Source organism: Porphyromonas loveana (assembly GCF_003096695.1).
Lineage (GTDB): Bacteria > Bacteroidota > Bacteroidia > Bacteroidales > Porphyromonadaceae > Porphyromonas > Porphyromonas loveana.
This window is the reverse complement of sequence record NZ_QEKY01000005.1, coordinates 57,672-115,342: the sequence shown is the minus strand read 5'-3', so window position 1 is coordinate 115,342 and position 57,671 is coordinate 57,672. Positions and strand designations below refer to the sequence as shown.

Annotated in this window: 44 protein-coding genes and 1 tRNA gene (2 of these 45 cut by a window edge); 29 read left to right on the top strand and 16 right to left on the bottom strand. The window is 51.7% G+C overall.

Going from position 1 to position 57,671, the window contains the following annotated elements; genetic code table 11:
- From C7382_RS03945 to C7382_RS03915, 7 genes are all read left to right on the top strand, one after another.
- A protein-coding gene (locus tag C7382_RS03945; RefSeq protein ID WP_243405653.1) for a fimbrial protein crosses the window boundary here: on the top strand, positions 1 to 1,175 show its 3' portion. 181 nt of this gene lie to the left of the window's left edge; only the last 1,175 of its 1,356 coding nucleotides appear in the window; its start codon lies beyond the left edge, outside the window; it ends in the stop codon at positions 1,173 to 1,175.
- A 17-nt stretch (positions 1,176 to 1,192) separates the two neighbouring features.
- Entirely contained in the window at positions 1,193 to 3,193 is a 2,001-nt protein-coding gene (gene fimD / locus C7382_RS03940; protein WP_116679017.1) for a fimbrial tip adhesin FimD, read from the top strand.
- A 9-nt stretch (positions 3,194 to 3,202) separates the two neighbouring features.
- A complete protein-coding gene (locus tag C7382_RS03935) occupies positions 3,203 to 4,813 on the top strand; it encodes a protein FimE (RefSeq protein ID WP_116679016.1) in 1,611 nt (536 codons plus the stop codon).
- 829 nt (positions 4,814 to 5,642) lie between these two features.
- Positions 5,643 to 6,674, top strand: coding sequence for a Holliday junction branch migration DNA helicase RuvB (gene ruvB, locus C7382_RS03930; RefSeq protein ID WP_116679015.1), 1,032 nt, complete (start codon positions 5,643 to 5,645; stop codon positions 6,672 to 6,674).
- Between the two features lie 20 nt (positions 6,675 to 6,694).
- Positions 6,695 to 8,200 (top strand): lipopolysaccharide biosynthesis protein, encoded by a 1,506-nt coding sequence (locus tag C7382_RS03925; RefSeq protein ID WP_394342042.1) that lies wholly within the window; start codon positions 6,695 to 6,697, stop codon positions 8,198 to 8,200.
- A 15-nt stretch (positions 8,201 to 8,215) separates the two neighbouring features.
- Positions 8,216 to 9,610 carry a DUF389 domain-containing protein gene (locus C7382_RS03920; RefSeq protein WP_165815119.1) on the top strand — a complete coding sequence of 465 codons (1,395 nt, stop codon included), beginning with the start codon at positions 8,216 to 8,218 and terminating at the stop codon, positions 9,608 to 9,610.
- A 21-nt stretch (positions 9,611 to 9,631) separates the two neighbouring features.
- Positions 9,632 to 11,767, top strand: coding sequence for a S46 family peptidase (locus C7382_RS03915; protein ID WP_116679013.1), 2,136 nt, complete (start codon positions 9,632 to 9,634; stop codon positions 11,765 to 11,767).
- A 105-nt stretch (positions 11,768 to 11,872) separates the two neighbouring features.
- Here C7382_RS03915 and C7382_RS03910 read toward each other — a convergent pair whose 3' ends face one another.
- From C7382_RS03910 to mnmH, 3 genes are all read right to left on the bottom strand, one after another.
- Positions 11,873 to 12,532 (bottom strand): hypothetical protein, encoded by a 660-nt coding sequence (locus C7382_RS03910; RefSeq protein WP_116679012.1) that lies wholly within the window; start codon positions 12,530 to 12,532, stop codon positions 11,873 to 11,875.
- Between the two features lie 69 nt (positions 12,533 to 12,601).
- On the bottom strand, positions 12,602 to 13,216 hold the full coding sequence (yedF, locus tag C7382_RS03905) for a sulfurtransferase-like selenium metabolism protein YedF (RefSeq protein WP_116679011.1): 615 nt from the start codon (positions 13,214 to 13,216) through the stop codon (positions 12,602 to 12,604).
- Positions 13,213 to 14,247: a tRNA 2-selenouridine(34) synthase MnmH gene (gene mnmH / locus C7382_RS03900; protein WP_116679010.1), complete on the bottom strand. Its 1,035-nt coding sequence runs from the start codon at positions 14,245 to 14,247 to the stop codon at positions 13,213 to 13,215. Before mnmH ends, yedF begins: the two co-directional genes overlap by 4 nt.
- Positions 14,248 to 14,326: 79 nt before the next feature.
- Between mnmH and hflX the strand changes: the two genes are divergently transcribed.
- The 6 genes from hflX to C7382_RS03870 all read left to right on the top strand — a co-directional run bounded on the left by hflX (position 14,327) and on the right by C7382_RS03870 (position 22,373).
- Positions 14,327 to 15,547, top strand: a complete 1,221-nt coding sequence (gene hflX / locus C7382_RS03895; RefSeq protein WP_116679009.1) for a GTPase HflX — start codon at positions 14,327 to 14,329, stop codon at positions 15,545 to 15,547.
- Positions 15,548 to 16,003: 456 nt separating this feature from the next.
- Complete coding sequence (locus C7382_RS03890) at positions 16,004 to 17,941, top strand: Ig-like domain-containing protein (RefSeq protein ID WP_116679008.1); 1,938 nt, start codon at positions 16,004 to 16,006, stop codon at positions 17,939 to 17,941.
- Positions 17,942 to 17,957: 16 nt separating this feature from the next.
- Positions 17,958 to 18,860 (top strand): PCMD domain-containing protein, encoded by a 903-nt coding sequence (locus C7382_RS03885; RefSeq protein ID WP_116679007.1) that lies wholly within the window; start codon positions 17,958 to 17,960, stop codon positions 18,858 to 18,860.
- Positions 18,857 to 19,651: a porin family protein gene (locus tag C7382_RS03880; RefSeq protein WP_116679006.1), complete on the top strand. Its 795-nt coding sequence runs from the start codon at positions 18,857 to 18,859 to the stop codon at positions 19,649 to 19,651. The genes C7382_RS03885 and C7382_RS03880 overlap by 4 nt, the downstream gene beginning before the upstream one ends.
- A 77-nt stretch (positions 19,652 to 19,728) precedes the next feature.
- On the top strand, positions 19,729 to 20,928 hold the full coding sequence (locus C7382_RS03875) for an L-serine ammonia-lyase (protein ID WP_116679005.1): 1,200 nt from the start codon (positions 19,729 to 19,731) through the stop codon (positions 20,926 to 20,928).
- 8 nt (positions 20,929 to 20,936) lie between these two features.
- On the top strand, positions 20,937 to 22,373 hold the full coding sequence (locus C7382_RS03870; protein WP_243405652.1) for a glycoside hydrolase family 27 protein: 1,437 nt from the start codon (positions 20,937 to 20,939) through the stop codon (positions 22,371 to 22,373).
- Positions 22,374 to 22,388: 15 nt separating this feature from the next.
- Here C7382_RS03870 and C7382_RS03865 read toward each other — a convergent pair whose 3' ends face one another.
- Positions 22,389 to 24,206 carry a DEAD/DEAH box helicase gene (locus C7382_RS03865; RefSeq protein ID WP_116679003.1) on the bottom strand — a complete coding sequence of 606 codons (1,818 nt, stop codon included), beginning with the start codon at positions 24,204 to 24,206 and terminating at the stop codon, positions 22,389 to 22,391.
- A gap of 146 nt (positions 24,207 to 24,352) precedes the next feature.
- Complete coding sequence (locus C7382_RS03860; protein WP_116679002.1) at positions 24,353 to 24,973, bottom strand: SIS domain-containing protein; 621 nt, start codon at positions 24,971 to 24,973, stop codon at positions 24,353 to 24,355.
- Between the two features lie 92 nt (positions 24,974 to 25,065).
- Between C7382_RS03860 and C7382_RS03855 the strand changes: the two genes are divergently transcribed.
- Both C7382_RS03855 and C7382_RS03850 read left to right on the top strand, forming a co-directional pair.
- On the top strand, positions 25,066 to 26,277 hold the full coding sequence (locus tag C7382_RS03855) for a M16 family metallopeptidase (protein ID WP_116679001.1): 1,212 nt from the start codon (positions 25,066 to 25,068) through the stop codon (positions 26,275 to 26,277).
- Between the two features lie 23 nt (positions 26,278 to 26,300).
- Complete coding sequence (locus C7382_RS03850) at positions 26,301 to 26,858, top strand: sugar O-acetyltransferase (RefSeq protein WP_116679000.1); 558 nt, start codon at positions 26,301 to 26,303, stop codon at positions 26,856 to 26,858.
- Positions 26,859 to 27,224: 366 nt separating this feature from the next.
- Here C7382_RS03850 and kdsA read toward each other — a convergent pair whose 3' ends face one another.
- Positions 27,225 to 28,043: a 3-deoxy-8-phosphooctulonate synthase gene (kdsA, locus tag C7382_RS03845; protein ID WP_116678999.1), complete on the bottom strand. Its 819-nt coding sequence runs from the start codon at positions 28,041 to 28,043 to the stop codon at positions 27,225 to 27,227.
- A gap of 193 nt (positions 28,044 to 28,236) precedes the next feature.
- Here kdsA and C7382_RS03840 point away from each other — a divergent pair, with 193 nt between their 5' ends.
- The 5 genes from C7382_RS03840 (at position 28,237) to C7382_RS03820 (ending at position 36,201) form a co-directional block, all read left to right on the top strand.
- Complete coding sequence (locus C7382_RS03840) at positions 28,237 to 29,109, top strand: GLPGLI family protein (RefSeq protein ID WP_116678998.1); 873 nt, start codon at positions 28,237 to 28,239, stop codon at positions 29,107 to 29,109.
- A 24-nt stretch (positions 29,110 to 29,133) separates the two neighbouring features.
- Entirely contained in the window at positions 29,134 to 30,006 is an 873-nt protein-coding gene (locus tag C7382_RS03835; protein WP_116678997.1) for a GLPGLI family protein, read from the top strand.
- A 1-nt stretch (position 30,007) separates the two neighbouring features.
- Positions 30,008 to 32,635, top strand: a complete 2,628-nt coding sequence (locus C7382_RS03830; RefSeq protein WP_243405651.1) for a carboxypeptidase-like regulatory domain-containing protein — start codon at positions 30,008 to 30,010, stop codon at positions 32,633 to 32,635.
- A 34-nt stretch (positions 32,636 to 32,669) separates the two neighbouring features.
- A complete protein-coding gene (locus C7382_RS03825; RefSeq protein WP_116678996.1) occupies positions 32,670 to 35,117 on the top strand; it encodes a glycoside hydrolase family 95 protein in 2,448 nt (815 codons plus the stop codon).
- 64 nt (positions 35,118 to 35,181) lie between these two features.
- Positions 35,182 to 36,201, top strand: coding sequence for a leucine-rich repeat domain-containing protein (locus tag C7382_RS03820; protein WP_116678995.1), 1,020 nt, complete (start codon positions 35,182 to 35,184; stop codon positions 36,199 to 36,201).
- A 95-nt stretch (positions 36,202 to 36,296) separates the two neighbouring features.
- Here the strand turns inward: C7382_RS03820 and trxA are convergent, their stop codons facing one another.
- From trxA to C7382_RS03805, 3 genes are all read right to left on the bottom strand, one after another.
- On the bottom strand, positions 36,297 to 36,611 hold the full coding sequence (gene trxA, locus C7382_RS03815; RefSeq protein WP_116678994.1) for a thioredoxin: 315 nt from the start codon (positions 36,609 to 36,611) through the stop codon (positions 36,297 to 36,299).
- 45 nt (positions 36,612 to 36,656) lie between these two features.
- Positions 36,657 to 40,343, bottom strand: coding sequence for a DNA polymerase III subunit alpha (dnaE, locus tag C7382_RS03810; RefSeq protein WP_116678993.1), 3,687 nt, complete (start codon positions 40,341 to 40,343; stop codon positions 36,657 to 36,659).
- 240 nt (positions 40,344 to 40,583) lie between these two features.
- Positions 40,584 to 41,111, bottom strand: coding sequence for an HU family DNA-binding protein (locus C7382_RS03805; RefSeq protein ID WP_116678992.1), 528 nt, complete (start codon positions 41,109 to 41,111; stop codon positions 40,584 to 40,586).
- 1,186 nt (positions 41,112 to 42,297) lie between these two features.
- Between C7382_RS03805 and C7382_RS03800 the strand changes: the two genes are divergently transcribed.
- The 8 genes from C7382_RS03800 to C7382_RS03765 all read left to right on the top strand — a co-directional run bounded on the left by C7382_RS03800 (position 42,298) and on the right by C7382_RS03765 (position 49,356).
- A complete protein-coding gene (locus C7382_RS03800) occupies positions 42,298 to 42,882 on the top strand; it encodes a nucleotide exchange factor GrpE (RefSeq protein ID WP_116678991.1) in 585 nt (194 codons plus the stop codon).
- A 21-nt stretch (positions 42,883 to 42,903) separates the two neighbouring features.
- Positions 42,904 to 44,058 (top strand): molecular chaperone DnaJ, encoded by a 1,155-nt coding sequence (gene dnaJ, locus C7382_RS03795; protein WP_116678990.1) that lies wholly within the window; start codon positions 42,904 to 42,906, stop codon positions 44,056 to 44,058.
- A 43-nt stretch (positions 44,059 to 44,101) separates the two neighbouring features.
- On the top strand, positions 44,102 to 44,419 hold the full coding sequence (locus C7382_RS03790) for a metal-sulfur cluster assembly factor (RefSeq protein WP_116678989.1): 318 nt from the start codon (positions 44,102 to 44,104) through the stop codon (positions 44,417 to 44,419).
- A 35-nt stretch (positions 44,420 to 44,454) separates the two neighbouring features.
- Positions 44,455 to 45,237 carry a UDP-2,3-diacylglucosamine diphosphatase gene (locus C7382_RS03785; RefSeq protein ID WP_116678988.1) on the top strand — a complete coding sequence of 261 codons (783 nt, stop codon included), beginning with the start codon at positions 44,455 to 44,457 and terminating at the stop codon, positions 45,235 to 45,237.
- Between the two features lie 187 nt (positions 45,238 to 45,424).
- Entirely contained in the window at positions 45,425 to 46,612 is a 1,188-nt protein-coding gene (gene spt / locus C7382_RS03780) for a serine palmitoyltransferase (protein ID WP_116678987.1), read from the top strand.
- Positions 46,613 to 46,677: 65 nt separating this feature from the next.
- Positions 46,678 to 47,880: a glycosyltransferase family 87 protein gene (locus C7382_RS03775; RefSeq protein WP_116678986.1), complete on the top strand. Its 1,203-nt coding sequence runs from the start codon at positions 46,678 to 46,680 to the stop codon at positions 47,878 to 47,880.
- Entirely contained in the window at positions 47,867 to 48,577 is a 711-nt protein-coding gene (locus C7382_RS03770) for a glycosyltransferase (protein WP_116678985.1), read from the top strand. Before C7382_RS03775 ends, C7382_RS03770 begins: the two co-directional genes overlap by 14 nt.
- A complete protein-coding gene (locus C7382_RS03765) occupies positions 48,565 to 49,356 on the top strand; it encodes a polysaccharide deacetylase family protein (RefSeq protein ID WP_116678984.1) in 792 nt (263 codons plus the stop codon). Before C7382_RS03770 ends, C7382_RS03765 begins: the two co-directional genes overlap by 13 nt.
- A gap of 75 nt (positions 49,357 to 49,431) precedes the next feature.
- Here the strand turns inward: C7382_RS03765 and C7382_RS03760 are convergent, their stop codons facing one another.
- From C7382_RS03760 to C7382_RS03730, 7 genes are all read right to left on the bottom strand, one after another.
- Positions 49,432 to 49,857: a DUF695 domain-containing protein gene (locus tag C7382_RS03760; protein WP_116678983.1), complete on the bottom strand. Its 426-nt coding sequence runs from the start codon at positions 49,855 to 49,857 to the stop codon at positions 49,432 to 49,434.
- Positions 49,854 to 50,765 (bottom strand): transporter, encoded by a 912-nt coding sequence (locus tag C7382_RS03755; protein WP_116678982.1) that lies wholly within the window; start codon positions 50,763 to 50,765, stop codon positions 49,854 to 49,856. Before C7382_RS03755 ends, C7382_RS03760 begins: the two co-directional genes overlap by 4 nt.
- A gap of 4 nt (positions 50,766 to 50,769) precedes the next feature.
- Positions 50,770 to 51,315 carry an NUDIX domain-containing protein gene (locus C7382_RS03750; protein WP_116678981.1) on the bottom strand — a complete coding sequence of 182 codons (546 nt, stop codon included), beginning with the start codon at positions 51,313 to 51,315 and terminating at the stop codon, positions 50,770 to 50,772.
- Complete coding sequence (locus C7382_RS03745) at positions 51,300 to 52,259, bottom strand: ROK family protein (RefSeq protein ID WP_116678980.1); 960 nt, start codon at positions 52,257 to 52,259, stop codon at positions 51,300 to 51,302. Before C7382_RS03745 ends, C7382_RS03750 begins: the two co-directional genes overlap by 16 nt.
- A gap of 467 nt (positions 52,260 to 52,726) precedes the next feature.
- Complete coding sequence (locus C7382_RS03740; RefSeq protein WP_165815118.1) at positions 52,727 to 53,758, bottom strand: phosphatase PAP2 family protein; 1,032 nt, start codon at positions 53,756 to 53,758, stop codon at positions 52,727 to 52,729.
- On the bottom strand, positions 53,755 to 54,663 hold the full coding sequence (locus tag C7382_RS03735; RefSeq protein ID WP_116679062.1) for a Ppx/GppA phosphatase family protein: 909 nt from the start codon (positions 54,661 to 54,663) through the stop codon (positions 53,755 to 53,757). The genes C7382_RS03740 and C7382_RS03735 overlap by 4 nt, the downstream gene beginning before the upstream one ends.
- Positions 54,664 to 54,822: 159 nt before the next feature.
- Entirely contained in the window at positions 54,823 to 56,250 is a 1,428-nt protein-coding gene (locus tag C7382_RS03730; protein ID WP_116678978.1) for an aspartate ammonia-lyase, read from the bottom strand.
- Between the two features lie 1,397 nt (positions 56,251 to 57,647).
- Here C7382_RS03730 and C7382_RS03725 point away from each other — a divergent pair.
- Positions 57,648 to 57,671, top strand: a tRNA-Met gene (locus C7382_RS03725) (it continues 50 nt past the right edge of the window).

Below are 57,671 nucleotides of genomic sequence, written 5' to 3'. Positions count from 1 at the left end.
GTGAGGACCTCATCAAAACGATACGTATCTACGTTTTCCGTGAAGGCACGGGAGGACTCCTTGTCGTGGATCAACAGAAGCTTTATAAGTCGGGTGAGACTGACTTTAATAATCCATTTGAGATCACTGCTCATGCCGGTCCTCGTCACGTCTATGTGATAGCCAACGAACCGGCTATTCTCACGGAGCAGCTCGATCGTCTCTTGTTTAAGTACGAATTGGATGCGTTGCAGATGCCAGTGGTTGCAGTTTCGGCAGTCCAACCATTCATGATGACCGGTAAGACTGCGACTCCAGTCACGCTGAATCCCGACCACACAGTCTCCACTACGATAAACCTCGTACGTGCCGTCGCTAAGATTACGTTGGACATCAAGCAGAATACACCCGTAGGCGATGTCGTTAAAATTGTGGGAGCAAGCATCCTCCGTAACGCACGGAATTCGCGTCTCGTGGAAGGAAGTACAAGCAAGCCGACTGCTTTTTGGAATTGGACGAACAATTATAATCTCTCCCTGACCAATAACGGCGGCGCACAAGACCTCATCCCCAATACGACTCCTCTCTATGTATATGAGAACATCGGTTCGGTTTCAGATACGACAGGTCGTGCTACACAACTCGTTATTGAGGCTATTTATAATGGTGTTAAGACGCGATACTATGGTTATGTAAATGATGCGACGACTGCAACCGACCATCACTATGCCATTCACCGTAACCATCACTACAAGCTCTCGGGTACGATCACAAAGATGGGAGAGTTTTCTGCTCTCCTGCTCAATACAGAGGTGCTCCCGTGGACACTAGAGAATCTCAATTATGGTTTCCTTGTTCCTCACTTTGTCATGGTGAATCCTCAGACGGTGCTGACGCAGGATAACTATGTGACACAAGCAAATCCGTTGAGCTTCCAAGTCAAAATCAAAGGAACCAACGGCAGTCAGTGGCAGGCAACGCTTGACAACGGACTCGAATTTGGCATCATAGGTACAACAACCGGTGCTGCGGATGGCGAGACCACTTATACTATTCAAGTGAAACCTTTGAAGAATCCGGGCAACTCAGAGCGCAGAACCAATCTCTACTTCACAGTCAATGGCAAGAAAGTAGTGCTCAAGCTCAACAGTGGTGAACAATTGAGCTACATCAAAGTAGTGCAGGGTGCTTCATAAAGAAAGGAGAAACGAAGATGAAAACAAAATTCACAATAGGACTTTTGGTAGCATTCCTGATGAGTGCCCTAACGGGATGTATCCGAGAAGATATTCCCGATAATGGAGCTTCTTCCCTTGTCTTGAGAATACAGTTGTCTGAGCAAGGTCAAGCGAGCGACCGTGCTGAGGAAGTCGGAGAGAATGCCTATCAAGAGAATACGATTGATGCTCTTACGCTAGTCTTCTACAAGGCAGGATCGAAGGTGTGGGAAGTAGTGCCTACGCAACAATCCGAAGGCAACTACTACATCCCTGTACCTGAGTCAATGCAAATGCAATTTAATGGAGCGAACGAATTCAAGGTATATCTCGTGGCGAATATTGCCGGATTCGCTGCCCCGTTGAACGAAGCGGCTCTGCAGAATTTCCTCGTTACTAACCGAATTGCTGTGACGGCAGAATCGGGAACTCCCGCAGATCGCTTTGCGATGGTGGGTTCAACAGCTAAGAACATCAATATGGCTACAGCAGAGGGTAAGCAACTCGGTACCATCAAACTCAAACGCGTGGCTGCCAAAGTGCGGGTCAATGCTCCTGTGGTGAATGTGGCCGGATATGAGTTGGTGGGAATTGCTGCTGCTAAGTTCCGTAATTATAGGGACAAAGGCAATCTGATCACTGAGGCAATACCGTCTTCTTCTACGGTGCAAACGCTCGGATATTTCCCTCTCAAAGAGAATAACAACAGATCGGTACACTTCTACTCCTATTATAATAGTTGGGAAGTCACCACACCGGCCGATCAACGTCCAGAGATCGTTCTTCTGCTCAATCTTCGGAAGGCAGGTGAGACCACTGCCAAACCATACTATTACCGTGTGCCTATTGAAGCTGCGGATATGAAAATTCGCAGCAACTACTTGTACAGCCTCTCTGTGACGATCGAAGTGCTGGGAGCACTCAACGAAGGTGAAGCTGTAGCAGTACAAGGCAACTTCAATGTACAGCCATGGACGGAACATTCGGAGAGTCAGACCCTGCCAGATACGCAGTATCTGGAAGTGATCCCGCAGGAGACCGTGATGAATATGATTGAGGAGGTATTTTTGGACTATAAGAGCTCTTCATCTATCGTGATTGAGAATATCAAAGCATCATATACCTATGTTGATGGGGCTACAGGCCAAGAAATAACTACTTATTATCAAGCCAATCAGACGACACCTCCTGCCCATGTGGGACAGTTCCCCTCTGTGACAGAAGTGGGTGGTAAGATAAGGGTTTATTCGAAGCTCCCGGTGAATAATGTGCCAAAGAAGATCACATTCCGAGTGCGCAATCAAGTCGGGGGGCTTACGAAGGATGTAACCATCAAGCAGAATCCATCCGAGTATGTAGTCAATACGACTGGTACCGCCTCCGCATGGCAGCCTGGCGGTAATCTGGCATCGGGGCTCAATAACAAGGCTATCTACCACATCGTGATTTTGTCTCCTTCTGGTAATATGATCTTAGGCTTCCCTCCAAGAGAGAGTCGCGATTTCTATAGAAAAAGGTCGTCTGGAGGAGTTGAGTACAAGTATACTGATAATGTGACGGTGGATTCTCCGGAAGTTTCCAAAATGGTGTCTCCCTCTTTTGAGCTTGCTTCTCAGTTGGGTGCTACCGTTATCCAACCCTATAAGGAAATGCATAATGGATATTATTTATGGTCCAATTATGCCAATTCTTCTTCTTCCACCCGAAATGCTTTAGGTACTTGTGCTGAGTATTGGGAGGAACGGGTGGTCAATGGGCAAACAGTTACTTTGGACGATTGGCGTTTGCCTACTAAGGCAGAGATCGAATTGGTGGAAAAGCTCCAGACCGATAATAATAGTGCAGTGCAATTCATTATGACAGGGCGTTATTATTGGAGTGCTCTCTCAGAAGCAGCGATCCTAATCCCTTCGGGAGGCTCTGTCTCCGGGGTCTCTACAACGAGAGCGCATGTGCGCTGTGTACGCGATGTGAAAGACGATATTAGGAAGAAATAAAAGACGACGATGAAAAAGTTACTCTATATGCTGTTGCTGCCGCTTCTGATTCTCTCCTGTACGGCAGAGCGAAACGGATCTATTACAGGGCAAAAGACAGAAGTCTGTGGTGAGATAGCCATGGCTGAGTATCCTGCTGTGCGTGTTCTTGTTGGCAAGGAGGCTGCTGTGGAGAGTCTGGAGCTTTGGGTCTTCGACGAAGATGGTTATTTCTTGGAGCGTGCTGTAGCATCTGTTGCCGGCAACACATTCACTGCTACCATAACTTCCTCTCCTGTACCTCGTATCATCCACTTTGTCGCCAACTATACGCTTCTTAATCCTGAGGCATGGGTGGGCAGGAATCAGAAGGAAATGGTTCCATCTTTTGCCGTGGAAGATACGCAGGAGACTATCTGTATGTGGGCTAAACGATCGTATGTATCTGTAGCTCCGAATCAGAATCTGGGGGCAATTACCCTCTTGCGCAACATGGCTAAGTTTGGTCTCACGGTAGGTCCTTCACAGACCAGCAAACTGTATGATGTGTCTTTTGCCCTGTATAATTCATTGAACAAAGGGACGCTTGCACCTTTCAACCCTGCGATAGGAGACTTTACAGAGAATGTTGTGACCGAGCCTGCAGGTGCTGCTTTTGCAGCGGCTGGAGCTTTCAAGTCGGCCGGTGAAGGCAATTATTTCTACGGTTTTGAGCGTCTCAATTCTGTACTCAGTGGCGCGAGCGACCAAGTAGCATGCCTGATTGTGCGTGCAAGGTATAATGGGAGCGCAGCGGCCTACTCTTATTATAAGATCGACCTTGTCGATGCCAATAAGGTGCGATACGATGTTACCCGCAATCACTTCTACAAAATGCACATTGCTCAGGCTAAAGCACCAGGTAAATCTTCTGTAGAAGCTGCACTGGCAGGAGCTGCTGCCAACAACGTGGCTCTCTCAGGTGAAATGCAAACCTTCCCCTCCTTCTCGGACGGGACCGGTCTGCTGACAGTGGATCACACGTTCATGGCCTTTATCAATAATGAGTCGCAGGGAGAGATCAAGGCCTCTTACACTCCTGCCGGATCATCGGAGACAAGCAACGGCCTCATCCGTGTGATCCGCGTGGAAGGAGATGCGGTCGCCTCTGCTACACACAATGGTAATGGCACGATCGCGCTCCAGATAAAACCGAAGCCGAGCAGCGGTACGCTTACTTCCGATGTGATCATCGGTATTGAGGGCAATCCCGACCTCAGACGTATTGTCAAAGTTGTGGTGCGGAATGCGTATGAATACGAGTCCTTTACGGCGAATAACATAGCAATGCCCGGAAATGTGCAGGTGGCTGCAACGCAGGGTGCTGCCCTCCAAATCAAGGCTAAGCTGCCTGAGATATTCAATGCCGGGCTCTTACCTATCACATTCAAAGTATTCACTGAGAACTTCTATCCATCCGCAGGAGGAATGTTGTATGGAATCGAAGGCGGACAGAGCGTGTACAAATACATAGTGACCTCAATACCGGCTAATCGGGAGATAGTCCTGGATTTCAAATCGAACAAAGCAGCTTCAGCAGGCGTTATTACGGTCAAAATGAACTACTTCGGAGACAAGGCGATAACGGTAACCAATCCATAGGACAGTCGAGCTTTTGATCTCAAAAACAAAGGGCAGGTGAGTATAACCTGCCCTTTTTCTTTTGCCGTCCAGGCATGAAAATAAATGATGTGAACGGAAATAGTGAGTGTCGGAAGCGATTGGATAAGGTCTCTTTTAGAATTTATTGGCAAAAACGGGCAACAGTGGAGATGCTTGAGTCTCTTCAGTGTTAATTCCTGTCATGAAAAATATCTTTTCCTATCCGCATAGTCGCTTGTCAAAACTGCGTTTTTATTTGGAATGATTATAAATAAGCAGGGATTGGAGTCATGCAGAGCAGATGCAAAGAAGCCGAAAATGCGATTTTGAATACTCGGATATCGATAATTAGGTAGTTGGAGGACAAACTTTATAATTCTTACATTCAATCTTTATAAAAATCAATTCTGATAATTATAATCTTCGCACCTGAAAATTATAAAGTTTAGATCTCATAAACCTAATTATTGCCGGCCTCCCAAGCAGGGTTTCACGGGCAAAAAAGAAGCACCCGTTGAGCTCGGAAGCGAACTCAGCGGGTGCTTGCTATGGTGTTGTATGTCTTGGAGGCTTAGGTCATCCCATCAGTTCTGGGAAAAGAAACAGATCTTTACACATGCCTTCGCGCCACATAATAGTGGCTGTATGGGCATACCTTGTGGAGTGAGTATAGGCGGGACAGCTCCCGCAGGTCTGATAGTAGGGCAGTTCTGGATACATCGTATAGTTGTTGAGTGGAATAATCTGTCGGCTGCAAAGGTAGCAAAAAGGTGTGTGCCTCCGCCCCTTCTTGCCACAGCTGTATCTATTGCTTACCTTTGTGGAACGAATGGCAGAAGAATTTGACATTAGAGAGGAACGTTACCGCGGCAATGACGGCGAACGCGAGGTGGAGAACCGTCTGCGTCCGCTTTCGTTCGACAGCTTCAGCGGTCAGGACAAGGTGGTGGAGAATCTGGCCATATTCGTGGCTGCAGCCCGTCTGCGCGGCGAAGCGCTGGATCATACGCTGCTGCACGGCCCTCCCGGGCTGGGCAAGACCACGCTCTCCAATATCATCGCCAACGAGTTGGGCGTGGGCATGAAGATCACTTCCGGTCCCGTCCTCGACAAGCCCGGCGACTTGGCCGGCCTGCTCACATCTCTGGAGCCTAACGATGTGCTCTTCATCGACGAGATACACCGCCTGAGCCCGATCGTGGAGGAATACCTCTACTCAGCCATGGAGGACTATCGCATAGACATCATGCTGGACAAGGGGCCGAGCGCGCGCTCCATCCAGATCACCCTCGCTCCCTTCACCTTAGTTGGAGCCACTACGCGCAGCGGCTTGCTCACGGCTCCGTTGCGTGCCCGCTTCGGGATCAACTTGCATTTGGAGTACTACGACGTGCACACGATCACCGGTATCGTGGAGCGCAGTGCACGCATCTTGGAAGTGGCCTGCTCGCACGATGCTGCCGTTGAGATAGCAGGTCGTAGCCGTGGCACGCCGCGTATCGCCAATGCGCTACTACGTCGAGTGAGAGACTTTGCGCAGGTCAAGGGATCAGGCTCCATCGACAAGACCATCGCCTGCTATGCGCTCGAAGCGCTGAACATAGACCGCTACGGCTTGGACAGCATTGATCACAAACTCCTGGCTACTATTATGGACAAATTCGCCGGTGGTCCCGTCGGGCTGAGTACCATTGCGACGGCCTTGGGGGAAGATGCCGGCACGATAGAGGAGGTGTACGAGCCTTTCCTGATCAAGGAGGGCTTCCTCAAACGTACTCCCCGTGGTCGGGAAGTGACCGAACTGGCCTACACGCACCTCGGGCGTAATCCGCATCCGCACCATCCGTCTCTGTTCGACTGACAATCTACTTAGCTGATCGTATGGGTACGGGTATCAAAAGTCTGATGAAGGACATGGCTGTCTATGGGCTGAGCACCATTCTCGTGCGCCTGCTCAATTGGCTGATGACCATCGTTTACGTGCGTGCCCTCCCGGGCACGGCCGACTTCGGCAATATGACCAACCTCTATGCCTGGACAGCGCTGGCGATGATCGTCCTCACCTACGGCATGGAGACGGGTTTCTTCCGCTTCATCAACAAGGCCGAACGACCGGGGGAGGTCTATTCCACCACGCTCTGGTCGCTCGGAGCCACCTCCACCCTCTTCCTCTCCCTCGGGCTGCTCTTCCTCTCCCCCCTGAGTGCTGCCTTGGGCTACGGCACGCATCCCGAATATGTGGGGTTGCTGCTCGCCATCGTGGCCATGGATGCCTTCATGGCTATTCCGCTGGCCTACCTGCGCTATGCCAATCGGCCTTGGCGCTTTATGCTTGTGCGACTGACTTTCATCCTGCTGACCATCGTCCTCACGCTCTTCTTCCTCTTCCTCTGTCCGCGCATCTATGCCACGCATCCGGAGTGGATCGGGTGGTTTTATCGCCCGCACTACGAGTTGGGCTATGTCTTCATCATCAACTTCGTCTGCAACCTCATCCAGATGGCTATGCTCTTCCCGCATTGGTGGCATGCGGGATGCGCTTTCTGTCCCGATATCCTGCGCAAGATGCTGGCCTATTCTTTTCCCATTCTCTTGCTGGGACTGGCCGGCAGCTTCAATAATCAGGCCGACAAGATCCTCTTCCCCATGCTCTTCGACGACCCTGCCGAGGGCAAGGCGCAGCTCGGGATCTATGCCGCCTGCTACAAGCTGGCCGTGATCATGGTGATGTTTACGCAGGCTTTCCGCTATGCTTACGACCCCTTCGTCTTTGCCAAGACCAAGTCGGGTGAGGATGAGGGTAAGGAAGCCTATGCCACGGCGATGAAGTACTTCATCATCTTCGTCTGCTTCATCTATGTGGGGGTGATGAGCTATATGGATATCCTCAAGCACTTTGTCAGTCCTGCCTACTATGGCGGGCTCAAGGTGGTGCCCCTGGTGATGTTGGGGCAGTTGATGTTCGGCATTTACTTCAATCTCTCCCTCTGGTACAAGGTGACGGACCATACCATTTGGGGTGCGATTTTTTCCCTCTTGGGCTGTACCATCACAGTCGCCATCATCGTCCTCGGAACGCCTATTTACGGTTTTATGGCCTGTGCCTGGGCGTCGGTGCTGAGCAATGGTCTCATCATGTTGCTGTCCTATTTGGTGGGGCGGCACTATTTCCCCGTGCCCTATCGTCTGGGCAATGCGCTCTTCTATGCCTGTCTGACGGCTTTGCTCACGGGAGGTACTTATCTGGTCGCCTATCTGCTGCCTGAGTATGTGGTGGCTCGGGTGGCTGTGAATACGCTCTTATTCTTGACCTTCGTCTTCATCGCTGTCCGCAAAGACCTGCGTGGTGTCGTTACGCCTATCATGAAACGGTTACGGAAAAGATAAATCCTCTTCATGCAGATGAACAGAAATACGGAAACGCCTCCTCCTTCAACAGAAAAGAAACAGCAGTTCGTGGACTACATCAAGTCGCTGCTGGACATGAAGCAGGAGAAAGAGAATGATTACCAGACGATCGACCTGATCAAGGCGGATGTGGACTTCAGGGGCACGAAGCTATGGGTACTGATCTGTGCCATCTTCATCGCATCGCTGGGCTTGAATGTCAATTCCACTGCGGTCATCATCGGTGCCATGCTTATCTCACCACTTATGGGCCCTATTATCGGATTCGGATTGGGATTGGGCATCTTAGACTTTGAGTTGGTCAAGCGTTCGCTTCGCAATCTGGGCTTAGCCACCTTGTTCAGTATCCTCACGGCGACAGCCTTTTTCTTCATCTCTCCGATCGGACAGGAACAAAGCGAGCTGCTGGCACGTACGCAGCCGACTATATATGATGTGCTCATTGCTTTCTTCGGAGGGGCCGCGGGTATCATTGCAGGCAGTACCAAGAGCAAAGGCAATGTGATACCCGGCGTAGCTATCGCGACGGCCCTTATGCCTCCTCTCTGTACGGCAGGCTTTGGCCTGGGAACGGGGCAGCTCACCTATTTCTTCGGCGCTTTCTACCTCTATATTATCAACTCGGTCTTTATCGCTCTGGCCACTTTCTTGATTGTGCGTCTGCTCAAATTTCCTCGCAAAGTATTTCTCAATAAGCAGCGGGAACAGAAGGTGCGTCGGCTCATTACCATCATCGCCATCTGTACGATTGCTCCCAGTATCTGCCTGAGTTATCGACTGTTTCGGAACAATCTGCTCGAAGAGAATGCACACCGATATGTGAGAGAGGTAGTTGGTGTCATACCTAATACGCAGGTTATTCGGGAGCAATTCTCCAAGGAGGCTGGCCGCAATCAGATAGAAGTCGTATTGATAGGCTCTACAGTCTCCGCTGCGCAGATTGACAGCCTACGGATGAAGCTCCCTTCTTACGGATTGTCCGGTGTGGAATTAGCAGTCAAACAGGGTTTTGGTTATGAACAGGAGGAAACAGACGTGAATGAACTGAAGAGCGTTTTGTTGAAAGACCTATACGACAATAGCGACAAAATCATCCGAAATCAGCAGCGACAGATCGATTCGCTCAGCCAACAGCTAAACTTTTATAACCGTTTTGCCTCTATGGAGAGGGAGATCGACCAAGAACTCCGGGTGATCTTCCCTGCCGTCGGCTCGGCCATGCTGGTGCCTTCGGCCGGTGTGACGCAAGGACGGGATTCGATCTTGCTTGTTGTGGTGCGTCCCAAGGAGCGGATGAGCCAAAGCGACATGAACAAATTGAGCTCTTGGATGGCTACACGAACAAAGACAAAAACCGTTCGTCTGATCATAGACAATAATCATAAGTAATAATCCCAAATAGTAATTCGAATGAAAATTAAAAGTATTCTTCTTGGAGCGGCCATCTTATTGGGCGCATCCGGAGTAGCCAAGGCTGACAAGGGCATGTGGCTCCTCAACGAGTTGAACAAGGAGAACGTGGAGCGCATGCGTGAGCTGGGCTTTACACTCCCGTTGGACTCTCTCTACAGCTTCGACAAACCTTCGATTGCCAATGCAGTGGTGATCTTCGGCGGTGGTTGTACGGGTATCACCGTGTCTGAGCAAGGACTTATCTTCACCAATCACCACTGTGGCTACGGAGCTATCCAAAGCCAAAGTACAGTGGATCATGACTATCTGCGCGATGGTTTCGTGGCTCGTACGATGGGAGAAGAGTTGCCCATCCCTGGTCTTTCTGTGAAGTATCTGCGTAAGATCGAAAAGGTAACGGACAAGGTAGAAGCTCAGCTCAAAGGCATCACCGACGAGATGGAGCGTCTGACGAAGGCACAAGAGATCTGTAACAAATTGGCCAAGGAGCAGAATGCCGGCGATGACCAGCTCTGTATCGTAGAACCTTTCTACTCCAATAACGAGTACTTCCTTATCGTGTACGATGTGTTCAAGGACGTGCGTATGGTATTTGCTCCCCCCAGCTCTGTGGGTAAGTTCGGTGGCGATACGGACAACTGGATGTGGCCCCGTCATACCGGCGACTTCAGCGTCTTCCGTGTGTATGCCTCCAACAACCGTCCTGCCGAGTACAGCAAGGACAACAAGCCTTACAAGCCTGTGTACTACGCTGCCGTATCTACGCAGGGCTACAAGGCCGATGACTATGCCATGACGATCGGCTTCCCGGGTAGTACTGACCGCTATCTGACTTCATGGGGTGTGGAAGATCGTATAGAGAACGAGAACAATCCTCGTATCGAGGTGCGTGGCATCAAGCAGGCTATTTGGAAGGAAGCGATGAGTGCTGACCAAGCTACTCGTATCAAATATGCTTCCAAGTATGCTCAGAGCGCCAACTACTGGAAGAACTCTATCGGCATGAATCGCGGTCTGGCTCGTCTCGACGTTATCGGTCGTAAGCGTGCCGAGGAAAAAGCTTTTGCCGAATGGATCCGTAAGAACGGTAAGGAAGCCGTTTATGGCGATGTGCTACCCTCTCTGGAGAAAGCCTATCGCGAAGGAGCTGCTGCCAATAAGCAGATGACCTATCTGCACGAAGCCCTCTTCGGCGGTACCGAAGTGATACGTCTGGCTCAAATGATCAACGCCTTTGCTTCCAATTCGAATGCCGAAGCGAGAGAGAGAATACTCAAAGGTATCGATGGTATCTATAAAGACTACCTCCCCTCTCTGGATCGCAAGGTGCTTCCTGCTATGCTGGACGTTGCTCGTCAGCATATTCCCGCAGACAAGTTGCCCGATGTTTTCGCCAAGGTAATTGACAAGAAGTTCAAGGGCGACACCAAGAAGTATGCCGACTACGTCTTCGGCAAGAGTATCATTCCCTACGACAACAAGTTCCAAGCTGCTTATAAGCAGATGCCTGCGGATAAATTTGCCAAGCTGATGGAGAAGGATCCTGCCGTAGAATTGGCCAATAGCGTTATTGCTTCAGCCCGTGCCATACAGGCCGATGCCATGGCTCATGCCTATAGCATCGAGCGTGGCAAGCGTCTCTTCTTTGCCGGTCTGCGCGAGATGAATCCCGACAAGGCTCTGCCCAGCGATGCCAACTTCACGATGCGTATGAGCTATGGCTCCATCAAGGGTTACGAACCGCAGGATGGTGCGTGGTACAACTATTATACAACGGGCAAGGGTGTGCTGGAAAAGCAAGATCCTAAGAGCGATGAGTTCGCTGTACAGGAGAATATCCTCGACCTCTTCCGCACGAAGAACTACGGACCCTATGCAGAGAACGGTCAGCTCCACGTGGCTTTCCTCTCTAACAACGACATCACGGGTGGTAACTCAGGTAGCCCTGTATTCGACAAGAATGGTCGTCTCATCGGTCTTGCTTTCGACGGCAACTGGGAAGCCATGAGTGGCGACATCGAATTCGAACCTGACCTGCAGCGTACAATCAGCGTGGATATACGCTACGTGCTCTTCATGATCGACAAGTGGGGTCAGTGTCCTCGCCTCATCCAAGAGCTGAAGCTCATGTAATCTCGGAGCTTTCTCTGCAATAGAACAAGGGCTGTACCGACGATTCGGCACAGCCCTTGTTCTATTGTTACTCCTCCTTGTTTATAGGCAGGATAAAAAATGGATTTATTCGATTCCGAAGGGAATGCGTGCAATAAGGTCGCCGAACTCAAGGACACGAGTACTTGGCTTGTCGAAGGGATTGGGTTTGCCGTCCGCTTCGTACTTGGTGCCGTTTTGTACGTGTACCAAAATAAGACGAAGCTCCGGATCCTCCACTTTCTTATTGATGCGAAAATAGCCTGTGAATCCGACCGGAGATTCGAGCAGCTGTCCATTCTTATAATCAGAATAATAGTAACTGATGCCATTAGCAACAACATTGTTTTTGCTCAACAGATTGTAGAAAAACTGATGAATTTCGATCTGATTCGGTTGAAAAAACACATCGGTCATAGGTTGGCTGTGAGTATCGAACAAGAAGTTTTCCAACTTATACCAAACTCCTTCTTTGAGCTTCAGAGGTTTGCTGGACGAAATAAGAGAAAAATTGCCGTAAACATCCGACCTCAACTGGTAGGTGACTGGCTCTGCTACCGATGGGACAAAAGCAGATTCTTGTACGTTGATGCTTCCATCGGAGGGTTCCGTTAGGATTCCTTCTGTGAAACGGCATGCCATGAGAACAGGTTCTTCATGTCCTTTTCCCTTATCCTTTGACCAGCATGAGGTGAGTACGAGAGTCATGGCTGCGAGCCAAAAGACTTTCTTTCCGATTTGTAACATAGTTATCAATTGTTTTTAAGTGAGTAATGCTTATCTGTTCCGCAACGTATTCGGTTGCGGGATTTCTTTTTATGGGTAGAGCACATGGCCGGCCTCGGCCTGCAACTGCATGATGCGGTACATATTGGAGATCGTGCCCACGCGCAATCGTTCCTTGATCTCGAAGTAGTCGGCGCAAGTGCCGCATACGATGATGGGGATGCCGTGCTGCTCGTTGAGTACCGCCAGTGTGTCCGCCGTGTCAGTACCCTCCACTGCAAGAAGAACACCGGAGTTGTATAAAATAATATGTGAGGGGAATCGATCCAGCTCTCCTATGGCATTGACGAAGGCTCGCATGAGGATGGTGCCCAGTTCGTCTTCGCCCCGGCCCATCTTGTTGCTTCGGGCTACGATCACGTAGTCGCCTTTGGCCGTTGCGGGGGCTGTCACCGTGGGGCAGGTGGCGGGAACCGGCTCTTCGATGTGCATGGCTACGCGGAAAGTCAGCGTTGTGTAGCCATCTTCTTCCTGCTCGGTGGCAGTGGCGCCCAGCTCACGGATGTAGTCGCGGAGATTGCCTTTGGCCGTTTCGTTGTCCGTCATGACGGCGATCTCTTCGCCGACGGGAGTCCCATCCACTGCTTTCTTCAGCATGATGAGGGGTAGGGGGCAGAGTTTCCCCCGTGTGTCGATCACTTTCATTGGTGTAATCCTTTTTGGTGTGATAGTCCCAGTAGTCTGATGGCTGTCTCGTGTGGCGAGTCGGTCTCTGCTGAGAGTTGCAGCATCGGTGTCTCTCTGAAATCGGACAGCGAGTGGGCGTATGCCTTGTCGTAATAGTCCAATGCCAGAGAAATGGCCTCCTCCAACCTGCCTTCCCTAACGGCATCGATGGCATGCGTCGTGGCAGCACCTCCCATTCGACGGGCGATACGGCCGAAGGCATCGGCCAGTTCTTCGCGGTCGAAGGAGCCATATTCGGCAGCGATATGCGCCACGCGGACGGGGCGGGGGAGTAACAATTCGATCATGGGAGCCTGACGCATGAGTCCGTAGAAGTCATCCGGCAGGAATACATGACCGATAGTTTTGCTCTCGCTCTCCAACCATACGGGTTTGTCGGGGTCACAAATCGCAAGCGCATCGTGCAGCAAGTTCATGAATTGCTCTGTCGTGGGCTGACTCTCCTGCCCGAGGGCTCCGAAAGCCGAACCTTTGTGACGGGCGAGACCCTCCAAGTCGATCACCTGAGCACCCATCTGAGCCAATTCGTGGAGGATAAGTGTTTTGCCTGATCCCGTGTAGCCACCCAAGATGATAAACCGCCAACGATGCTGTTGCAGGAGGTCGGGGAAGTGTTGCCGATAGGCTTTGTAGCCGCCCCGCAACCGAAAGGTGTGCAGTCCTCCCACCGACAGCAGCCATTCCACGCTCTCGCTGCGCATACCTCCGCGCCAGCAATAGAGCGCAATCTCCCTGCCGGCAGCAAGTTCACGCGCCTCACGTACCATTTGCGCCATGCGTGGACCTACAAATTCGAGTCCGCGTTCGACAGCCGCCTGGCGGCTCTGCCGGACGTAGAGCGTCCCTACTTCGGCACGTTCCGTGTCGGAGAAGAGCGGGAAGCTCACTGCACCGGGGATGTGCCCGCGGCGGTATTCCTCGGGCGAACGCACATCCAAGACGAGGCAATGGGGCCGTTTCGATAGGAAAGATACTGTGTCAGTCACCATAGAGCGAGGTAGTCTGTCCTTGTTCCGTAGAGCAAAGATAGGGATTATCCTTTGCCTCCTTTTCCGTAAGTTTGTAACCATGAAAGAATTTGTCATCTCGGAAGCCCGCACCGAACCCACCATTCTCGTCGGGCTCATCACCCCGCAACAGACCGAAGTACAGGTCAAAGAATATCTGGACGAACTCGAATTCTTGTGCGAAACGGCCGGTGCACAGCCCGTAGCCCGCTTCACGCAGCGGCTCGATCAGCCCCATTCCGTCACCTTTGTAGGTAAGGGAAAGTTGGAGGAGATACGTGCCTATGTGGAGGAACACGAGGTCGGTATGGTCGTATTCGACGATGAGCTTTCCCCCAAGCAGCTCCGCAATATAGAGCGAGAGCTGCAAATCAAGATTCTCGACCGCACGGGTCTCATCCTCGATATATTCGCCCGCAGAGCACAAACGGCTCATGCCAAGACGCAGGTGGAGCTGGCACAATACCAATATATGCTGCCCCGACTCACCAGACTCTGGACCCACTTGGAACGACAGCGTGGTGGCGTGGGCATGAGAGGCCCGGGAGAGACGCAGCTCGAGACAGACCGCCGTATCGTCCTCGACAAGATCACCCGTCTCAAGGAAGAACTACGTGCCATCGACAAGCAAAAGTCCGTCCAGCGCAAGAACCGCGGCAAGATGGTTCGCGTGGCGCTGGTGGGCTATACCAATGTGGGCAAGAGCACGCTCATGAACGTCCTCTCCAAGAGCGAGGTCTTTGCTGAGAATAAGCTCTTCGCCACGCTCGACACCACAGTGCGCAAGGTCATCATCGACAACCTGCCTTTCCTCATGAGTGACACGGTAGGCTTCATCCGCAAGCTGCCTACGCAGTTGGTCGAGTCCTTCAAGAGTACGCTCGACGAGGTGCGCGAAGCCGATCTCCTCGTGCACGTAGTGGATATGTCCCATCCTGCCTTTGAAGAGCAGATCGAGGTGGTGAATCAGACGCTGTCCGAGATAACTGCCGGAGAAGACAAACCCATGCTGCTTCTCTTCAACAAGATCGATGCTTTCTCCTTCACCCCCAAAGACGAGGATGATCTGACGCCCCGCACCAAAGAAAACGTCAGTGCCGAAGAGCTACAGCAGACGTGGATGGCCAAGCTCGGCAGCGACTGCCTCTTCGTCTCGGCCAAGAAGGGAACGGGCATAGATGAACTCAAGCGCCTGCTCTACGAACGAGCCAAAGCGATCCACATCACACGCTTCCCGTACAACGACTTCCTCTTCCAAGACTATACCGAGGACGCGGAGTGACGTCTCCCCCCTTTCGGTAGGGAGCCTCTCCATATTCAGCTTTTTTACGCACAGAAATCTGGCGGAAACACGCGCCCTTTTACCGTAAGAATACGCGCCAAAACTTTTTTGATTTGGCGCGTAATTTTTTTCGAAATGGCGCCGTTTCCAAAAGATTATTGCGCCATGTTTTTAGCTGCCATGCGAGCGGTTTTTCTGGTGCATAACGTAGTTTGTTGCCATGCTTGTCCTTCTATGTGGCAAGAGCTGGCCGAAAGGAGCTTCGCGGACGTAAGCATCCTTCCATCATTGCTCATAATGAGCGAAAAGACAAGAGATGTGTATTGTTTCGGATTGTCTCATAAGCATGCATGACTCCGTCCCTTCTGTGCATATTCATTGAGCTATACTAAGGAGCCATAAGGTTCGGGCGAAAACCGTACTTTTGTAACCATAACATCTTCATTTATTTGGGTTATGGGTAGGATTCGTCTCGGCAGTCTGCAAATCGCTTCCGTGGTCGCCGTCGTGATAGGTATGTGGTTGTTTTCGGCTTGCGCCAATATGGGTGCACCCGAAGGCGGACCGTATGATGTGACGCCGCCACGACTCATCAAGGCTACACCCGCCGAAGGCAGTACAAGGCAACGAGCCGACAAGATTACACTCCTCTTTGACGAGGCGGTGCAGATACTCAACCAGAACGAAACGGTAATCGTCTCGCCCCTCCAGATACAACAACCCAAGATAGCCGCCTATGGCCGTACCATCTCCATCGAACTACGTGACCCTCTGCGCGACAGTACCACCTACACAATAGACTTTACCAACGGGCTAGCCGACAACAACGAGAGCAATATCTTGGAGAACTTCTGCTACGCCTTCTCCACCGGCGAGCTGCTCGACACGATGCAGATCGCAGGCCGTGTGGTGGATGCCCTCACGTTGGAGCCTGTAGCGGGCGTATTCGTGGGCATACACGAGTCGGAAGCCGACACGGCATTTACCAAAACACCCATGCTCCGTGTCACGCTGACGGGAGAAGACGGCAGTTTTACACTGAAGAATTTGCGCGACGGGAGCTACCGCGTCTTCGCTCTCAAGGATTCGGATAGGGATTTCACCTACAGCCAACTTAACGAAGGGGTGGCCTTCTCTGAGGATTGGTTCCGTACGGAAGTACTCGCCACTTCCTCCTTCGGTGACTCCCTTGCTGCACACGATCATGAGCACGACCATGCAGTGGGTGAGGGAGAGGAGATGCACACGAAGCCGGATTCGATCGCATCCCAGATGTCGCTGCACTATCTGCCGGACGACGTGTTACTGCGCTATTATACTTCCGGCTTCCAAAGGGAATACCTCTCCAAGCGGACACGCCCCGACTCGGTGCGCGTGTCTCTTCAGTTCAACTCCCGTCCCGATACCATCCCACCGCTTCGTCTCCTTGGCGGACAGAACCATGCCGATTGGTACAAGGCCGTGCGCAACGGTGAGAAAGAGGTGATTTATTGGCTCACCGACAAGGAGGTTTACAGCCGCGACACGCTGGTCTTCTCCGTCACATATCCGAAAAGCGATTCCCTCAATATATCCCGCCCGCAGACTGATACGCTGCGTCTGGCTAAGCCCAAAGTGCAGCCGCGTCGTACTGCCCGAGGAGAGCAGAACGCCGTACCGATGATGTCCATCGGCCTGCACAATAGTAGTAGCATAGCTTCGGGCACGCCGGCAGATACGCTCAGCATCGTTGTGGGGCAACCTGTCTTGCGGATCGACACTGCAGCCGTCTCCGTAGCGCGCCGCGTGGATACGCTCTGGCGGGATGTCCCGTTCGCCCTACAGGCTGACTCGCTGAATCCGCTACGCTTCGTTGTTCGTGCTGATTGGCAGATGGGGCAAGAATATCGCGTACGAGTGGATTCTGCTCGTTGGCACAGTGTGTACGGACAGTGGAATGCCCCCGAAGAGCAAGTGTTTAGTTTCTTGGCCGAGAGCGAATTGGCCTCATTGCGACTGCGCCTGACGGGGTTGGCGGACAGCACTGCTGTCGTGGAGTTGCTGAACAAAGGGGGAGATCCCGTAGCCGCGCAGAAGGCGGTAGGAGGGGAAGTGCTATTCTCTTATCTCAAGCCTGGTGAGTACTACGCGCGTCTGTACCTCGATGAGAACGGCAACGGCCGTTGGGATGGTGGTGACTATCCGACACGGCAACCCGAATGGACGTTCTACTACCCGCAGGCTTTCACGTTACGCAAGAATTGGCAGCAGGCGGAAGATTGGTCTGTGACCCGAGACCACTACACTGAGCAGAAGCCGGAGGCCATCCGCAAGGTGAAGCCCGCAAGCCGACAGAAGCGTGATCTCAACCGAGAGTATGAAGAGCGCATGGCTCGGCGAACGAAGAAGAAATAGCATCCGACCCATTTAGATGAAACTATTGCATCCCCTCCTCCGTCTCTTGGCGGTCTTGATCGCGACAGCGTCGCTATCGGCCTGCTACGGATACGATCCGATCAAGGATAAACTGAACCAACTGAACAACAGTCTTCAAAACGACAACGGAGAGACAGCTCCGTCCACACCCGAAGGCCTTACGACCTTCGATCTTACGTTCTCATTCGAGCAATGGCCTGATGTCGATGCCGCATTGCCCGCAGGAGAGGCGGGTTTCTCTTCTACGTTCTGGGCATCAGCCAGTAACGACGGGTTCAAGGCTATCCCCAATCAAGTCTTGCCTTATCCCGTCACACCCGCTGCAGAGGGTTATGAAGGACGTTGCGTACGTATGTTGACGAGGCCCGGGATGAAGTTCGCCGGCATGGGCAGCTATCTGGTGGCGGCATCGCTCTTCTCCGGCAAGGTGGATATCTCGCAATTGGTGCTCGCCCCATTGGAGGCTACTTACTTCGGTCATATAGTACATCAGCGTCCCGTGAGGATGCGTGGCTACTACCGTTATACGGCAGGTCCCAAGTTGATAGACGGCAGCGTGGGACCCGATGCGATGCTCGAAGGACGCGACAGCTGCACGATAGCAGGCATTTTCTATGAAGTGACACTCGAAAGACCCTATTTGAACGGCAAGAACCTATATACTGCACCCTCCATCGTAGCGCTTGCACGGATGAGAACGGACGACACGGACGGGTGGCAGCCTTTCGACCTCGTCTTCCAAACCGTTGGCAACACTCCCGTAGACTTAACGAAAAAGAAGTATCGACTGGCTCTGGTCTTCGCCTCTTCGGCGCGTGGCGACGAGTATATAGGGGCTGTGGATAGCGAATTGTTGATAGACGAATTGACACTAACGCTAACTACCCAGCCCGAATGAAACGCCTATTCAGACACCTTCGATTATCCCTTCTCCTTATCATAGGAGCAAGCCTTCAGCTCGCGGCTCAGTCGCTTGCGCAGCAATCAACACCTTCGTTATGGAATTTTGCTGTGCGGGCCGGTCTGCACGTGGGAGCAACGACTCCGGTACCTACTCCGCGAGCGTTGGATCACATATACGTGTGGTATCCGCACCTCAATCCGATGATACAGCTCTCCGCTTCGCGTCGTCTGCAAGCGGACAGTCCATGGTCCATCAGCGCGGGCATCACCATTGAGAAGAAGGGGATGGAAGCTACGACGCGAGTGAAGGATATGCAGGCAGCGATAATCTCGGATTCGCCCTATGCGGGCAGTGCCGACGAGGAATATTCGGGTCTGTTTACTGGGGACAATAACACACTCATTCGTCTTGGTTATCTCACGGTGCCTTTGCAGGCAGTGTATCATACGCTTTCGGACAGGCTCTTGTTGCGTGGCGGCATCTATGCATCGCTCCTGTTGGAGAGCACTTTTAAGGTGATTATCGACGGTACGATGGTGTACGACGATCCGCTCCTCGGTGTAGATCAACTGGAGTTGCGTCAGCTCGATTTTTCTGACAAGATCAAAGGCGCTGATTTCGGTTTGGTCGTGGGAGCCGACTATTACTTCACCGAGCGACTGGGCGCCTTTGCCGATGTGACATTCGGCTTGTTGCCCGTGACCGGCTCCGACTTCCGGGCGATACCCTATGCGATGCACAACGTCTTCGCATGCGTAGGCTTCACCTACAGATTTGGTCGTTGAGGCATAAACATGCACGCACGTGCAGCGGTTATCAAACAGACACTAACAACAATAATATCATACAGCAAACGATCGGCATGGAATCAATCACCCAGATATTTCGCATCGGCTACGGGCCAAGTAGCAGTCACACCATCGGACCGCGCCGTGCCGCGGAAATGTTTCTCGAACGAAACCCCGCTGCCAAGAGCTTCCGCGTGACGTTATACGGCAGCCTCGCCGCAACAGGCAAGGGTCACCTTACAGATGTAGCTATCTTGGCCGTTTTGGAACCTCACGCTCCCACGGAAATCGTGTGGCGTGCCGATGTGGTGAAGCCTTTTCATCCCAACGGTATCCTATTCGAGAGTTTCGACTCGGCCGGTAAGCAGTTGGAGGAGTGGCTCATCTACAGCATCGGTGGCGGTGTCTTGGCCAATGAACATTTCAACGAGCAACGGGGACGCGAGGTGTACCCGCTCAACAAAATGTCCGACATACTGGACGAACTGAATCGCCGCGGCCTCAGTTTTTGGGAATATGTGGAGGAAAACGAAGGTCCCGAGATATGGGATTACTTATCCGAAGTGTGGGAGGTAATGAAAAACGCCATTCAAGAAGGGCTTGAGGCCGAAGGTGTTTTGCCGGGCGGTCTGGGTGTGCGACGCAAGGCGGCTAACTACTTAATTCGAGCCCAAGGCTATACACCCGGGGTACGCAGTAGAGGCAATGTCTATGCCTACGCTCTCGCCGTAAGCGAACAGAACGCTTCTGGAGGACGCATCGTCACTGCTCCTACTTGTGGTTCGTCCGGTGTGATACCGGCTGTCCTCTATCATTTGCAACAGACACGCGAATTTTCTGACAAGCGCATCCTGCGTGCCTTGGCTACGGCCGGCCTCTTTGGCAATGTGGTACGTACCAACGCTTCTATCTCTGGAGCCGAAGTGGGTTGTCAGGGTGAAGTGGGCGTTGCTTGCGCCATGGGTGCGGCGGCCAGCAGTCAGCTCTTCGGTGGCACGCTCTCACAGATAGAGTATGCAGCGGAGATGGCGTTGGAGCATCACCTCGGCCTTACCTGCGATCCCGTCTGCGGACTGGTACAAGTGCCTTGTATCGAGCGCAACGCTTTCGCTGCAGCTCGAGCATTGGACGCGAATACGTATGCCAACTTCAGCGACGGTCGTCACCGTATCTCATTCGACCAAGTCGTGGAAGTGATGCGACAGACGGGAAAAGATCTCCCCAGTCTTTATAAAGAAACGTCACAAGGAGGGCTGGCTGCGGTACATTGCTAATGACACGAATGATCTCTCCATGCTGTGGCAGATGGCTCTGTAGCCTGTTGCTTGTCTTACTCGTTTGCGCACCTCTCTCCGCCATTCATCCGACGGAAGGCAGCCCACGAATCCTGCTTCCTAACCGTACGATAGCGCCGATAGGCAAGGAATGGAGCTTTCGGATACCCTACGTTGGTGCCGCTCCGACTCATTGGAAAGTAAAACGTCTGCCCGAAGGCTTCTCTTTCGATGCCAGCGAGGGTGTTATCCGTGGTACAGCATCGACACGGGCAATATTCGAGGTTGAAATTTCGGTGGCGAATGCTCTTGGAGCGGACAGCTGTGTCTGGCAGTTGGAGACAAGCCGCTACAACGGTATGGCTCCGGTTATGGGTTGGAGTACTCGCGGGCTGAAGGATGCGGACATCAACGAGAAAACAATTCTCGATGTAGCCGATGCCATGCAACGTGCCGGACTGGTCGCAGCAGGGTATCGGTACGTGATCATCGAAAGCCGCTGGCAAACCTCCAAGCGCGACAAAGAGGGACGCATCACAGCAGACCCGCAACGCTTCCCGCAAGGGATCAAATACTTAGCTGACGAGTTACGCAATCGTGGCATGAAACTCGGGCTTTCTTCCAATGCCTCGCCGCTTAATGTTCATGGCCTTGCCGGGAGTTTCGAGAACGAAGCGATCGATGCTGCCACATTTGCAGACTGGGGCGTCGATTACATCAAGTACGATTATTGTTGTTCTCCTCCCGTTCCCATCGTTGCCAGACAGCGTTATGGGGCTATGGGACGCGCTTTGGCAGCATCGGAACGCCCGCCGCTGTTCTCTATATGCGAGTGGGGGGAACTGCAACCGTGGAACTGGGGAGAGACGGTAAACGCAGGCAGTTGGCGCACCACATTTGACATTCGAGACAAATGGAAGGCTACCAAATACTCCAAACGCGACAATGGTATATGGGATGCAGCAGAGATGAATCTGCGTTACGCCTCATACGCCAATCGGCATCGTCTCGTATCTGATCCTGATCTCTTGCTTGTGGGAAGTAGCACGAACGGATGCACCCCCGAAGAATACTACACGCAACTACAGATGTGGGCCTTGATGCGTGCGCCGTTAGTCTTTGTCGCCGATCCCCGCAGCCTCTCCCCCGAGACGCTATCCCTGCTTACGCATCCGGATCTGATCGCAATAGACCAAGATGCCTCCTTCTATAACATCACGGAGGAGCGCAGAGACGATGGCGTTCGTATATGGACACGACGACTAACAAAAGGGACGGCAGTCTTAGCTCTCAACGTGGGAGAATCTCCCACGGTGACTAGCATAGACTTCCGCCCCGGTAGTACTGCAATATGGGATGTGAAGCGCGCCGTCTATATAGCTCCGCAAGATCTGGAACGCATAGCGTTACCGCCACATGCAGCTCGGCTGTTTCTCTTCGAGTAGCGCAGCTGTAGCCGATTATCGGCGGCGTTTGCGCTGCTTGCTGTCGAATTTGTCGTAGAAGTGACCGTTGTCTCGTTTCGCTTTCTCGCCTCTGTTCTTGCGTGACGAGGGAGTATCTTCTCGCGGACGGTCATATCCTTTGCGACGCTTGGCTCCGAAATCACCGTTGCCACCCTTCTTCCCTCCCGAATAATCCTTCTTGGCATCAGCAAATTCCACCTGAATGCGACGACCGTCCACCTCGTAGCGGTTGAGCATGTCCACCACATTCTGTGCTTCGAACTGATCCACATCAAAGAAAGAGAATCGAGGCATCAAATCAATACGTCCGATGTTCACACGTCCCGGCACGCAGCGATTGATGAGTTCGATCAGTCGGTTGGGGAACATCTGATCCATCTTTCCGAAGTTGATGTACAGACGGCTCATACCTTCTTCCGTCTCGCCGGAGCTGCGCTTGCGTCCCTTGCGGTCAGAGATGTCGCCTTCTTTCTTGCGGTCGCTCACCTCTTCCACTTCTTCGGCTCGCTGGTAGTAGTCGAGCATGCGGTTGAACTCCAAAGCCATCATGCGGCGGATCAGTTCGTCCTTCTCTATCCACTCCAGTTTTTTGTTCACCTCGCTTAATACCGAGTCGATAGCCGACATATTCTCTATGTCCACGCGCTCGATGCGATCTGCCAGATTGAAGAGTTGCTTCTCACATATTTCGGCACCCGAAGGGATGCGTGCGCGCTCGATCTTATTCTGGAGCGAGCGCTCGATATTCTTGATTTTGCCTTTTTCCTTCACGTGACAGATGGCGATGGAGAGCCCTGTCTTGCCTGCACGTGCCGTACGACCGCTACGGTGTGTATAGCTTTCCACATCATCGGGTAGGCCGAAGTGTATTACATGTGTGAGGTCATTCACGTCCAATCCGCGTGCAGCCACATCGGTGGCGACGAGAAGTTGAAGATTGCGCACGCGGAACTTCTGCATCACATAGTCGCGTTGTGCCTGACTGAGGTCGCCATGCAGCGAATCGGCGTTGTAGCCGTCTTGTATCAGTTGGTCTGCTATCTCCTGCGTTTCCTTACGAGTGCGACAGAAAACGATACCATATATATTAGGGTAGAAGTCTGCAATTCGTTTCAGCGCCAAGTATTTGTGACGCGCCGATACCATATAATAGAGATGCTTGATATTGGCATTGCCCTCATTCCTATTGCCGATAACGATCTCTTTGGGCTGCTTCATGTACGACGCTGCGATCTTAGATATTTCACGAGGCATCGTAGCCGAGAAGAGCAGGAGGTGACGCTCCGATGGGATACCGGCAAGGATTTCTTCCAAAGCCTCAGCAAAACCCATGTTGAGCATCTCGTCAGCCTCGTCCAGCACCACTGTGTGCACTTCCGAGAGGCTCACGGCATTGCGTCCCATGAGGTCGAGCAGTCGTCCCGGTGTTGCCACCACGACTTGCACACCGCGTCGCAAGGCTCTGATCTGTGCGTCGATGGGCGTACCGCCATAGACCGGCAGTACGTGCACATCGTTCATATACTTTGAGTAGCTGTTCAGGTCGTCGGCTATCTGCAAGCATAGCTCGCGGGTGGGGCAGAGCACCAACGCCTGCGGCATACCGCCTTCGGGATTCAACTTCTGCAGCAGAGGAAGACCGAAAGCGGCCGTTTTTCCTGTTCCTGTCTGCGCCAGTGCGATGAGATCTATATCCTCTCCCAATAGGTAAGGGATCACTTCTTCCTGCACAGGCATGGGCTGTTCGTAGCCCAGTTCGGCGATTGCTTTGAGCAATGGTGCGGCAATGCCGAGTTCTTCAAATGTTTTCATTCTGTTATGAGTGAGATGTTAGTGTGGTCGCCGGCCGGCATCGCACACCAACTCACCTGTGCATAACCTTCCGCGGGACCTGTCCGTCCTAATGATTCCGAGAAAAATAGGGAAGAACCTTGAGTAAAAATAAATGCGGCGACAACCTATCGCCCGCATATCTCGCGACTGCGATCGCCGAGGTAGCCGCCATGATGGCGACGTGCATAGTCTTCGAAGCCGAATCCGATCTCCTGCATCGTGCCTACGACCAAGAGATCGCCGATCACCGTCATGACCGTCGTGCTTGTCGTCGGAGTCATGCCGAGGGGGCATACTTCGGCCGGATTGCCCGTAGCCAGACACACGTCCACGACTTCGGCCAGTGCACTTTCGGGATTGCCGGTGATGAGGATGAACTTGGTGTCGGGCACCAAACGCTTGGTCAGCTCCACAAGCTCCAGGACTTCACGAGTGCGTCCCGAGTTGCTTATCAGGAGCATGATGTCCCCACTGCGCACCAGTCCCAGGTCGCCATGCTGCGCTTCGCTCGGATGGAGGAAGTAAGCGGGCGTGCCCGTGGAGCAGAAAGTAGTGGCTATGTTGGCCGCGATCTGTCCCGCCTTGCCCATTCCGGAGGTGATCAGACGACCATTACAGCCGTGCACCTGTTGCACGATGAGGTCGATGGCCGCCTTGTAGTCGTTGTCGGAGGGGATGGCACGGATGGCTTCTGCTTCGTATGCCAGGATTTCGGGGATTGTCAGATTGCGTATTTCTGCCTTCATGCTCAATAAATTGCGCTGCAAAAGTATTTAATTATTTTTGCATATTATGAATTTGTGGGATAATCTTCGTCCCATTTTTTCTCAGACCATTGATGAGTTATCAATTATATACACTTCCGTCAGGGCTACACGTCGTGCACAGACCCCATGCCGGAGAAGTCACCTACGCGGGTTTTGCCATAGGCGTAGGCACGCGCCACGAGAGTGCGCACCACCACGGACTGGCTCATCTCACCGAGCACATGCTCTTCAAGGGCACCCGGCTGCGCAGCAGTCTGCAGATCATCAGACGGATGGAGGAGGTAGGAGCCGAGCTCAATGCCTTCACAGAGAAGGAGTCCACCTTCGTCTATTGCATCTTCCCCAAGGCACATTTCAATCGTGCTGCCAATCTCCTCTTCGACATCGTGCAGCACAGCCGTTTCCCCGAGGAAGAACTTGCCAAGGAAAAAACCGTCATCATCGACGAAATCAATTCCTATCGCGACAATCCCTCCGAACTCATATTCGACGAGTTTGAGAACATCCTCTTCCGCAACCACCCCCTCGGACACAACATACTGGGGACGGAAGGTTCCGTTTCGCGCACGACCGGACAGATGGGACGCAACTTCCTGCGTCGTCATTATCGGCCGGACAATATGATCTTCTTCATCACCGGCGAAGCCGACTTGTCCGACTGGCCGCTTACGCCCGTCGAAGGCAACAGGCTCAGACACCCCATGTCCACCCCTCATGCTGCCGATGCCGTGCTGCCGCGTACCATACGCCGCCACAAGGACACCTACCAACACCACATCCTGATGGGCGGACGTGCCTATTCGCTCCACGACGAACGACGCATCCCTCTGACTCTCCTGTCCAACATTCTCGGTGGCCCGGGAATGAACTCCCGCCTCAATCTCTCTCTCCGCGAAGAGCACGGCTATGCGTACAACGTGGAGAGCAATTATACACCCTATTCCGATACGGGGATCTGTAGCATCTATCTCGGCTGCTCTCCCCGCCATGCCGATGCTGCCATGGAGTTGGTACGGAAGGAACTGCGCAGGCTCATCGACGAGCCCCTCACCCCCGTCGAACTCGAATCTGCCAAGCGACAACTCAAGGGACAGCTCATCGTCTCGGCCGACAGCCGCGAGACTTCCTTCATCGCCCTCGGCAAGAGTATGCTCCACTACGGCAAGTACGACCCGCTGCCCGTCCTCTTCCGCCAGATCGAAGCCATCACAGCTGATCAGTTGTGTGACGTAGCTGCCGAAGTGCTGGAGCCGGATGCGATGCTCACCCTCATCTATTGCTAATCCTCTCTCCCCGCAATCGACCTATGACAGAGAAAGAAAAGGCGACGCAAGGCCTCCTCTACAATCCCGCCCACGACCCTGAGCTGAAGGCGGAACTCCTGCACTGCAAGGAACAGCTCTTCCGTTTTAACGGCACTGCTCCCTCTTTCCTCTCCGAGCGCAAGGCCATACTGAGCGACCTCTTCGGCCATCTGGGCAACCGCACGCTCATCCTCAGTCCCTTCTTCTGCGACTACGGCTATAATATCAGCATCGGTGACGACTGCTTTGCTAATATGAATCTCGTCATCCTCGACTGTGCCCCCGTCTCCATCGGCAACCACGTGCTCATCGGTCCCAACGTAGGCATCTACACCGCCACCCACCCGTTCGATGCAGCCACACGCCGCGAAGGGTGGGAACGCGCCCTGCCCGTCACCATCGGTGACGACGTATGGATCGGGGCGCAGTGCTGCATCCTCCCCGGGGTGACCATAGGAGCGGGAGCGGTCATCGGAGCCGGTAGCGTGGTCACCCGCGACATCCCTGCCGGTATGCTCGCCTATGGTAATCCCTGTCGCGTGATCCGACCCGTCGAATAGCAGTTCGGCAACAATATTCCTGCTATCGCTGTGGTGTATTTTACAACAAGCTATTGATGCCGTACGATGCAAAAAGTAATTTTTCTTGATTTTGACGGGGTTCTAAACTCCGGAGATAACAGTCGTGCAATCTTCCGGATCATACACACAGCATGTAAGGCCAATACTTGACTGATTCTTTATTGTTCGTTGTGTGCGAAAAAGCGGATGACTATGACGCCAAAAAAACATGGCGCCATTTCTTTTTTGAATTGGCGCCATTTTCTAAATAATTATGCGCCAAAACGAAAAATATTACGCGCCAAATTCCTGAGATTTTGGCGCGCGATTCCGTCGCTTTTTGGCGCACGGAGCGAAAGCGCATGTTTAGCCTCGGACAGCTTCTCGGATGCGCATCAGCTTGGTGAGCAGCCCCTCCAACAGATCCAGACGGAGCATGTTGGCTCCATCGCTCTTGGCCGTTGCGGGATCGGGGTGCGTCTCAATGAAAAGACCGTCCGCGCCCACGGCTATTGCAGCCTTGGCAATGGTTTCGATCAGCTCTGGCTTGCCCCCCGTCACGCCACTGCCTTGGTTGGGCTGCTGGAGCGAATGTGTCACATCCATCACCACGGGGAAGCCCAGTGCGCGCATGGCGGGGATATTCCTATAGTCCACGACCAGATCCGTGTAGCCGAATGTATTGCCACGCTCGGTCAGGATCACTTGCCCGTTGCCGCTGTCCACGCATTTGCGTGCGACGAAAGCCATTGCTTCGCCCGAGAGGAACTGCCCTTTCTTCACATTGACGATCCGCCCTGTGCGCGCCGCAGCCACGATCAGATCGGTCTGTCGGCAGAGAAAAGCCGGTATCTGCAGCACGTCCACATACTCGGCAGCCATCGCCGCCTCGTGCGTCTCGTGGATGTCCGTCACCGTCGGGACGCCAAATTCGCGGCGCACCTTGTCGAGGATGCGTAGAGCTTTCTCGTCGCCTATGCCCGTGAAGGAGTCGATGCGTGAGCGATTGGCCTTGCGATAAGAACCTTTGAAGATGTAGGGGATGCCCAGTCTGGAAGTGATTTCCACTATCTGCTCGGCTATGCGCAGCGCCATGTCTTCGCTCTCGATGGCACAGGGCCCTGCCATCAAGAAGTATGCATCGGCGGATTGCAGCCTGTCGTATAAAGAGGGAGTAGGTGTCATTGTATTATTTTGTTTTTATCGTTTCTAATTCCCAAAAGTACAAAAAGACGTCCCCACATCAAGTCATTACGCCCCATTACTTCGTCTCAAATCAAATTAATTGGGCACAGTGCTGTGAAAAACTGACCGAACAATGAGTAAAAGTTAATTATATTAGTTTTGCGACACCTCCTTGTCAAATGCTATCATACTTATGAAAAGGATATTACTACTGCTCGTCTTTCTCCTCGCCATCTCCTCTCGCGGCTGGGCGCAGATGCCGAAAATAGAAGGACTCGATCAGATGCCGATGGATACTATCGTCAAAGAAGTCAAGGACTATGCCCGACAGCGGTTCTTCTATAAAGTCTCCTTTGTGGAGGATACGGAGCAGCCGGAGAAGAGGACCGAGGCGCAATGCGTCTTGGAAATCGGCCATCACGGCAGCAGTTTCAAGGATTTTTATAGACTCGCCACAGACTCATTGGTCGATGATGTCGTGAAAAAGAATGGCACATTCATGGAGCTGTTCGGACGAGTCTCCGGTTGGGCAAAAAACAAGAAATGGTACACTGCGTTGCTCAAAGGCTATCCGGCAGGAGAAGACTATCACCAAACCTCGGTTTCGATTTTGTTCGAATTTGTTGAATATAGCTGCCCTTCGCCCACATTTGATTGGCAGGTCGGTGAGGAGACGAAGGAGATCATGGGCTATATGTGTCGCAAGGCTACCTGCCATCACAGTGGACGGGATTATACTGCTTGGTATGCAGAGGAAATTCCTCTCTCGGACGGACCGTACATTTTCCGAGGATTGCCCGGGCTTATTGTTGCCATTAGTTCGGACGACGGGGAGTATACTTTTGAGCTAAATGGGCAGCAGGAGATTACTTTCTCATCACCGATATATCTCGAACTGAAGAAGCGCACCTACAAAAAAACGCGAGAAGAAGCTCGCATTATCATTCGTAATATGCATGAAAACTGTGCTGAAATATTTGCCAATACTGTAAAAATAAAAGCCTCAAATCCTGAATTCCTGGGAAAACTCATGGATCGATTCCGATCTTTGCCGTACACCTTTTAGAAAAGGAACAAACTGAAAAATAGAATGAAAAGAAAAGTACTATTTGCCCTATCCGTCTTCTTGCTATGCACGGGTATGATGCAAGCTCAGATGCCTACAATCATCGGAGCTGAGGGAATGCCGATTGATACGATCTCTAAGAGGATTGAAGACTATGCTCAGCAGAGATTTTTCTACAAAGTCTCTTTTGCGAAAGACTCGAAGCGACCAGACAAAAAAACCGAGGCGCAATGTGTCTTGGAAATCGGTCGTCATGGTAGCATCTTCACGGATTTTTATCAGATTGCTGCGGACTCGATCAATGATGCTATAGTCCGACAAAAAGGGACTACGATGGAGATAATGGCCAAAATTTATGGTCTGCTCCAAAAGTCCGAATGGAAAAATCCTGTACTCAAAGGCTATCCTGCAGGAAAGGACTATCATCAGTATGATGTGTTTATGGTTAATGTGATCGAATATAGCTGCCCTTCGCCCACATTCGACTGGCAGATCGGTGAGGAAACGAAGGAGGTCATGGGCTATATGTGTCGCAAGGCTACCTGCCATCACAGCGGGCGGGATTATATGGCATGGTACACCGAGGATATTCCCTTATCGGACGGGCCTTACATCTTCCGAGGCTTGCCGGGACTTATTGCAGCCATTAGTTCGGATGACGGGGAGTACTCCTTTGTCTTGAACGGTTTGCAAGAGATTACATTTCCTTCTCCCATTTATCTCCAGAACAAGCAATTGACCAGAGTATTGCCACGAGATGAAGCGCGGAAAGTCATTCATTATCTGCATGAGAACCTCGCAGAAGCACTGAGAAATTCTCCCTATAACGATACGCCATACCCTGCGGACTTCTCTCATGTGCCTCCCATGCCGTACAATCCTTTAGAGAAAGAGTGATATGGAGCGGCGTGTCCCACTTCTTTTTTGTTGCCTCGCGGTGTGGCTGATGGGGCTGTTGCCGATCGAAGCACAGGATGCGAGCGGCCAAATGCTTAGTGGTCGGGTGATTGATGCCGAGAGCAGACAGCCCTTGATCGGAGCGGTATGTCAGCTCGTGGACGGTGCAGGCAACCCAATTGCCTTCACGCTCTCGAAAGCTGATGGTGCGTTCTCCTTGGCGAAAAAGGATGGCGGAAAGCTCATTAGCGTAAGGCACATGGGGTATAAGAAGCAGAGTAGAGACGTAAGTGAGGCGGGACAGCCCTTGCTCTTCGCTCTGACGCCCGACGATGTCAAGCTCAAGGAAGTGGTGGTGCGGACCGATCCCGTGCGCAAGTTGGGCGACACGATCTCCTATTCTGCATCAGCGTTCGCCGGACCCGAGGATCGTTACTTGGCCGACCTCCTGCGTAAGTTGCCCGGTATTGAGGTGACGGCAGACGGCATGATCAAGCATAACGGCGAGGCCATCACGCGGATGTATATCGAAGGTGTGGACATGCTGCAGAATCGTTACAACCTCGCCTCCAACAATCTGCCCCAAGAGGCCGTAAGCACGGTGGAGGTGATCGAAAATCATCAGCACGTCAAGACGCTGCGCGAGACTGTCCCCGAAAAGCGTTCGGCTCTCAATATCAAACTCAAACAGCGTTTCAAGATCCGTCCCTTCGGCGACATCATTGCGGGAGGGGGCATTTCTGACTTGTGGACGGGGCGTATCTTCGGCATGCAGGTAGGAAAAAAAGTGCAGGCGATGCTCACAGCCAAGGGGAATAACACGGGTAACTCGGTCGTTGCCGAAGCCATCCAGCTCACAGACATCGAGAGCATGCAGCACCAAGCCGACGATCTTGGGGAGGAACTGTCACACACCGGATTCCAGACGCTACCGATGAAGCAGCATCGGTACCTGATGAATCGCTCGGGGACGGGCAGCCTTACAACAGCAGTACCATTAACTCCCGAAGTGACCCTCACGGGCGTGGTTTCGCTATTGGCGGACAGGGCGGAACAGACCGTTCTGCAGGAACAAGTCTATAATCTGGGTACGCCGCAGGAATTGCTCCTGAGAGAGAACCGTTACATGAAGGGAAATACGCGCGGTGCCCAAGCCGATCTCTCTGTCGAGAACAACGCTTCGGGTTTTTACTTCAAAGATGATTTGCGAATGACGCTGCGCAGCGAGCGCGAGCGTGTACGGCTGGCAACGAATGCGACCGACTACCTCCAGACGGGCGAGTCACTCCCGCGAACGTTCCGCAACAACTTGAGTGTAGTTTTCAAAGGAGACAAGCGTACCTATCGGATCACCTCCTTCGCCAAATACATGGATCGACAGGAGGATTTGCTCCTCACCGAGCAGACAACCGCTCTTCCTGACATGAACCCCGACGTGCGTACGCGGGACTTCGTCACCCGCAATGCGCTGGAGTCCTCATTCCTATTCGGACGTATTTCGCTGCATTCGACCACGACGTTAGGCTATCGGGGGACGCACACCGGTTACCGCTCCACGCTGCCGATGCCTACGATCGAAGGCATGGAAGGCACCTATGACTATCGCACGGGGCAATGGAGCCTGAACGAAACGCCCGCCGTGGAGTACCGTCGCGGGGCGACGACTTACCGCCTGTCGGTACCGCTCGTATGGAACTACTACACACTGGAAGAAGCCGGTAGCGAACTCCGATCGGCTCTCCGCTTCACGGCCTCGCCAACTTTCAGCCTGTCATGGAATGCCGGCCCCTCATGGAAGCTGAGCACGAGGTTGGCGCACAACCACAGCTATGGCGGATTGGCCGAGCTGCGCACGGGCTATACGCGCCGTGACTATCGCACTTACGTCCTGCCCTCGGGTTTCATGGCAGAAAAACGTCATTCGGGTATCCTGCTATCGGCGGCGTACAACGACGTCCTGCACCTCTTTTATTTTCGCATCAATGCGAACTACTCACGCAATCGGACCAACGAACTGTTGAGTTATGACTTCACACCTGAGCAAAATATCCTGCGGCGCGAGCTCTTCTGGCACGACACGGATATGTTCGCTGCCGACGCCCGCCTGAGCAAGTACATTTTCTCGTTGAAGACTAACGGTACCCTGACCGTCCGTTACAGCCATATGCAATCGCTCCTCAAGCAATCCGGGCTCCTCATTGACGGAAGAGGGAACAGCCTGTCGGCCGAGGTTTCACTCTCTAAGAATTGGAATCGTGTCCTTACGGCCGCATACGGCCTCTCCGCCAACTACAGTTGGATGGAAACAGGCCCCAATGCATACACCGTTCTGCCGCAATATCGCCATTCGCTTGAGCTGACGATCCTTCCGCTGCGGGGGATGACCACCCGCATCAGCGGCGAGTACAGCTCCACGACATTGGAGCGTAGCCATGTGCACGAGGATGTCTTCTTCGACTGTGGGGCGGACTATGACCTCAGCAAGAGGTGGAGCCTGAGCTTGACGGTGCGCAATCTCTTTGACCGACGGGAGTACTACCTCCACAAACTGACGGAGTACAACACGTTCTCCACCCTCATTCCGATCCGCGGACGCGAGTTCATCGCCACCGTCCGCTTCCGTTACTGATGATTCCTGCCCACACGTCGGTGCGGAACTAAATATGATTAGACAGATGCGTTACACCCTCCTGCTTATTTTTCTGCTGTTGGCGGTGCGTCCCCTTGCGGCGCAGACCGACAGTCGCCATCGTTTTCACTTCACCGAGCCGGCATGTGTGTGGGAAGAACAGTTGCCTTTGGGCAACGGACGCATCGGGCTGATGTCCGACGGGCGTCCGACGGACGAGACCATCACGCTGAACGAAATCTCCATGTGGTCCGGCTCTCCCCAAGAGACGGCTAACCCTGTCGCCCGCGAATCCCTCCCCGAGATACGTCGGCTCCTCTTCGCCGGCGAATATCGGAAGGCTGAGCAACTCGTCTATCAGACCTTTGTCTGTGGCGGTGCAGGGAGCAATCACGGACAAGGAGCCAACGCTCCCTACGGAGCTTACCAGCTCTTCGGCCGTTTGCATCTCAAGCATCGCGGCATATCGCCCGAGGTCACGGACTACGTTCGTTCGCTCGATATTGACAGCGCTACGGCTGAGACCCGCTTCCGCTCCGGAGGGGTGCTCTATACGCGTCGCTACTATACTTCCTTCGCCGATGATGTGGCCGTCGTCGAGCTGACGGCCTCACGCAACGGAACCTTGTCTTTCGACATGGAGTGGAGCCGACCAGAGAATGCCCGTTACTATGCCGATTCGATCGCAGGGGTCGTTATTGAAGGCGCATTGCCCGATGGTCAAGGTGGTGCAGGCGTCCGTTACCGCGGTGAAGCCCGCATTTTTCTGCCCGATGGTGGCTCCGTCACGTGTCGCGATGCGGCTGTGGAGCTACGCGGTGCCACTCGTGCCTACATCATCATTGCTCTCGCCACGTCCTTCGGCGGAAATGATGAACAGGAGACCGTCCGACACCTCATGCACGATGCTGTCACCCATCGCCCCTTGGCGGAGCTGTGGAGAGCACATACGACAGCCTTCGACAAACAATTCGGGCAGTCTGCCACCATTCGTCTCGGCACGCATCCCAACGAACAGCTCCCGATCCCCGAGCGTCTCCGTCTCTTCCACCAGAACGGGGATGACTTCGCCCTCCCTGCTCTCTATTATAAGTATGGTCTCTACCTGCTTGCCTCTTCGACGCGCGTCGGAGGCTTGCCGCCCAATCTGCAGGGCCTCTGGGCACATCAGACACAGACGCCGTGGAACGGAGACTATCATCTGAACATTAATCTCCAGATGAATTACTGGCCGGCCGAGTCGGGCAACCTTTCCCATCTGCACACTACGCTTGCGGACTGGACGCTTGCGCAGGTCGAAAGCGGGCGACGCACCGCGCGTGACTTCTACGGTGCAGACGGATGGGTGACGCACATCCTCGGCAATGTGTGGCAGTTCACCGCCCCGGGGGAACACCCCTCGTGGGGAGCAACGAATACCTCCGCAGCATGGCTTTGTCAGCATCTCTATCGTCATTACCTCTACAGCCAAGATACCACATACCTGCGCAGCGTATATCCCGCCATGCGGGAGGCAGCACGTTTCTTTGCCGACGTACTCGTGACTGATCCTCGCTCTTCATGGCTCGTCACCGCACCAACGACGTCTCCCGAGAATGCCTACATCAGTCCGAGCGGGGATGTCGTGCACGTTGCCGCAGGCTCTACAATGGATAACCAGATCATCCGCGAGCTTTTCGACAACACACTGAGCACAGCTCGTACCTTGTCGGTGACGGATGCCCTTCTCGGCACCTTGGCAGTGAAGCGACACCTGCTGATGCCCACCACCATAGCAGCCGATGGCCGTATCATGGAGTGGTTGGAGCCATACGAGGAAGTCGAACCGCATCACCGACATGTGTCGCACCTCTATGCCCTCTACCCTGGTAATCAAATCAGCACGGAGCACACTCCCGACCTTGCCACTGCAGCCCGCAAAACATTAGAGGTGCGTGGCGATGATGGCACCAGTTGGTCGATGGCGTGGAAGATATGCTTCTGGGCACGGTTGGGTGATGGGGATCGAGCGTGGAGCCTCCTGAGTCGTCTGCTCCGTCCCGCCACAGTACGGGGCATGAGCTACGAAGGCTATGGAAGCGGGACGCTGCCGAATCTCTTCAGCGCACATCCACCGTTTCAGATCGACGGCAATTTGGGAGGTGCTGCAGGCATCATGGAAATGCTCGTGCAGAGCGAAGCGGGGCATGTTGAGTTGCTTCCCGCCCTGCCGTCCGATTGGAGCGCATCGGGAAGCGTTTCTCATGCCAAAGTAGTTGGCAACGCCTTGATAAGCTTCACATGGAAGGAAGGGAGAATAACGGACTTCACCCTCCGTGCCTCTGCGCCCTACCGACATAAACTCTTGGCTCGTCGCGGTCTCGATTCCCTCAACTTCCATGTCATGGGCACAGGCTCCGCCAATCGCGAGGGCGACTATTGGGTGTTCGATCTTCATTTCGGCGACGTGATCAGAGCCATCGACAGCAGCAGAATACCATAAAATTAATTTTCATAAGTTTGTTCCTGTAAATACACAAACCTATTTTTAACTAAACACATTTGATATGAAGACATGGACAACCTCCCTTCTGCTCGCAGCAGCCACCTTCGGTAGCCTGCAGGGTGTGGCGCAACAGCCCGCTCAACTCTCTGAGCGCGACTACGATCTCACTGAGTACTTCGAACTGACCTCAGCTCTGGACGTCGGTCAGCAAGTGAAGCTATACTTCAAGGGGTCGAATGTATGGATCGATCTCAACAACAACCAACAGTTCGACGAGGGAGAACAAGCACTCGTCAATACTGTTAATTACAATATGTACACGCTCGGTAGCCAAACGATCCGTGTATATGGCAATGTCGAGGAATTTCTCTGTCGCGAATCATGCCTTACAGCTGTAGATTTTACGCATTTCCCCCGCATCAAGGCTTTGGGTGTGAGCAAGAACGAATTGACAGAGATTGACATCACGAAGAACGTCGAATTGGATTATTTCGAATGCAATTCAAATAAACTGACGGAGTTGGATGTGACAGGACTGAATAAACTGACACTAATTTCCTGCCAAGACAACCAAATCTCCAAGTTGGATATCAGCAATAAGCCCGTACTCTACTACCTCTCCGTTGCCAAAAACAAAATTAAGGAAGCCGAGATGGAAGACATCGTGGTTAATCTGCCGCAGAAGACCAAGATAGATAAGGGCTACCTCTACGTGGCTGTTCTCTCTCCGAGCGAAGGCAACATCATGACTCCCGATCAAGTAGCACGAGCAAAGGCCAAAGAATGGGATGTAGAAGCATGGAGTGGCACTGCATGGGTCGATTTTGAAGGAACGGAAACCTCGTTGGAAAACATTCTACAAGCAGCTCCACGCCTAACGGCTTATTATAACGAAGGAGTTCTGCATCTCTCCCATCTGAATGTAGGGCAGAAGATCATGCTCTACACTTTTGATGGTCGTCTTGTTTTCGAAGTCGATGCTACCGATGAAACGCTCTCCATCCCCTGTAGCCTTCGTATCGGTTACTATCTGATCACGAATGGAGTAGGACACATAGCTAAGCTCTTTGTCGCAGAATAAGAGACAAGCCCCTTACAAAAGAAGAAGTCCTGTCCGACTCAGCCCAAGAGCGAGTCAGACAGGACTTTCATTTGGATAGCCCAATACCGACTTAATTACAACAAGGCATCCAATTCTTTCTTGAAGGCGTCCTTTGACTGAGCACCAACGAGTTTCTTCACCACTTCGCCGTTCTTGATAAACAGAACCGTGGGGATGTTACGTACAGCGTACTTCATCGGAAGTTCACTGTTGGCGTCTACGTCCACCTTACCAATGATTGCACGTCCTTCATATTCCACGGCGAGTTCGTCAATGATGGGGCCTACCATGCGGCAGGGACCACACCAAGTAGCCCAAAAATCTACTACCATCGGCTTGCCTTCTGCTACCAAGCCGTCAAATGTTGCATCTGTAATCTGCAGTGCCATAATTCTTTGTTTTTGTTAGTTATTATTCTATTTCTAAAGATTCTTCTATTCAAGTGCGAAGTTAATCTCATTTGCAGTAAGATAATGCACGAACGGCATCGAAACGTTTATCTGTGTCTTGTGAAGGACAAGCTCCACTTCCACTTTCTCCGTATGATCGTACGCTTTGATAAATAACATTGTCTTCCCCGGATTGTTTGCCACTTCCTCATGGAACGACTCTATCAAGTCCTTATCAATCTTTGAGACCGGCAGGAAGATAGTCATCTTCTTGATGAGGGTGTCTGCCACATTGGGAAGGAGTTCGATGGAGTTCACTGACAATTCCACTTCCTCCGGTCGCCACTTATGCGGCTGCACAGTGGCACGTACAAGCAGATAGAGCCCCTCCTTGCAAAAGTTACCGAAGTTCACATGAGCCTGACCGAAAAGCGGTATCTCTCCCGTACCGGAGAGGTCTTCGAGTGTGATTTTGGAATAGGGATTATTTTGTCGAGATATTCCTTGGAAAGCCTTGGTCACGACACCTGCCATAACAAGGTTTCGTCCCTGAAGAGCATTCAGATCGGCCAGATCAGCAGCCTGCGCATTGCAATAATGATCCAGAATGACCTGATACTGCGCCATCGGATTGGAACTGAGATAGAGCCCCACTAGTTCTCGTTCTTTGTTTAGTCGCTCCAGATCATTCCACGGTTCCGCGGGTGAGGGTTGCGGGCGGGGGATCATCAAATCAGCATCTTCTCCGAATAGCGAATTACTCTGGCTGTGGCGTTCTTCCTGCATGACCATGCCGTAACGCATGAGAGCTTGGATGTACGACTCCTCTTTACCTGCAAGCGATGGTGCCATATATTCTTCTCTCGAGAGCCCAAAGCTGTCAAAAGCTCCTGCCAACGCCAAACTCTCCATCGTCTTGCGGTTACAAGCCGATAGATTTACACGCTCCACAAAGTCGAATATGTCTTTATACATGCCATTGGCATGACGCTCTGCGATAATCTGCTCCACTGCTCCAGACCCAACCCCCTTGACGGCACTGAGGCCGAAACGAATGTCGCCGTTGGCATTTACGGAGAACTTCATCTCTGACTCGTTCACGTCGGGAACCAATACGCCTATCTTCATGGCCTTACATTCGTCCATGAGTTTGGTTATTTCAGTGATGTTGCTGAGATTACGACTGAGTGCCCCCGCCATATATTCAGCCGGATAATTGGCTTTGAGGTAGGCCGTTTGATAGGCTACCCAACTATAACAAGTGGCGTGACTCTTATTGAAAGCATAGCTGGCAAACTTCTCCCAGTCTGACCAAATCTTCTCCAATATGACTTGTGGATGTCCGTTGGCACTTCCGCCCTCAAGAAATTGTACCTTCAAGACGTTCATCTTCTCAATCAGTTTCTTTCCCATCGCCTTACGGAGCTCGTCGCTCTGCCCTCGAGTGAAGCCTGCCAGTTTGCGGCTCAGGAGCATGACCTGCTCTTGATACACCGTGACGCCGTAGGTCTCACGGAGGTATTCTTCCATCTCCGGCAAGTCGTACACAATAGGTTCTCGTCCGTGCTTACGTGCAACGAAAGAAGGAATGTAGTCCATAGGTCCCGGGCGATAGAGGGCATTCATCGCTATCAAATCCTCAAAGGTCGAAGGCTCCAGCTCGCGGAGATACTTCTGCATACCACCCGATTCAAACTGGAAGGTGCCGACAGTGCGCCCCTCGCTATAGAGCTTATAGGTGGCAGGGTCGTCAAGCGGTATCTTGTCGATGTCAATGTTGATGCCGTGGCGCAGCCTGATATTCTCGATAGCCTCCTTGATGATAGAAAGCGTTTTGAGACCGAGGAAGTCCATCTTGATGAGTCCCGTCTGCTCAATGACCGAACCTTCGTACTGTGTGACGAGGAGTTCCTCCTTTGTGTCTTTGTCCGGTGCAGTACTTACAGGAACAATGTCACTAATATCCGTCTTCCCGATAATGATGCCACAGGCATGAACACCTGTGTTACGCACATTACCTTCGAGCATTTGGGCATATTTGAGGGTGTCGCGCAGTACCTCGTTGGGACTGAGGGATGCCTGTTTGAGCTCGGGTACAAATTCGATGGCCTTCTTTAGATTGACCTTTTTCTCCCCCGGGATTTTGTCCGGCACCAACTTGGCAAGCCGATTACTCTCCGACAAAGGCAGTCGCTGCACACGAGCCACATCCTTGATCGAACTCTTGGTCGCCATCGTGCCGTAGGTGATGATGTGTGCCACGCGCTCCTTGCCGTACTTCTCCGTCACCCAGCGAAGCACTTCGGCACGCCCGTCATCATCGAAGTCCACATCAATATCAGGCATGGAGATGCGATCGGGATTGAGGAAACGCTCGAAAAGCAATTGATACTTGATAGGGTCAATGTCGGTAATCCCCAGACAGTAGGCCACGGCCGAGCCGGCAGCCGATCCACGTCCCGGTCCCACCGACACGCCCATTCTGCGTGCTGCTGCAATAAAGTCTTGTACAATAAGGAAGTACCCGGGGAAGCCCATCCCGCGAATGGTGTCCAATTCAAAGTCGATTCGCTCGCGCACCTCTTCTGTCAGCCCGTCGCCATACTTACGTTTGGCTCCCTCATAGGTAAGGTGGCGCAAGTATTCGTCATCGTCTTTAAAGTCGGGCGGGATGGGAAAATCGGGCATCAGTGCCTTATTGTCGATGCTGTAGAACTCCACCTTGTTGAGGATTTCCAATGTATTGACAAGTGTCTCGGGCAAGTCCTCGAAAATAGCATTCATCTCCTCCGTTGTCTTCAACCACTCCTGCTTCGTATAGCGCATACGATTGGGGTCGTCCAAGTCCTTGCCCGTACTCAGACAGATCAGACGGTCGTGCGCCTCGGCATCTTCTTCGTTGCAGAAGTGTACGTCGTTGGTGGCGATTACCTTCACGCCCAATTTCTTCCCAAGCTCTAAGATTACGCGATTGACGCGTTGTTGTTGGGGGAATACATCTTGATTCGCAAGTGGATTGTGCGTTTCGTGTCGTTGGATCTCCAGATAATAGTCCTCGCCGAAAAGCTCCTTGAACCATCGGATCGACTCCTCTGCCTTGCCGATCTCGCCTGCCATGATATGCTGGGGGATCTCTCCGCCGAGACAGGCCGAAGAAACAATAATCCCCTCATGGTACTTCTCCAACAGTTCGCGGTCGATACGCGGTCGATAGTACTGGCCCTCGGTCCAAGAATAACTGACCATCTTGATCAGATTCTTATAGCCCTGTAAGTTCTTAGCCAAGAGAATCAGATGCCAGCCGCTGGCATCTATCGAACGTTTCGGGTGATATGGGTCGGGCATCTGACTATCCTTGTCGAAGCGTGTACGGCGAGCGCAATAAGCCTCGCAGCCGAGGATGGGTTTGAAGAGCGAACGCTTCGTGTCCTCTATCTTCTGCTGGAGCTTGGCGATGCGTTCACGCTCTTCGTCATTCAGGAGTTCGGCACTTTTGGAATCGTTCAGCTCGTCCAACTCCCGACGACAGTCCTTGAGGGTGGCCATGTGAGCACTATTTTTCTTCTCCACATAGTTGAAGAATTCTTTGATGCCGAACATCGCTCCGTGGTCCGTGAGCGCAATGCCCGGCATACCATCGGTTATAGCCTTGTCTACGAGATTATTGATAGCAGCCTGCCCGTCAAGAAGGGAGAACTGAGAGTGCACGTGCAGGTGTACGAAAGGTTCCATCTGTGTTGTTTTTCTTTCGAGCAAAAGTACTCATAAAAAGCCTAATCTTCCAGTCTGTTGCATCTGCTTTTGGGAAGAGCTTTCTGCTGCAAATAATGATACAAATCCGCTCTTTTGACAAAGGGAAAATGTCCTCAGCATTCCCGCCGATCGGTGAAGTATGGTGTGAGAAGCAAAAGGGTGCACGGCCGATCGACCGTGCACCCTTCATTTATCACAGAGTAAGCACCTGTTGTGGGCCTATAAGCCTCCTCCGATGGATCCTTCTGCACCACTGCTATGGCCGCCGGACGTGCCGCCGCCTCCCTGCTCAGGCGGTGTAACCGACGGAGTTGCCGGTTTAGTCTTATCCACGCCATATTCGCTGAACTTCAGATCCGGCACGATGAGGGTACAATCTCGTTCGCGAGTGACCGTATTTCTACGATACTCGGCGACGAAATGGACGCGCACCGAATTGAATTGGGAGGACTTTACGTCTTCCTTCTTCTCTACGCCGTTACCGCTTGCGTTCGCGATGAGTCGGAAGGTCCCTACGCCGTCGAGCTTGACGCGTTTACCCGAGGCAAGCTCTTGGCGCATGACTACGCCCAGATCGCGCAAGACGCCAAAGACGTCGCCTCGGCTGGCTCCGGAAAGTTCTGAGATTTGTTCTGCAATGTGCAGCGTAGAAGCTGTGCTGCCGTTGATCACTGTCTGTGGATACCACAGTTTTTTGCCACTTGCTTTGTCAGCAATGCTGGACTGTCTTCTTTTGAAGAATAACATAAGAAATAGAGTAATTAAAAATTAAATAATAAGGGAATTGCTATCCCATTAGTTCAATAATAGCAAGGTGGAGATTTCGATCGGCGCCTTAGTCTCATCTCTGACTTGCGACGGCAAAGATAAGGCCGAAAAAAACAACCGTCCAAATTTTTTGGCAGAAATTTATCAACAACGAAGGCGGCCACATAAATGAATGAAAGTTTACAAAATGGTGCGTTGTTTTTTGTCTTTTGAGTGTGGCTGAATCACAGTTGATTTTGGTGCCGAATAATAGGATCGACAACCTTTTGGCGCGTATAATTGCAATCTTTTCGTTCGATAGGGTAGTCTTCTTGATGGTATGTATTGCTGTGTGTTAGGCCGCTTTGTGTTAATTTATGAAACCGCGACCGAATATTTGTTCTTGGCAGAAAACTTATCAACACCGAATGCAAGATTGGAGCCATTCTAAATAAGGGCTCTTTGAGAAGTCGGTCAGTGGGCAAAAAAACGATTGACGATGTCGATTGGATGGTTTCCAATCGAGTTTTCGATATTAAGATGATGCTCTTTATAATTATTGGATGCAATCTTTATAAATATCGTTTCTGATAATTATAATAATCATTTGTGAACTTTATAAAGATTGGATGTCAACTTTATAAAGTTAGCAAGCTCCGAAAGGCTGTTTCGTGCCGCCAAAAATGGAAAGTCCCCATTGCGTTCATACGCGAACACAAATGGGGACTTTTCGTTTTTGACTATCAGGATCCGACTTTATTGCATGCTATTGGGTATTTGTTCTAATGTCGTTTTTGCACACATAGCTCCCACACAGCCGATACTGCACAGTATAGACAGAGGGGAAAAGGATGGGGAAACGAGGCAAGCCACGCAAGCTACAGGTAAATCTCTATGGGTCATCATTGCTGCTGTTCACTATATGGGTTGATATTGTCGGACGGTGATCTCTGATATTCAGGTATTTACTCTCTATGGCACCTCCTTTCGGCATGCAAATGTAACGAAAAGGAAGCACAGCCCGTCATTTGCCGAGAAGCAGCATTTACAGGTGTGTCAGGTTATGCTTTGGCGCGGTTTTTGTAGTTATTACAGTGTACATTTGTGGCGACAAAGCAGCCGTCAGGCTTGCAAACGCATCTAAGTCGCTGATTATAAGAAAAATAAAAAAGATAAAACTATCATAATGGAGACCGAAAAAAACTATCAGGAGCCGCAAGAGTGCCCGCAGCAGGAGATCACAACCGAAGATGAACTGACAAAGAGTCAGTGCGCTGACGTGGAAGAGCCGACCGCAACGACAGAGGACGACAAGGTGGCAGACCCCGTGGAGGTGCTCACCGCGCAGCTGGCGGCACTGAACGACTCGCATCTGCGCCTGATGGCAGAGTATGACAACTACCGCAAGCGTACGCTCAAGGAAAAGAGCGACCTCATCCGCAACGGTGGCGAGAAGGTGCTCACCGAGCTGCTGCCCGTCATTGACGACTTCGAAAGAGCACTCGAAAATATAACAGATACAAGCGATGCTGCTGCCGTAAAGGAGGGCGTGGAGCTGATCTACACCAAATTCATGGACTACCTGCAAAGACAGGGAGTGCGACGCATCGAGACTGCGGAGCAGCCGTTCGATGCCGATCTTTGTGAGGCGATAGCTGTGATACCGGCTCCCACCGAAGCACAGAAGGGCATGATAGTGGACTGCGTGAAGTCGGGATATACACTCAACGAGAAGGTAATACGCCATGCGCACGTGGTCGTAGGCGAGTAACCGAGTAACGAGGAAGAGACCATGGCAGAAAAGAGAGATTATTACGAGGTACTCGGCGTCTCCAAAGGAGCTACTGACGAGGAACTCAAGAAAGCATATAGGAAGAAAGCCATCCAGTACCATCCGGACAAGAATCCTGGAGACAAGGAGGCGGAAGAGCACTTCAAAGAGGTGGCTGAGGCCTACGATGTCCTCAGCGACCCGCAGAAGAGAAGTCGCTACGATCAGTTCGGTCATGCCGGCTTAGGCGGTGCCGCAGGAGGCGGCTTCGGTGGCGCGGGTATGTCGATGGAGGACATCTTCAGTCGTTTCGGTGACCTATTCGGTGGCAGTTTCGGAGGCTTTGGCGGCTTCGGTGACATGGGAGGCGGCAGCCGCAAGCGTGTACGCCGCGGCTCAGACCTACGTGTGCGAGTGAAACTCACCCTCTCGGATATCTACAAGGGGGTAGAGAAGAAGGTGAAAGTGAAGAAGCAAGTCGTCTGCCACCGATGTAACGGCGACGGGACAGAGGATGCCAACGGCAAGAGTACCTGTCAGACCTGCCACGGCACGGGTGTGGTCACTCGTGTGAACAATACGATCTTCGGAGCCATGCAGACGCAGAGCACCTGCCCCACCTGCCACGGCGAAGGAGAGATTATCACGAAACCTTGCTCGCATTGTAAGGGCGAAGGGATAGAGATCGGTGAAGAGGTGATCTCGTTCCACATTCCGGCAGGGGTGGCCGAAGGAATGCAAATGTCGGTGAACGGCAGAGGCAACGCTGCCCCTCGCGGCGGCATCAATGGCGACCTCATCGTTCTCATAGCGGAAGAGCCGGACGCCAATCTGATCCGAAACGGCAACGACCTCATTTACAACCTCCTCATATCGGTACCGCTTGCTATCAAGGGGGGCAGTGTGGAGGTGCCGACCATTGACGGAAGGGCCAAAATAAAGATCGAGCCGGGAACGCAGCCTGGCAAAGTGCTCCGTCTGCGGAATAAGGGTCTGCCGAGCGTGAACGGCTACGGAACGGGCGATCAGTTGGTAAATGTGAACATCTACATCCCCGAGTCCACGGACGACAAGGATGCAGAGACGCTGACGGCGATGGAGCATTCGGACAGCTTCAAGCCTACCGATGCAGCCCGTAAGGAGATCGACAAGAAATACAGAGAAATGCTGGACTAAAACAGAGTCCGTAACTCCACAGAAACGACTAACGACAGAGGCAATGGAAAATGAATTTTTGCAGATAGAAGAGGACATCGTCCGCATGTTGCGCACGGTGTACGACCCCGAGATTCCCGTCAACGTATATGACTTGGGACTCATCTACAACGTGGATGTGGCTGCCGAAGGCCTGGTCACCGTAACGATGACCCTGACAGCACCTAACTGCCCTGCCGCAGACTTCATAATAGAGGACGTGCGCATGAAGGTGGAGAGCGTCAAAGGGGTGAAAACGGTGAAGATAGACCTCACGTTCGAGCCTGAATGGAACAGGAATATGATGAGTGAGGAGGCAATGCTGGAGCTGGGCTTCCTCTGATTACAGATCCTCCCACTACTAAAAATTTGCCGCCCATGCGCACGAAGACTTACTTCACCAGCGACGCTCATCTCGGCTCCCGCCACCATGCCGATCCACATGCCGTGGAGAGGCGTCTGGCTGATTGGCTGGAGAGCATTCGCCACGAAGCGAAAGCCATCTACTTCATGGGCGACATCTTCGACTACTGGTTCGAGTATAAGCATGTGGTTCCCCGCGGATTCACACGTTTCCTCGGCAAAGTGGCCGAGTTGAGCGATGCGGGTGTAGAGATACACTTCTTCGCCGGCAATCACGACGTTTGGCTCACGGACTACCTGCAGCAGGAACTGGGCGCACAAGTACATATGCACGGCATCACGGTCGAGATCGACGGCAAGGTGTTCCGTCTGGCTCATGGTGACGAGGAGTATCGAGCGGTGAAACCCACCTATGACTGGATGTATCGCCTCTTTCGCAACCCGCTGGCACGTCTGTTATATGCTGCCGTGCACCCGCGATGGACGGTGGGCCTGGCGTATGCAATCTCCCTGAGAAGCCGACGCAACGGAGAGAAATCCAAGACAGAGGGGCATATTCCGCATGCCTACAGCAACGACTACTTCGACATCGAAAATGAGTGGCTCATACGCTTTGCCAAAGAACACAGTACCCAACATCCGGAGATTGACTATTATATATTTGGTCACAGGCACTTACTTGTAGATCTGGCTTTGCGAGCCAATAAGCGTGTGATCATTCTTGGCGATTGGATCCGCTACGATTCGTTCGCCGTTTGGGATGGTACGCAGCTCTCTCTGGAGACGCTGGCGGAGTAACACACAACCGGACGACGCAGCGAGCGACATCGCTGCCCGACTTATCACTCTTCCCATCATCCGAAGTTGCAGGATAGTGGCAGAAAGTGTCCATTATCCCGTCATCGTTCTGCACGTTCGGGCCAAAACTGTGCTACATTTGGTTCGAATTACTACATTTGTACCGCATAAGGCAACTTATAGGCTAATGGGAAAACTATTACAAAATAAATTGGCTCAATACACCGAGCCTCAGAAGGCACAGGCCGCGGGTATTTATCCCTACTTCAGAAAGATCGAAAGCGATCAGGATACTGAAGTCATCATTGATGGGCGGAAGGTGCTCATGTTCGGCTCGAACGCCTATCTGGGATTGACCAACCACCCGAAAGTAATGGAGGCTGCCATCGAGGCAACAAAGAAGTATGGTACAGGATGTGCCGGCTCTCGTTTCCTCAATGGTACACTGGATATCCACTTGGAGCTGGAGAAAAGATTGGCCGAGTTCGTGGGCAAGGAGGATGCGATCAGCTTCTCCACCGGTTTTCAAGTCAATCTCGGTGTCGTATCCTGTATTACGGGACGCGAAGACTATATCATTTGGGATGAGTTGGATCATGCCTCCATCATCGAAGGCACGCGCCTCTCATTCAGCACCAAGCTGAAATACAAGCACAACGATATGGCGTCGTTGGAGAAGCGCCTGCAGCAATGTGATCCGGACAAGGTCAAGCTGATCGTTGTGGACGGCGTCTTCAGTATGGAGGGGGACGTTTGTAACCTGCCCGAAATCGTACGCTTGGCTAAGAAATATAACGCCAATGTAATGGTGGACGAAGCGCACGGTATCGGCGTGATGGGTGACCACGGTCGAGGCGTATGTAACCACTTTGGGCTGACGAAGGATGTCGATCTCATCATGGGTACCTTCAGTAAGTCCTTCGCCTCTCTTGGCGGATTCATCGCCGGCGACAAGAGCATCATCAACTACCTGCGCCACCATGCTCGCTCCTATATCTTCAGTGCCAGCTGTACGCCGGCATCTACTGCAGCTGCCTCTGCTGCTCTGGACATTATGCTGTCCGAGCCGGAGCGCTTGGCTCGTCTGTGGGAGCTGACGCACTACTCTCTGGATGCGTTCAGAAAATTAGGCTTTGAGATCGGGCACACCTCTACGCCCATTATCCCGCTCTATATCCGTAACAATGAGAAGACATTCCAGATCACGCGAGACGCTTTCGAAGAAGGTGTTTTCGTGAATCCGGTCGTTTCTCCCGCCGTGGCTCCGTCCGACACGCTCATCCGCTTCTCGCTGATGGCGACACATACGAAAGAGCAGTTGGATTTCGCTATCGAAAAGCTGCACAAAGTCTTCAAACAAAACGGTCTCCTCTGATGAGATCTCATGTGACAATAATGTCAGACAGCTGACTGACCAAGTTCTCTCTGAATCTTATATAGATGCAGTTATCTCCAACTATTTTCCGAAAAACGATATCATCAAGAAAACTCATTTATGCGCTATGGAGCCTTGCTGCTTTGGTTGTTGCGATAACCAAAGCAGCACCGCATAGGCATAACAATTACATTATATTTCGATCCTCTTTCTATCATTTTAGTTCTTTCCAGCCTCTTTATTTAAGCTATCCGTCCGAACATCATGACCGTTTCCTTTATGGTCCTGTTTTCCCGATTCTCTTTGCCCCGTTTGCTCTTCTGCCCGACTTCATAGGGATGTTTTTATGGCTCTGCCTATCTGTTGCGGGATGTCTTTGGGCTGTTAGGATGCTGCCTACGACGGAGAAAAAGAAGATTACCATTTTATGGATTGCTTTTTTGGATCTGTACACAGCCCTATGTATGCAACAGCTGAATGTCCTCATCGGAGCATGCATCCTTCTTAGTTTTATTATGGTGGAGAAAAAACGAGAATGGGCTGCAGCTCTTTTTATTGCTTTGGGGACACTAACTAAAATATATGGCATCGTAGGCTTAGTTTTTTTCCCTTTTGCAGCAAAGAAAGGACGTTATCTCGCTTGGCTTTTCCTTTGGTTTGGCATCATAGGATTCCTGCCGATATTATTGGGCGGAGGCAGTTATGTGTTCGAACAGTATTCAAGTTGGATCGACTGTCTTGGGGGCAAGAATACAGAGAATTTTTTCTCCTTGTCACAGAATGTTTCTCTTCTGGGCATCGTGCGAAAGGTTTCTGGAAGCACAGAATACTCCGACCTCTTACTATTACTCCCCGGAATTGTCCTTTTTGCGCTACCATTTATTCGATTCAGACAATACCGGTCTACTACTTTTCGGATGAATATCCTTGCGTCCACGCTACTCTTCACCATCCTATTCAGTACCGGTAGCGAATCAAGCACTTATATTATTGCATTGTTAGGCGTTGGTATATGGTTCGCACATCCGGCCAGAGGCAAAGTCAATTGGCTTGACATTGCACTCCTTGTCGGGACGCTCCTTCTCTCATCCCTGTCTCCTACAGATCTTTTCCCCGCGGCAATTCGAAAGAACGTGATTCAACCATTTGCAATGAAAGCGCTATTCCCCAGTTTTATTTGGATAAAAATTTGCATTGATCTGCTGCGGACTAATTTTGTTTCGACCGAAACAAACACACAGAGAACCCAAACCAATGACTCAAATTGATATCGTATTACCGGCTTACAATCCCTATCAAGGGTGGGAGGAGGAGGCAATCTCTCACTTATCTGCGTTATCTGCAGCTCTGCCGGAGATCACTCTTCGTGTTTTTATTGTACCTGATGGCAGTAAAACGGGACACTCCTCTGACGTTCGTTCGCGTTGGTCATCGTCTCAATGGCCAGTCTTCTATTGTGACTATTCAGCGAATCAGGGAAAAGGATATGCCGTTCGGTATGGAGTAAAACAAACAGATGCTCCATTCGTGATCTATACAGATTATGATTTCCCTTTCACGTTGGATTCTTACAAGCAGGTGATAAAATCGCTTCTTGATGGAGCAGACGTCGTTATTGCACATAGAGAGTCAGCTTCGTATGGGAGAAGGATTCGTTTCAAGAGAGAGATTCTTTCTGAGATTTCCCACTTTGTAAATACATTTTTGTCTCTGCCAACCACAGATACACAAGGCGGGCTCAAAGGCTTTTCCCAAGTAGGCAAATCAATTTTTCTGCGAACAGAGATAAAACGCTTTTTATTCGATACAGAATTTATCTGCTTGGCAAGGAGAAAGAAAGTACGGATCGATGTCGTCCACGGAGCTATCCGTCCGAACATCATTCTGTCTGCGATGAAAGCGAAAACAATCTTTCGCGAAATATACAGTTTACCCAGGTTGATAAGGGCAAGATGGTTCTCTTAAGCTTCGACATCGAGGAATTTGATGTGCCTGTAGAACAAGGCTATCAAAGCTTTCCGATAGACCAACAGTTGGAAATCAGTCTTCGTGGGACCGAAGCAATCCTGAACATCCTGAGAAAAAAAGGTGTTCGGGCAACATTCTTCAGCACAGTTACTTTTTGGGAGTCTCTCCCGAAAGACTTACGCAATAGAATTTGCACTGATGGTCATGAATTGGCTTCGCATGGAGTATTTCATTCGGATTTCAAGGTCGAACATCTTTTAGAATCTCGTCAGAGGCTTAATGCCTTGTGGGATGGAGCCGAAGTGCGAGGATTTCGAATGCCTCGGATGATGCCCATATCGGCGCTTGAGATCGCTCAAGCGGGTTATGCGTACAATTCGTCCCTTAATCCAACGTTTATCCCCGGCCGATACAACCACTTCTTTGCACCAAGACTCCCTTTCTCCGATGAATATGGGGTATACCAATTGCCAAGCTCTGTTACCCCATTGTTACGCTTCCCGCTCTTCTGGCTTTCTCTCCATCATCTCCCACTTAATCTATACATCAAGATGATCAAACGAACGATAGCACATGACGATTATTTAAATCTTTATTTTCATCCGTGGGAGTTTGCCGAGATCAATAAGTTGCCCAACTGCAAACTAAGCTATACTGTTACACATCGTAGTGGAGAAGAAATGTGTCACCGATTGGAGCGTATAATCGATGCTCTACTTTTGTCCCATCACACATTTGGCACAGCCTCTGACTACATCTCTTCCCTAAGTGATTGATGCCGAAGGGTTATATTCAATCATTTATATAGCACAAAAGCTCCTGTCGATGAGAAATATATTGACAGCCTGAGATTATTCTTGCATAGAAAGCATGTCGAGGTATTCTTCCCAGTCGGCATCTATCTCGCATTCGATCTCCAACGGGAGTGTTTCGTACGGCTCCAGGACTGTATTGAGACGCTCTCCGAAAACACGCTCCGTACGGGCATAATAAACCCAATATTTCATCCCTCCGCCGGTGTAGTTGCCGGTCATGATGGCCAATTTGTCCTTTTCCATCGCTTTGCGGATGAGAGGCTCGATCTCGTCGATCAGCAGGCTTGCCGATTCAGTGGGCAATCCCTGCTCATCAGCCTCATAAGGCCAACGGATCTCAATACGAATCTTCATCTTACCGCTCAATCGGAATTCGTCCAATTCCTGACGGCCGTTGACGAATACAAGACTACCTTTCTCGTCTTCGCTCAGGGCTGTAAACCATTTGTCGCTTAGTTTCATCGTCTATCTATTATCGTTTTTTTCTTATTGTGCAGCCATAGCTGAATGGAGTTGAAGGAGTTTTGCCATACTACGTAGCTGGCAGGAGCGATGGAAGAGATCGGATTCAAATAGGCCAGCGATATCCAGATAGCCAAAGATGTATTCTTCTGTCCCAACGCTTGTCCTGCAGTAACGGATTCTTGCAGATAACGTTTGCTGAGCCACTTGCCTAATGCGAACTGAATAGAGCAACTAACAAGTCCGCCCAGGGCCAACAGAAGTTCCAGTCGGATGGTATCTGCCTCCTGAGCGACTACGTAACCGGTAGTCTTGGCCATGATGATACACAACGAAACAACCCATAGCCAAAAAGCCATCTGGGGGATCTGCAAAAGCCGATTATGCAATCGCGTCGATGTGAACCGGACTACCCATGCCGACAAGAGAGGAAGCACCACGAGCGGAAGTACACCGATAAGGATATGCCCGACGGAAGTCCAAAAGGGTATATCGGCATGTGCCGTGCTAAGCGAAGAGAAGAGCAAAGGGCCCAGCACAGCTATCCCCATATGAGTGAGTAATACGTAGGTGGCTCCGAAGGCAATGCTCCCACCAAGCATGCCGATGATCACAGACGAGGCTGTGGCCGCAGGACATATAAAGCAGATCATCACACCCTCGGCTACAATAGGATCAAACCAGCGGAGAGCATAGAAGCCGCCTATCGCCAAAGCTAACTGGATCGCTGCCATGAGCAGATGCAAGCGCGAGAAGTGCATATCGCGAGGAGAGATCTTCAAGAAAGTGAAGAAGAGCATCAAGAAGATCATATACGGGATCAGAAAAGACCAAGGGGAGAGCAATGGCCAAGCCGTTACACCCACAATCATAGCGATGGGAAGAGCAAAGTTTTTCAGTCTTTTCATTTTATTATTCTTGGGTACGAGCCAGCCACAAACCGACTGCACGGCTCACGGATTCCAATCCGAAATCTTCGGGATGAACTTCCTCCCGAGCCAAAGGGACTAATTCGGCCGCATCATCATCCGCCACGGCTGAAGCAAAATCCGCCACACGGGCAGAAAAGAACAGATCGGCCGTGTGCACGATCATCCCGCCATACAGATACAAATTGGGAAGCGAGAAGAGATAGGTGACTTCTTCGACAGCCATGCCCGTTTCTTCTCGCACCTCGCGAATGATTCCAGCCTCGGCTGTTTCGCCCATATCCATAAACCCGCCGGGCAAATTCAATGTTCCTTTCGCCGGCTCATGAGCACGACGTACAGCCAGAAGGCGTCCGCCTGCGTCCGTGATGAAGCATGCTGTCGCCGCAGACGGATTGGCATAATAGACAAATCCGCACTGCGGACACGATTTTGCTTTGGCATTTTTCTCCACAAAGCCATCGTGACCGCAGCGCGGACAGTATCGGAAGACTATGAGCGGATGCTCAGCCTTTATTTCGCCTCCCATCCCAAAGCACTTGCGCCGAGCACAGCGGCATCGCTCTCTTTGAGCTGAGAGAAGAGCAGCTTGGTCTTCCCTCTATAGATGTTGAGGATGTTCTTGTCCATGTGATGGCGTATCGGATTCATCAAGAGATCGCCCGCTTTGGTCAGACCTCCGAAGAGAATGATCGCCTCGGGACTGGAGAATGTAACGAAGTCGGCGAAAGCCTCTCCAAGGATTGCCCCCGTAGTCTCGAATATCTCCTGTGCCAAGCCGTCGCCATTGATCGCAGCATCGTACACATCCTTAGAAGTGATGAGCTCGGGCTGGATGTCTCGCAGCATACTCTTGTCCGAACGGATGTCTAAGTACTCGCGCGCCGTGCGGGCAACCCCCGTAGCAGAGGTGTACGTTTCGAGACAACCCTGCCTCCCACAGCCACACATGCGACCATTGCGACGAACGATCATATGGCCAAGCTCACCGGCAAATCCATCGTGTCCGTACACAAGGGTTCCGTTTACCACGATACCGCTACCCACACCGGTGCCCAACGTGATCACGATGAAGTCTTTCATCCCGCGTGCAGCACCATAGGTCATCTCACCGATTGCCGCAGCATTGGCATCATTGGTAAGCGCCGTGGGAATGCCGAGAGCGTCTTTCAAGATTTGGGCAAATGGGATCTGAGTCTTTTTCCAAGGGAGATTGGGGGCAAACTCAATCGAACCTGTGTAGTAATTACCGTTAGGTGCTCCTACTCCGATGCCTCTGATCTTGTCCTTGCCACCTACCTGTTCGAGTAACGGCTCAATACCGGCCACCAGGTCCTTGATGTAATCATCCAGATCATTATGTGCTCCGGTCTTGATGGACGAACTCATTATCAGATTGCCACGAGCGTCCACCACGCCGAAGACGGTGTTGGTACGACCCACATCGATTCCTAATACATAAGGCTTTTCCATTGAAACAACATGTTTAGATGTTCTACTTTTAGCGATTTCCACAAAGATATTTGTTTTTCTGTCTGTTATGTTCGCAAACTGTTGCTGAGCAGATTCCGACAATAAGTGCAATTAGGCCGACATCCATCGTGTTTTTTCGTCGCAAACGATCGGAGAGCTTTTCTACATGCTGTTGAAAGATTCCTTTCGACTTCCTTTCGGTTTTTACAAGGTATAAATAGGTTCAAAATTCTTGCTGCAACCGATTTACAGGGTGTAAAAAGGCTCAAAATCCGTTTTTGACGTGATTTACATGCTGTAAATGGACTCAAATCTGCTTTTTGGAGCTTTTTACACCCTGTAAATTGGTCTTTTTCCCTTTTTGAGGCTTTCTACACGCTATAAATGATCTCCAATTTCTTTTTTGACCCTTTTTACATGCTGTAAAAAGCTGTTCCCTTTGTTTTCTCTATTGTGTATATCGGGAATTACACGCTTCCCGTTTGATTGTTACGGCTCCGTCTGCCGCTTATCTTGATGTCGAGCCATGAATAGAGCTTATTCCCACTATAATAAAAGAGAAGCCCCGTAGCCAATCCGGCCAATACATCTATGAAATAGTGAGCCTGGATGTAGACCGTCGCCAGCATCAGACAGATGCCGATCGGCAGTAAAGACCAAAACAGCTTCCTGCTGCCGCGGTGCACGAAAGCGAAGATAACCGTCGTGATGCCCACATGGCTGCTGGGGAACGCAGCGGTGGGACGCTCGCCCATCTGTTGCGACATATTGACCAGGCGATAGAATAGACCTTGATGTGCTACATCCATCTCCAGCAATTCCGGATGTGAGGCAAAGAATTTGCCGACCGGTGGGAAGCGTCCCGCGGCCACACTCTCCCAACCGATGGCCGGGAAGTAAAACTGCGGTCCCGCTACCGGCAAGAGGGTATATATCAGATAATAGACGTAGAACGAACCAAACAAAACGAAAGCCACTCGCTCGGCCTGACGATAATTAGAGATGTAGTAGAAGAGGATAACTCCCACGATGAGAGCATAGTAAACGAAGTAACCAAAATGCAGCAATTCGCTGACAATCCAATGTGGGAAGAGCTGATGGAACCAGACAGCCGGCTGACTGAGGCAGACGACCTGCTCGATCTGAGCGAAGAGGTGGTCCAGATTGTCGAAGTGTCGGTTGAAAAGATAGGTCTCGGGGTACCAATAACTCAGCAACATCAACTGGAAAATGATGCGCAGCGCCCATGTAAACCGTGACGGAGCACGATAGTAAAGCAGCGCAAAGATGCCCATGCCCACGACGATCTCCACCCTGTTAAGCAGGAGTGTGCCGGCATCAGGCATGACCGGACGCATGACAAGGAGTATGATGCCCGTAATGATGATGTAGAGCAAGGCCAGCATCTCGGTCAGGATCAGCAGGCGATTGGCATAGGCTTGGCCTACGGTAGCAGATATGGTACCGGCCATTTTCTTGGGTTTCGGTTGTTTCTTCACGACAATTTTGGTTGATGACGCATATAGAGATCTTCGACGATACCATCTGCCAATCCGATCACCGGCGCAATGATGTTACGCGCGCCAGTGATGTCGGCCACCTTTAGGAAGATCTCCGCAGCAGGAATGATTACGTCCGCACGGTCGGGTTTGAGGTGGAAGCGCACCATTCTCTCCTCAGTGGAGATAGGCTTGAGCAGTTCGTATGTATTGCGCAGGGCTTCCACCGGCATGACGCCATAGCGAGACGAGCCGCGATCCGATCCGCTCAAACGAACCAGCCTGTTGATATTACCTCCCGTGCCGATAATTGAAAGCTCGGCATACTGCTCGGTGATCGTCTCCAGTTCCGAGCAGAAAGCAGCCCATGTCTCCGGCTGCACCTTGCCACTAAGCAGACGCACAGTACCGATGTTGAACGAATGGGAGTGCTTCACTTCGCTTTGAGAGAAGAGCGTAAGCTCGGTACTACCACCCCCTACGTCCAGATAGAGATAGTTGGCTCCGTCTGCAATGAGGCGCTCGATATTATTGTCCGACACGAGTCGCGCCTCCTCATCTCCGTCGATGATGTCTATCGCTATACCGGTTTCCTCTCGGATCAGCCCCACAAGCTCCTTCCCGTTGGAGGCGTCACGCATGGCCGAAGTGGCACAAGCACGATAGTCCCGCACGCGATAGATCTTCATCATCTCACTATACGCCCGCATGAGTCTGATCATGTTGTCCGTCTTTTCCTCTCCGATATATCCCTTGTTAAAGGAGTCTTCCCCCAGTCGTAACGGCACACGCAGGAGCAGTACCTTGCTCAGAGGCTCTTCGGCCTCCTCGCTGTTGACGCACTTGATGAGCAGACGCACGGCATTAGAGCCGACGTCGATCGCAGCATAGTGTTCCTTGTTCATTTCCATTTTCTTGCTCGGACAAAGATAGTTTTTAGCATTCATTCCTTGCGATTGTCCGCTTTCGCATAGCGCATCGTAAACAGAAAAGGACTGTACGAATGGCAGCATACCCGCTTCGTACAGTCCTTGTACATGAGAGCTACTTCTCCCGATGTGGGATTAGTGGCGAGGTTTGATGTCGAGTTTGACCGGCTTGATCATGTTCTCGGGAGAGAGTATCGTATCCAGGTCTTCCTTGGAAAGGATGTCGTGCTCCAGCACGAGGTCATAGACACCACGTCCTGTCTCCATAGCTTCCTTGGCGATCTTGGTCGAATTCTTGTATCCGATGATCGGATTCAGAGCAGTCACGATGCCGATGCTATTGCGGATGTAACCGCGACATTCGTCCTCGTTGGCCGTGATGCCGTCGATACAGAGAGTGCGCAGCGTGTCGAATCCGTTCATGAGCAGATCCGAGCTTTCGAAGCAGCATTGAGCCATCACAGGTTCCATGGCGTTCAGCTCCATCTGGGCAGCATCGCCGGCGAGCGTCACCGTGAGGTCGTTACCCATTACCTTGTAGCAGATCTGATTCATCACTTCGGGGATCACGGGATTCACCTTACCCGGCATGATAGAAGAACCCGGCTGCATAGCAGGCAGATTGAATTCGTGCAGACCACAACGAGGACCGCTGGCGAGCAGTCGCAGGTCGTTACAGATCTTGTTCACCTTCACACAGATGCGACGCAGTGCTGACGAATAGCCCACCATCACAGACGTGTCGCTCGTAGCACCTACGAGGTCTTCGCTCAGACGGATGTCCCAACCCGTCACTTCGCGCAGTGCCTCGATGCAGTACTCGGCATAGCCCGGCTGAGCACAGATACCGGTACCGATGGCAGTAGCACCCATATTGACGGTGAGGAATTCTTCGGCAGCAAAGTCGAGATTTTTCAGCTCATCGTTCAGGATGGATGCAAAGCCGCCGAAAGTCTGTCCCAGCGACATGGGTACTGCGTCTTCGAGCTGCGTGCGTCCCATCTTGAGCACGTGGGCAAACTCCTCACTCTTGCGACGGAGCGAAAGGATCAGATCGACCAGATGCGGACGGAACTTCTGATATGTAGCATACAGTCCGAGATGAATACCCGTCGGGTAAGCATCGTTCGTGCTCTGAGAGCAGTTCACGTGATCGTTGGGCGAGAGATAGGCAAATTCGCCTGCCTCGTATCCCATGATCTGGAGCGCACGGTTGCAGATCACCTCGTTGGCATTCATGTTGGTAGTCGTGCCGGCTCCTCCCTGGATCATATCCACGGGGAAGTGCTCATGGTGCTTGCCCTCAAGGATCTCCTTGCAGGCAGCCACGATACCGTCCTTCTGAGCATCCGTGAGCAGCCCGAGGCGATGATTGGCCACGGCAGCAGCCCACTTGGTCATGGCCAAGCCATTGACGAAGAGCGGGTAGTCGTTCAGGTGAAAGTTACTGATAGGAAAGTTCTCAATACCGCGCAATGTCTGTACGCCATATAGGATATGGCCGGGTATCTCGCGTTCACCGATAAGGTCGCTCTCGATACGTGTAGGTTTCTTTGATTCCATAAAACGGGAATAGTATTTGATTCTTTTTTTTACAGTCCGACAAAGATACAAGTTATTTATTCACGCAGTCAAGAACTTAAGTCGGATACGCATATTCAGCGCTCCTGACCTTTAGAGGAGAACATTGAATGTTAGGTGAGCCGATGAACCTCCGGCATTGAAATCATGGAAGTGCACAAGGCCGGCTCCCAGCGTATTTGAGATCCTATACTCGTATGCTATGCGGGGGGCCATACGTCAAATATGTCTTAGTTTCCGTCCAAACGTGAGCTTGCGGACTTCCCTCATTATTGATGTTCGGATGGTGATACTGTTGATGGAGGGCTCCCATTTTTGCGATTTCCTTGGGCTGTTGCACACACGGTCATCCTGCGTTCACGGGCGGTGCTGCAGCAAAATAACCGCTCGGAATCGGACAGACGATATAATGATGCGACTAAGGAAGTTTGGTATAATGCCCCCATCAAAATAGGGATATTCCGACAATAAACAACTTGCCAAACGCTTCCGGAACTGTGAAGAAGTGTGGAAATTCTTCAAAATCCTTTTGTTCGTTTCTCAGCTTTTAGGTGCCAAAAAAGTTTTCAACAACGAATGATCGTTTAGATTCATTCTAAATAAAGAGCGCTTTGGGGACTTGTTTGGAAAGCAAAACGAGATCGAAAATACGATCACAATCCTTCGGTGATCATGTTTAGACAGCTGGAAGATCAACTTTATAATCTTTAGATTCAATCTTTATAAAGATCACTTTTGATAATTATAATCTTTGCATCTGATCTTTATAAAGTTCAAACGTCATTTTTATAAAGTTGATCTCCGGCACAAGGCAATTCGTGACCTCTAAAAACGACAAATCCCCGTTGCGTTCATGTGCGAACGCAACGGGGATTTTATGCTTTTGACGATGATGATCGGCCTTATCTCAACCTATCTGCCATTAGATCGCGTACAGTTTTTTAGACTTCTCTCTACTATACGGCCGATGTTGTGCCGTCTGTGCACAAGGAGTAAGGGTGGAAACGGGGCAAGCCTCGCTGGCTGCGGGTATATCTCTATGGGTCGTCATTGCTACTATCAATTTCTGTATGGCCGGTCGGCGCCGTCTGATATTCATGTATTTACGTTCTATAGCACCTCCTCTCGCTGCACAAAGGTAACAAAAACCAGCTTTGGCTTGCGGCCTGTTCTCGTTGATAGATGCAATATGATGGATAGAAGACGCTCAAAGAGTAGGAGGCTCAACTCCATATTTACCCACGGTTGAGTCCTCCACTTTTCTTAGGACTAGAGATGCGTCAGAAAGCAAAAAAACTGGATACTGCTTGCGCGTTTCAAAAAAACAACTACATTTGCACCGTCTCAGAAAAACGCATCGGCTTTTTCGTGGGGATGTTGGCGAGATAGCTCAGCTGGTTAGA

Coding starts and splice junctions, on each gene's coding strand:
- C7382_RS03875 (WP_116679005.1), top strand. CDS start 19,729: ATGGAATCAATCACCCAGATATTTCGCATCGGCTACGGGCCAAGTAGC.
- C7382_RS03855 (WP_116679001.1), top strand. CDS start 25,066: ATGAGTTATCAATTATATACACTTCCGTCAGGGCTACACGTCGTGCAC.
- C7382_RS03735 (WP_116679062.1), bottom strand. CDS start 54,663: ATGAACAAGGAACACTATGCTGCGATCGACGTCGGCTCTAATGCCGTG.
- spt (WP_116678987.1), top strand. CDS start 45,425: ATGGGAAAACTATTACAAAATAAATTGGCTCAATACACCGAGCCTCAG.
- kdsA (WP_116678999.1), bottom strand. CDS start 28,043: ATGACACCTACTCCCTCTTTATACGACAGGCTGCAATCCGCCGATGCA.
- C7382_RS03915 (WP_116679013.1), top strand. CDS start 9,632: ATGAAAATTAAAAGTATTCTTCTTGGAGCGGCCATCTTATTGGGCGCA.
- C7382_RS03830 (WP_243405651.1), top strand. CDS start 30,008: ATGGAGCGGCGTGTCCCACTTCTTTTTTGTTGCCTCGCGGTGTGGCTG.
- C7382_RS03870 (WP_243405652.1), top strand. CDS start 20,937: ATGATCTCTCCATGCTGTGGCAGATGGCTCTGTAGCCTGTTGCTTGTC.
- C7382_RS03890 (WP_116679008.1), top strand. CDS start 16,004: ATGGGTAGGATTCGTCTCGGCAGTCTGCAAATCGCTTCCGTGGTCGCC.
- C7382_RS03825 (WP_116678996.1), top strand. CDS start 32,670: ATGATTAGACAGATGCGTTACACCCTCCTGCTTATTTTTCTGCTGTTG.
- C7382_RS03750 (WP_116678981.1), bottom strand. CDS start 51,315: ATGGGAGGCGAAATAAAGGCTGAGCATCCGCTCATAGTCTTCCGATAC.
- dnaJ (WP_116678990.1), top strand. CDS start 42,904: ATGGCAGAAAAGAGAGATTATTACGAGGTACTCGGCGTCTCCAAAGGA.
- C7382_RS03820 (WP_116678995.1), top strand. CDS start 35,182: ATGAAGACATGGACAACCTCCCTTCTGCTCGCAGCAGCCACCTTCGGT.
- C7382_RS03730 (WP_116678978.1), bottom strand. CDS start 56,250: ATGGAATCAAAGAAACCTACACGTATCGAGAGCGACCTTATCGGTGAA.
- C7382_RS03865 (WP_116679003.1), bottom strand. CDS start 24,206: ATGAAAACATTTGAAGAACTCGGCATTGCCGCACCATTGCTCAAAGCA.
- yedF (WP_116679011.1), bottom strand. CDS start 13,216: ATGAAAGTGATCGACACACGGGGGAAACTCTGCCCCCTACCCCTCATC.
- C7382_RS03925 (WP_394342042.1), top strand. CDS start 6,695: ATGGGTACGGGTATCAAAAGTCTGATGAAGGACATGGCTGTCTATGGG.
- C7382_RS03765 (WP_116678984.1), top strand. CDS start 48,565: ATGGTTCTCTTAAGCTTCGACATCGAGGAATTTGATGTGCCTGTAGAA.
- C7382_RS03785 (WP_116678988.1), top strand. CDS start 44,455: ATGCGCACGAAGACTTACTTCACCAGCGACGCTCATCTCGGCTCCCGC.
- C7382_RS03935 (WP_116679016.1), top strand. CDS start 3,203: ATGAAAAAGTTACTCTATATGCTGTTGCTGCCGCTTCTGATTCTCTCC.
- C7382_RS03885 (WP_116679007.1), top strand. CDS start 17,958: ATGAAACTATTGCATCCCCTCCTCCGTCTCTTGGCGGTCTTGATCGCG.
- C7382_RS03775 (WP_116678986.1), top strand. CDS start 46,678: ATGCAGTTATCTCCAACTATTTTCCGAAAAACGATATCATCAAGAAAA.
- C7382_RS03745 (WP_116678980.1), bottom strand. CDS start 52,259: ATGGAAAAGCCTTATGTATTAGGAATCGATGTGGGTCGTACCAACACC.
- C7382_RS03800 (WP_116678991.1), top strand. CDS start 42,298: ATGGAGACCGAAAAAAACTATCAGGAGCCGCAAGAGTGCCCGCAGCAG.
- C7382_RS03770 (WP_116678985.1), top strand. CDS start 47,867: ATGACTCAAATTGATATCGTATTACCGGCTTACAATCCCTATCAAGGG.
- C7382_RS03920 (WP_165815119.1), top strand. CDS start 8,216: ATGAACAGAAATACGGAAACGCCTCCTCCTTCAACAGAAAAGAAACAG.
- ruvB (WP_116679015.1), top strand. CDS start 5,643: ATGGCAGAAGAATTTGACATTAGAGAGGAACGTTACCGCGGCAATGAC.
- trxA (WP_116678994.1), bottom strand. CDS start 36,611: ATGGCACTGCAGATTACAGATGCAACATTTGACGGCTTGGTAGCAGAA.
- fimD (WP_116679017.1), top strand. CDS start 1,193: ATGAAAACAAAATTCACAATAGGACTTTTGGTAGCATTCCTGATGAGT.
- C7382_RS03835 (WP_116678997.1), top strand. CDS start 29,134: ATGAAAAGAAAAGTACTATTTGCCCTATCCGTCTTCTTGCTATGCACG.
- C7382_RS03790 (WP_116678989.1), top strand. CDS start 44,102: ATGGAAAATGAATTTTTGCAGATAGAAGAGGACATCGTCCGCATGTTG.
- C7382_RS03840 (WP_116678998.1), top strand. CDS start 28,237: ATGAAAAGGATATTACTACTGCTCGTCTTTCTCCTCGCCATCTCCTCT.
- C7382_RS03850 (WP_116679000.1), top strand. CDS start 26,301: ATGACAGAGAAAGAAAAGGCGACGCAAGGCCTCCTCTACAATCCCGCC.
- C7382_RS03760 (WP_116678983.1), bottom strand. CDS start 49,857: ATGAAACTAAGCGACAAATGGTTTACAGCCCTGAGCGAAGACGAGAAA.
- C7382_RS03805 (WP_116678992.1), bottom strand. CDS start 41,111: ATGTTATTCTTCAAAAGAAGACAGTCCAGCATTGCTGACAAAGCAAGT.
- mnmH (WP_116679010.1), bottom strand. CDS start 14,247: ATGGTGACTGACACAGTATCTTTCCTATCGAAACGGCCCCATTGCCTC.
- C7382_RS03755 (WP_116678982.1), bottom strand. CDS start 50,765: ATGAAAAGACTGAAAAACTTTGCTCTTCCCATCGCTATGATTGTGGGT.
- C7382_RS03860 (WP_116679002.1), bottom strand. CDS start 24,973: ATGAAGGCAGAAATACGCAATCTGACAATCCCCGAAATCCTGGCATAC.
- C7382_RS03880 (WP_116679006.1), top strand. CDS start 18,857: ATGAAACGCCTATTCAGACACCTTCGATTATCCCTTCTCCTTATCATA.
- dnaE (WP_116678993.1), bottom strand. CDS start 40,343: ATGGAACCTTTCGTACACCTGCACGTGCACTCTCAGTTCTCCCTTCTT.
- C7382_RS03910 (WP_116679012.1), bottom strand. CDS start 12,532: ATGTTACAAATCGGAAAGAAAGTCTTTTGGCTCGCAGCCATGACTCTC.
- hflX (WP_116679009.1), top strand. CDS start 14,327: ATGAAAGAATTTGTCATCTCGGAAGCCCGCACCGAACCCACCATTCTC.